Here is a 57,671-nt window from a genome sequence, read left to right as displayed (position 1 = left end):
GGCGCTGTTATGAGTGTCGTGCCCGCACGGGCCTTTGAAACTCCTTCCGGTGCCCGGACGTCCGAACGGGAAGGGATGAGACCTTTTACCACTTGATTTTCGGTATCGATAGAGTTTAAATTGGTATCTGAAAGGTATTATTTTCATTTCCCGAGGCGTCTCGTTTCATGACCGAATTTATCTCGATGCTGGAAGATGGCGATTGGCGGGTGAATGCCAGCGGGCCGCGCTATCTTCAGTTGCGTCGGCGGATCCAGAAGGCGATCGACGAGGGGGTCCTCGGCGAAAACGAGCCTCTGCCCTCCGAGCGGGATATCGCGGCGCTCACGGATCTGTCGCGTGTCACTGTCAGGAAAGCGGTCGCCGGCCTGGTCGAAGACCGGGTCGTTGTCCAGAAACGCGGCAGTGGTTCCTTCGTCGCACCCAGGGTCCACAAGGTCGAGCAGCGCCTGTCCGGCCTGACGTCGTTCAGTGAAGACATGGCGCGCAGGGGACTGACCGCAAGCAGCGAATGGCTGCGGCGCGGCCTGTTCCCCGCTTCGCCCGAGGAAATGTTCACGCTCGGGCTGACCTCCGGCTGCCGTGTCGCCCGCGTCGACCGCCTGCGCAAGGCCGACGGCACGCCCATGGCGATCGAGCGGGCTTCGCTGTCCGAAACCGTTCTGCCGCATCCCGAAGAGGTCACCCGTTCGCTCTATTCCGTCCTGCGCGCGTCCGGGATGCAGCCGGTGCGCGCGATCCAGCGGATTTCCGCGCGCAATCTGGACCCCGTCGATGCGGAAACTCTCGGAGTTCCGGCGGGCTCGGCCGGTCTGAAGATCGAGCGCGTCTCTTATCTCGCCAGTGGAAATGTCGTTGAATTCACCCGGTCGGTCTATCGGGGCGATGCCTATGACTTCATCGCAGAGTTGCAAATACCGGAAGAACAGACCTGATGGACACCACCGCGAAACCGGACACTCAGACGCACATGCGGCGGGAAATCGAGGAGATCCCAGAGGCCGCCGCCCGGTTGCTGAACGGGGCGTCTGCGCGGATCGGGGACATCGCGAAACAGGCCGGCACACCGGTCTTTCTGGCCAGCGTGGCGCGGGGGTCTTCCGATCACGCTGCGGCCTTTCTGAAATACGCCGCCGAAATCCATCTTGGTGTGGCAATGGCCTCGCTCGGTCCCTCGGTCTCGTCCGTTTACAAGGGCCGGGTCAACCTGAGCCAGGCGCTGGTCATCGCGATTTCCCAGTCCGGAGCCAGCCCGGACATCCTGTCCGTTGTTGAAAGTGCTGAGGAGCAGGGCGCCGTCACGATCGGGCTGACCAACACCGCCGGAAGCGAGCTGGCACGGCTGTCGACCGCGTCTGTCGATATTCACGCCGGACCGGAGCGCAGCGTCGCGGCGACCAAATCCTTCGTCAATTCCGTGCTTGCCGGCCTTCTTCTGCTGGCGGAGATGGCCGGGGACGAGGCCTTGCTGGAGGCACTCAGGCAGGTGCCAGGGCAGTTAGAAAAGGCGATCTCCATGGACTGGCGGGCCCTTGCCGAACCGCTGGAAAAGCGGGGCTCTCTTTATGTGATCGGGCGCGGTCCAGGCCTGGCGATTGCCCACGAGGCAGCGCTCAAGTTCAAGGAAACCTGCAGGATCCATGCGGAAGCCTATTCATCCGCCGAGGTGATGCACGGTCCGGTTTCGATTGTCGAGGACGGCTATCCGATCCTGGCACTGGGTGTCAGGGATGCGGCTGAGGCGGGTCTGGCGGACGCCGCCGACCGCATGGCGGGCCAGGGCGGCAGGGTCTTTGCCACCACCGCCAGGGTCACGCGCGCTGAAAAACTGCCCTTTGTCAGTACAACACATCCGTTGACGGACGCGCTTGTCCAGATCGTCTCCTTCTACGCCTTTATCGAATGGTTCGCGCGCCGGCGCGGCTTCAACCCGGATCTGCCCAGGCATCTGAAGAAGGTGACACAGACGGTATGACCGGTCCGACAGCGTATCTGTCCCGCCGGGTGTTCGACGGCGGGAAAATTGTCCCGGACGCGGCGCTTCTGGTCGAGGGCAATGTTGTCGTGGGCGTGATCCCGCAGAACGACATTCCTTCGGATGCGCACAGGATCGATCTCGGCGACCGGCTGGTCACCCCCGGCCTGGTCGATCTGCAGGTCAACGGCGGCGGTGGCTTGATGCTTGGCGAGGTGGAAACCGCCGGCGATATTGCCCGGATCTGCGCGGCCCATGCCCGTCTCGGCACCACGGCCCTGACGCCGACACTCATCACCGATACGCCGGAGACCACCCGCAAGGTGGTGGACCTGGCGATCGAGGCCTGGTCGAGCGGCGTCAGGGGCTTTCATGGCCTGCATCTGGAAGGCCCGCATCTCTTCGCGGGCCGCAAGGGCGCCCATGACGCGGACTTGATCCGGCCGATGACCGAGGCGGACCTGGCGCTCTACGAACACGCGGCCAGCCACCTGCCGAGCCTGATCATCACGGTCGCGCCCGAAACGGTGACGCCCGAGCAGATCACCAGACTGTCGGCCGCCGGCATTCACGTCAGTCTGGGCCACAGCGGTGCGTCCTACGAGACCTGCCGCCGGGCGGTGGAGGCGGGTGCTTCTCTGGTGACGCATCTGTTCAATGCGATGAGCCCGCTTCAGCACCGCGAACCCGGCCTTGTCGGCGCGGCGCTGGATCTTGGCGGCTTGAGTGTCGGTCTGATTGCCGACGGGATACACGTCGACCCGGCCGCCATCAGGATTGCGCTCCGGGCGAAGGCCGGTCCGGGCCGGATCTTCCTGGTGACCGATGCCATGTCGCAGACAGGCACCGATGTCAGCTCGTTTTTTCTGGGCGGACGCGAGATTTTCCGCCGCAACGGCACATTGACCCTTGCCGACGGCACGCTTGCCGGCGCGGATGTCGATCTGCCCGCATCCCTGAAATTCCTGACCGGGCCCCTGGACCTTCCTCTTGAGACCGCATTGGCCATGGCAACAAGCGGCCCGGCGTCGGTTCTCGGCCGCCCGCTCGGCAGACTGGTCCGGGGCTGCCCGGCGGATTTTGCGGCATTCGGAGAGGGATTTTCAGTGGAGGGCGTCTGGATCGGCGGAGAGCGTCAAGCACCCGGCTGAGATTTGACGCGCACCTGTTCATCGGAAGAAATCCAGGGGCGCCGGACAGCGTCACAGGCGTCCGCGCGCAGGCCTGGGAGCCCTGATGGGCGCCGGTCGCAATTGGAATGGTAATCGTCCCCAAAAACCATTGGGTTGAAGATTGGACTTCTCCAGCCTTTGATGCGTCTGGAGAACCAGATGAAGAAATCAAGATTTACAGAGAGCCAGATCCTGGCGATTTTGAAGCAATGATGAGGATCAGAAAATGATCCAGTGAATGATTTTCCCGAAAAATGAGAGCGGTGTGTCGGTTGCTGACCTTTGCCGGGAACACGGGATCAGCAACGCGACGTACTACAACTGGCGATCCAATTACGGCGGTAAGGATGCGCCCTTGATGGCGGAAATGAAGACCATGGCCGAGGAGAACCGTCGTCTGAAGAAGATGTATGCCGAGATGGCGATGCAGAACGAACTGCTGAAGGATGCTCTGGGAAAAAAGCCTTGAGGCCGTCTCAACGCTAGGGGAAGGCCATCAGTGCGGTCCGGTTGCGTGGCGTGAGCATTGCTCTTGCCTGCCGCACGTTCCTGATCAGCGAAAGCTGCTATCGCAATGAGCGCAAACTCAGCAACGAGAACGCAGAGATCGCGGACTGGCTGGTCCGGCTGACGACGGCTCACCGAACCTGGGGTTTCGGCCTTTGCTTCCTTTATCTGCGCAATGTCAAAGGCTTCGCATGGAACCACAAGCGGGTCCAGCGGATCTATCGTTCGCTCGAACAGAACCTGCGCATCAAGCCGAAAAAGCGCTTGGTTCGGGAAATACCGGAACCGTTGGCTGTTCCCGATGGTCTCAATATGACCTGGTCTATGCGCTGACCGGCAGGCGATGCTTGCATCGCCGAGAGGGGACTTCATGTCTGATCAGTTGGCCGACGGGCGCAGCTTCAGGACCTTGAACGTTCTGGACGACTTCAACCGTGAGGGCCTGGTCATTGAAGTGGCCATTTCCATTCCGGCCCTTCGTGTCATCCGCACCCTGGAGCGGATCATCGAATGGCGCGGACAGCCTTTGAACATACGGGTGGATAATGGCCCGGAAAACGTCAGTGCCGCCCTGCAAATATGGGCTTCAAGACGTGGGATCGGCTTGGAATACATCCAGCCAGGCAAACCGCAACAAAACGCCTATGTCGAGCGCTACAACAGAACAGTCCGCCATGAATGGCTCGGACAATACATATTCGAGACGACCGAGGAGTCACAGGACCACGCCACACGCTGGCTATGGACATACAACAACGAGCGGCCAAACATGGCCATCGGCGCTAAAGCAACCCTAACGGGCATCTAAGTCGCGCACATGATCCGCAATGGGCAGATTGGATCCTCTGCATGCGGATTCCTTCAATTTCCAGAGCGCGCTGGATAACTCCGCCTAATCAGAGCGACAGCTTTGAAAAGCGTAAAAGTTTGCGACAAAAACCTTCCTTTGTGCTGGTCCGATCCGTGTCTCAACCGATATGACTGCGGCTTGTCTACGAAGGCTATCGTCAGTTTTTTGGTGAACAATCGGCTAGGGTTCGGACAAAGGTCTCGGCAATCGCCAGAACGGCTGCGTGAATTGGTCCCGCGGTAAGGCTGGGCAGAACCGAGGCGTCCACCACATAAAGGTTATCGATAGATCGAAGCCGTAGATCCGGACCGACAACGGCAGTGTCGTCATTGCCCATCCTGCAAGTGCCGCACGGATGGTGATGCGTGATGACCGCTTTCGCTATAAAATCGTCGATCTCGGCCTTGGTTTTGAGGGTGCCAGGATAAAGTTCGCGATCGCGCCACCCGGTAAGCTCCTGCGCGTGTCCGATCGTCCGCGCGGCCTCGAGAGCCTGGCGAAACATGTCTCGGTCATAGTCTGTTTGCAGGTAGGCTGGATCGATGCTCAGACGATCGCCGGTCTCTGGCCCGGTAATGCGAAGGCTGCCTCGGCTCGTGGGATGGGTCACCCCGAAGAGCAGAGAGTAAGCCGTGCCGGTTTCCGGCTGCGGAAAGCACTCGGATACGATCGGCGCCACGCCGCAACCGACGACGATATCGGGCTGTCCCGTCCCGGTGAAGTCGCCGGCTCTCATATACGCCATCGACTCCGAATGCTGGAGGCGAGAAGGCGGAAGTGGCTTGCGCGTGGAATAGACATTGCCCGCGCCCAGCAGGTGATCCTGGAGATTCCGGCCGATATCAGGCATGTCGACAAGGCATTTGACGCCTGCGGCATTGATAACCTCGGACGGCCCGATGCCGGAACGCATCAGCAGAGCAGGGCTTTCCAGCGAGCCGGCACACAAGAATACCTGGTCGGCGGAGATACGGATCAGGCCTTCCCTGCCGACGACCTCGAGGTGGTGGACCCGATTGGCCTCCAGAACGAAACGCCGGGCGAGGGCGCCGGTCAGAATCCTCAGATTGCCGCGGACACGCACTTCCGGTGTCAACCATGCATCTGCAACCGTCACCCGTCTTCCGTTGCGGATGTTCAGCGAGTTCGGCGTTACGCCGATCATCTCACCGTCATTGTGACCTTTGAGGCAGGGCAGGCCGAGGGCGCCGCCGGCAGCGATGAAGGCATGGGTAAGTGGGCTGATTTCCGCATCCGTCCTGTGGACAGGCAAGGGGCCACCCTTGTGACCCGGGGTTTCTCGGTCTTCATTCGCTTCAAAGGCGGGCAACAAGCCCTTCCAGCTCCATCGGGAACTGCCGCTTGCCTCGGCCCAGGGCGCAAAATCTTCGGGATGTCCGCGCATGTAGCCCATCGCGTGCAGGCAACTCGACCCACCCACAAGACGGCCGCGTGCCCAGGAATGGGCCCTGCCGGCTGTGCCCGCCTGCGGCTCCGTCTTATAGTCCCAATCGTAGCTGCGGCCCTGAAGCGCCGGCCAGGCTGCCGGATTCCAGATGTCGGGATCTGTTGCTTCATCGCCGGCTTCAATCAAAAGTACGCTTCGGGTCGGATCCTCGCTCAGACGCGCGGCCAGCAGCACCCCGGCCGAACCGCCTCCGAGGACAAGCGCGTCCGCGTTCATGTCGCTTGCTAAAAAAACCTCAGTCATCAAGATCTCCCTTTTACGGCTGCTGTGTCAGACCCCGTGGAGACCGCGGCGTCTCAAGCCGGCACTGCGATGCACCCTCTGAAACACGCCGAATTCGATATGTCATGATGGGCTCAACGACCTGAATGCAGGGGGGGGCGAGGCGGTGCCTAGTTACCGCACTCCATTGATTTTTTCGCTGCCGCCATCGCCTTGAGCACGTGTTTTCGCGCGGCCTTCCGGGCAGCTTTTTCGTCACCTGCGGCGATGGAATTGTAGATCTCTCTCATCTCCGCCAGACTGCTTAGCGCCCGGCCTTTCAGTGACATTGATCGTGATCTGAAAAGGCTGATCCTCGCAACAAGGCCCCGATGGATCTCCTCAAGAATTGGGTTTCCGCAATTGGCGAGGATGATGGAGTAGAAGTCGGCTGCTGTTGTCACCCGTGCCAGGGCGTCGTTGCTGGAGGCGGCGGCTTCGAACGCGGAAAGTGCTTTTTCGAGCGCCTGAAGCTCCTGCTGCGAGATCGTCTGAGAGCAGCGGCCGACAGCTTCGACTTCCAGAAGTTCCCGGGCCTCGTAGATGGCGGTTACCTGCTCCCATGAAAGAGCGGGAATGAAGGGGCCCTTGTTCGGCACGATATCGATGAGGCGTTCGGCCGCGAGGCTGCGCAAGGCTTCGCGGAGGGACGGTCGGCTGATGCCGAGCTGAACGCACAACTGACTTTCAACCAGCCGGCTGCCGGGTTCGAAAACCCCGGAGAAGATAGCAAGCCTCAACTTGTCGACCGTCGCCTGCTGCACTGTGCGCGGCAATACTCTCAAATTCAGGTCTGGCAGCATCGTTTTGATCTCGTACATCCGGAGTGAGCGCAACCAGAAGGAATATAGGCGGCGTCTTTCTATTTTGACAGAACTATCACACATTCTGTCAATACGTAAGATTGAAAGATTGTCTGACAATTTGGTTGACGCTTATCAGATTTGTGTCATGCTTCAAATACCGAAAGACAGCGACGCAGGATCTGGGACATGGTGGCAACCGCCTCTTACGAAGACATGAGTTTGCGCCGTATCGACACCGGCTGCATTACCTTGAGCATACGTGAGGCCGGGAGCGGCCCGTTGATGCTTTTCTTTCACGGGATCACCGCCAATTCCGCAACGCTGGCGCCTCTGGCCGCTAATTTCAGCGACCGTTTCACGACCATCGCAGTCGACCAGCGCGGTCATGGCCTCAGTGACAAGCCTGAGAGCGGATACGGCGCGGATGACTTTGCCGATGATATCGCGGCCCTGATCCGGGCGCTTGATCTTGGACCGGCAGTTCTGGTCGGCCACTCCCTCGGATCACGCAACGCTGTCACCGCCGCGACCAGGTTCCCCGAGCTGGTCCGCTCTGTCGTGGCGATCGATTTCACCCCGTATATCGAGGCGGAAGTCTTCGATGCGCTGGAGGCGCGGGTGAATGCGGGAGATCAACTGTTCCACGATCTGAAGGCGGTGGAGACCTATCTCGCCGCCCGCTATCCGAATATTCCGGCGCAGGCTATCAGGATTCGAGCCGAGAGCGGATACCGCAAGGTCGAGGGAGGACTGCGTCCGTTGGCGTTCCCCTCAGCCATGTCCCAGATCGCCACCGGGCTGCGTGCGGATCTCACCCGGACGTATCGCGATCTCCGCAGGCCGGTTCTTTTGATGCGCGGGGAGGAGAGCAAGCTGGTCTCCGCCGAGGCACTGACGAAAACCAGCCGATTGCGCCCCGACCTTCCGGTCGTCGTCGTTCCCGGCGCCGATCACTACGTCAATGAGGTGTCTCCGGACATCACATTCAAGGCAATCACCAACTTCATCGATGCCTGAGAGCGGATGTTCCGTTTTTATTTTACGCAACAGGATTTGAACTATGGCGAACATTAACAAGAAATCTGGCAAGGCGCTTCGTGCGCAGGTCGCCGGCGCGGGCTTTGCCGGCCTGACGGCGGCAATCGCGCTGCGCCAAAACGGCTGGGATGTTACGCTGCATGAGAAGGATTCCGAGCTTCGGGCGTTCGGTGCAGGCATTTATTTATGGCACAATGGCCTGCGGGTGCTCGAAGCGGTCGGCGCGCTTGACGATGTCCTTCTGGGGTCGCATACGCCTCCCACCTACGAGACCTGGATGCAGAACAAGTCGGTTTCCAAGGAAACCTTCAACGGGCTGCCATGGCGTATTATGACCCGCAGCCACCTGCATAATGCCCTGGTCAAGCGCGCCCGCGATGTCGGTGTCGAGATGCGCGTCAATTCCGAGGCCGTTTCCGCCGAGGCGGATGGCCGGTTGACGCTTCAGACCGGAGAAGTTTTGGAAGCCGATCTGATCGTCGGGGCCGATGGCGTCGGCTCCAAGGTCCGCGACTCCCTGAACTTCAAGCAGGATCGCTGGACCTCCACCGACGGCATCATTCGTCTCATCGTTCCACGCAAAAAGGAAGAACTCGGCGACGGAGAGTGGGACAACACGATCGACATGTGGAATTTCGAGCCGCGTGTCCAGCGCATCCTTTATTCGCCTTGTAACAAGGACGAGCTCTATCTCGGCCTTATGGCGCCGGCCGCCGACCCACGTGGTTCGCACGTTCCCCTCGATCTCGAGGTCTGGGTAGAGATGTTTCCGTTCCTGGAACCTTGCCTCGTCGAAGCCGCGAAGCTGCAATCTGCACGCTATGACAAATATGCGACCACCAAACTCGACAACTGGGTGAATGGCAAAGTGGCGCTGGTGGGCGACGCCGCCCATGCCATGTGTCCGGCCCTTGCTCAGGGCGCGGGCTGCGCCATGGTCAACGCCTTCAGCCTTTCTCAGGATCTTGCCGAACAATCTTCGGTCGAGGACGCGCTGGCCGGTTGGGAAAAACGCATCCGCCCAATTACCGACCGGTGCCAGGCGCTTTCGGGTGAGTACGCGGCGAACCGCTCGCTTTCCAATGGCAACATGTTCACGCCCGCGGCTCTCGAAGCTGCGCGCTACGACCCCATTCGTCGCGTCTATTCATGGCCGCAATAGCGGTCGGCAGGCCAGCCACAAAAACACTTGTTCGCGCCGGAGCCGCGCGTTCCCAAGGAGAAAGAAATGAAACATTCGGCCTCAGTCGAGAAACACTATGAAGTGCGTGGCTGGTACTCGTCAGTTCAGGAAATCTTGCATGATGGCGGCGCGTCCGGCGAAACGCTGATCAAGGTCGCCGTGGGTGTGATTATCCGCAATCCTTTCGTGGGTACCTACCAGGCCGATCTTTCGGCACTTACGCAGCCGAGTGCCGCCATTGGTCATGCGCTCGGAGAGCGTGCCGTGGCGCTCCTTGGCGGCCGGCCCGCCGAAAGCTATGGAAAGGGCGGAATCGCCGGCGTGGGTGGTGAGCAGGAACATGTCGTCGCCTGCATCACGACTGAGTTCGGCAATCCGCTGCGCGAGCAGGTGGGGGGCGGCGACGCCTGGATTTCCTCCGCCAGCAAGGTGGCGTCAGCCGGGACGTCGATCGACATTCCGCTGGCCCACAAGGACGAGCTTTATATCCGCTCTCACTATGATGCCATCACCTTCGCGGTGCCGGATGGCCCCCGGCCGGATGAAATTCTCATCTGCGTCGCGGCGGCAACCGGCCCGCGCGTTCACCAGCGGGTGGGCGGCAAGACTGTCGCGGACCTGGCGGCTGCACAATAACCCGATCGAATATTGACTGAAGGACGTATTCCATGCCCCTGAACATCAAAGACCTCAAGATAACGTCCGCGGATTTCAATCCGCTCGAGATGATGCGCGACGAGCATGCCGGAGACAAAGGCAACGTACTCCCAAGACTCACGGTCAGCGGGGTTCCTGCCGGGACCAGGGAACTCGCGGTGATCTGCCATGATCCGGATGCGCCGCTGCCTCGGGGTTTCACGCATTGGACCGTTTACGGCATCGACCCGTCCGCAACTGATCTTTCAGACGCTCAGGACAAGTACCGCGTCGGACCGAACGGGGCCGGAGGCTTGCAGTACTACGGTCCTCAGCCGCCTGCCGGCCACGGCAAGCATCATTATTACTTCTGGGTCTACGCCCTCGACACGACGGTTGAAGGAACTCCCACGCGAGAAGAGTTCCTCGCCGGGTATGCCGACAACATCATCGAGCAAAACAGGATCGTTGGCCTTTACGAAAACAAGTGAAGTGCAAGGTCCCGGTGAAAAGACCAACCCCACCGGCCGGGACCTCAGCGACTCGGGAGAACTCAGAAATGACCACCATCACCCAAGCCCGGCAGACCGTGTTCGAAGAGCTGGTCACAGCTACCAAGATTTTGTTGCATGAGGGTATCCTCGATACATTCGGACACATAAGTGCCCGTGACCCGGAGGATCCTCAAGCTTTCTTCCTGGCGCAGAAACTTGCCCCGAGCCACATCACGACCGGCGATATCCAGCGGTTCAATCTGGAAGGCGAGACCGACGACAATCGACCGTCTTATCTTGAACGCTACATTCACAGTGAGATCTACAAGGCCCGGCCGGACGTCAACTGCGTGCTTCACAGCCATTCTCCGGCTGTGCTTCCCTATTGCTTTACAGACCAGGCGCTAAGGCCTGTCACCCACATGGGGGCGTTTCTCGGCGAGACGGTTCCCGTCTACGAGATCCGTGACAAGCTGGGCGACGACACCGATCTTTTCGGCGGCAGCCATAGCGTTTGTGCCGATATCGCCGAAAGCCTGGGTAAGCAAGCCGTCGTTCTCATGGCCCGTCACGGGGTCGTCAACGTCGGCGGTTCTGTTCGTGAGGTCGTGTTCCGCGCGTTTTACACTGAGCAGAACGCTGCCGCGCAGACCGCGGGCCTGCAGGTGGGCAACATCAAGTACCTGTCGCCCGGTGAGGTCAAGACCGCTGGAAAGCTCGTCGGAGCCCAGATTGACAGGGGATGGGACCACTGGACCATGACCCTTCGTCAAGCCGGGCTGCTCAAGTAGCCCCCCAGAAAGCAGAGACGTCATGCAGCACGCGGAAAACTACAATTACATCATCGTCGGAGCCGGTTCGGCCGGCTGCGTCCTCGCTCACCGGCTGAGTGCGGATCCGGCCTGTTCCGTGCTGCTGCTCGAGGCGGGGGGCTGGGACCGCGATCCGATGATCCACATTCCGCTCGGTTGGGGCAAGATCCTCACCGAACGCCGCCATGACTGGATGTATTTTTGCGAGCCGGAAGACAATGTTGGCGGCCGCAGCGTCGAATGCGCCCGCGGCAAGGTCATTGGCGGATCGTCCTCGACGAACGCAATGGCCTATGTGCGGGGCAATCGCGGCGACTATGACCGCTGGGCCGCCAACGGCCTCCCGGGCTGGTCCTATGACGAAGTCCTGCCCTATTTCCGCAAGCAGGAAACCTGGGAAGGTGGTGCAGACAAGTCTCGGGGAGGATCGGGTCCTCTCAGTACGCAGCATTGTCGTTACGAGGATCCGTTGATCGATGCCTTCGCCGAGGCCAGTGTCCTGGCCGGTTATCCGCAGACCGATGACTATAATGGTGTCCGGCAGGAAGGCTTCGGCCGGTTGCAGATGACGATTTCGAAGGGCCGACGGTCTTCTACGGCTTCGGCCTATCTGCGGCCGGTTCTGAAGCGGCCCAATCTGACGGTTCTGACAAAAGCCATGGCCACGAGGATCGTGATGGATGGCAAGCGGGCCACCGGTGTCACGATCAACCACAACGGATCTGAAAAGACGGTCACGGCTCGCAATGAGGTTCTTCTGGCGGGTGGGGTCATCAATTCGCCACAGCTACTCATGTTGTCGGGTGTGGGGGCCCCGGAGGAGCTCGCCGCGCATGGCATTGAAACGCGCGTCAACCTGCCTTCCGTGGGCAAGAATCTGCAGGACCACGTTTCCGTTATCCTGATGTACAGGCGCCGTGAGCCGGGTCCGTTCTTCAAGAACATGAGGGCCGACCGGATCGGTCTTGATTTCCTCAAAACCTATCTGACGGGCAAGGGTTTCTCCGCCGACGTCCCTGGCGGAGTGGTTGCCTTCCTCAAGAGTGGCGAGGATCGGCCGCTGCCGGATGTGCAGCTCCTGTTCACAGCCGCTCCGCTTGCCGCATGGCCCTATCTAGAACCTTTCAAGGCACCGTTCCAGGACGGCTTCGCCACCCGGATCGTGGCAGTGCAACCGGAAAGCCGAGGATCAGTGAAACTGGCTTCGGCGGATCCGTTGGCGGCACCGCTGATCTATCAGAATTTTCTGGCCTCTCCGAAGGACTGGGATTCGCTTCGTGCCGGTTTCCGGGTGGCGCGGGACCTCGCAGCGCAGCCGTCAATGAAGCCCTTCATAGAAGCGGAGTTCTTTCCCGGGCCCGGCTGCCAGTCCGACGAGGAGATCGACGAGCATATCCGCAAGACCTGCATCACTGTCCATCATCCGGCAGGCACCTGCCGGGCCGGCTCCGATGCGGCCTCGGTTGTCGACCCGCAATTGCGTGTCAATGGCGTTGACGGTCTTCGCGTGGTCGATGCGTCCGTCATGCCGGACCTGGTCTGCGGAAACATCAATGCCGCCGTCATCATGATCGCCGAAAAAGCGGCTGATCTCATCATGAAACCCCAGACAAGCGAGGCAGCGGCGTGATCAAGCGTGTAGCCATTATTGGTCTTGGAACGATGGGTCCCGGTATGGCCGCCCGTCTTGCAAGAGGGGGCGTCGAAGTCGTGGCCCATGACATAGCACCGAAGGCGATCGAGCGCGCCCGGTCGATGCTGGATGCGGCCGAAGGTGTTCTCGACAATCTCGGAATTTCGACTTCCGGAAACAACGGCTCGGTGCGGTTCACCGACAAGATCGAGGATGCCGTCGCCAGCGTTGATCTCGTCATCGAAAACGTTCCCGAGAAGGAAGAGATCAAGGCGGATGTCTACCGAAAGATCGATGGCTTGATCGCGCCGGATACCATTGTGGCGTCCGATACGTCCGGCATTCCGATCACCAGCTTGCAGACGCATATCTCCAACCCCGCGCGGATGGTGGGGATGCACTGGTCCAATCCGCCGCACATCATTCCCATGATCGAGGTTATCGGTGGACAGCGGACCGCGCCTGAAACGGTTCAAACCATACGCGACTTTATCCGTTCTCTCGGCCTCTTGCCCGTGCTCCTCAAAAAGGACGTTCCAGGATTTGTCGAGAACCGCGTGCTCTATGCGCTCTTGCGCGAGGTCGTCGATCTTGTCGAGCGCGGCGTCATCGAACCGGAGGATATCGACACCTGCGTTTCCTGGGGCATCGGCTACAAGCTGGCCGTGATCGGTCCCATGGCGCTTCTCGACATGGCCGGTATGGACATCTATCACTCGGTCTCCTCCTTCCTCAACGAAGACCTATGCGACCGCAAGGATGTTGCGCCTCTGGTGCGCGAACAGATCGCCGCCGGCAAGCTCGGTATCAAGTCGGGTGAGGGGATCTATTCCTACACATCCGAGAGCATCGCCAGTCTCCAACCGGAACGGGCGCGAAAGCTCGTCGCGATCCGGCGCATTCTCGAGGGAAAAGAATAACGCCATGAACACCGGGCCGGAGGATGGAGAAAGGCGCATGAGTGGCAACGGAATTATCCGTGCCGAAGCGCTTGCCGTTCGGCTCATCAGCGTCCTGTTGGGCCTATGCCTGATCGTCATGGTCCTGATCAACGTCGCCAACGCAGTGGGCCGCTACAGCGGCTGGTTCTCGCTCGTCGGCGCGGACGAACTGCTGGTTTACGGAATGATCTGGATCGTCATGCTTGGAGCGATCCTGGCGGCGCGAAGTCGAGACCATCTGTCGATCAATCTTCTGCCGACCGCGATGTCCGGCCGCCTGGCAGCCGGTTTACAGATCGCGATCGATGTGGCGACAGTTTCTGTTTCCGTCCTCATCGCATGGAACAGCTTCATCTTCATTGAGCGTATCGCGATCCTCAACCAGAAGAGTATGGGCCTGGGCATGCCTATGGTCATCCCGCACTCCGCAATCCTTGTCGGCTTCATAGGCATCGCCGCTGTCACAGCCTTCCTTACCATTGTCGACATTGCCCGCTTCACCACTTCGGAAGAGGTGCAAAAGTGACCTGGGTCCTCGGCATCACCGTCACGATACTGATCGCATTGGGAGCGCCCATCTTCGTCGCGCTGCTCTTCGCGGCGTCGCTGGCGCTCCTGTTCTTTCCCGGCCCTCCGCTGATTGCCCTTCAGCAGACGATATTCGGCGGTCTGGATACCTACGCGCTGCTGTCCGTCCCGTTTTTCGTCTTCGCCGGCGAATTGATGGCGATCAGCGGCATTGCCGATCGCCTCATCAATCTGGTGCGTGCCCTGTTCGGCCGGGTCCCAGGCTCGCTCGGGATTGCGGCGCTCGGCGGCTCGACCCTCATCGGCACGATCTGTGGTTCTTCCGCCGCCGCAGTCGCCGCCGTGGGCCGCAACATGTATCCTCAGCTCATTGAAGGCGGATACGGCAAGCGGCGCGCAGCCGGTATCATCACTTCCAGCGGTGCGATCGACATCGTCATCCCACCCTCGATCGCCATGATCCTTTATGGCGCGGCGGCCGAGCAGTCGATTGCCAAGCTGTTCATCGCGGGCATAATTCCCGGCATCGTCATGGCGTTGCTGATGGCCGGATACATCTCGTTTTCGGCTCTGATTGCGCGTATTCCGAGGGATACGAAATTCCAGGCCCGGATCGCCTGGGAGGCCTTCAAACAGGCCTTCTGGGCATTGACCATGCCGGTTTTCGTCATCGTGGGCATCTATGCAGGTTTCTTTTCACCCACTGAAGCCGGCGGCTTTGCCTGTGCCTATGCAGCGATCCTCGGCATGGTCGTCTATCGCACCGTCACCTTCCGCACTTTGCTGGAGGCAGCCGTCAGTTCGGCAATGATGACGGCGCGCATCATGATCGTCGTCGCCGCGGCGGGCGTCATCAGCTGGGTCCTCACGGTCGAAGGTGTGCCCCAGGCGCTGATTGCCATGACAGCGGATTCGGGCCTTTCGCCCCTCGGCTTCCTCTTGACCGTCAACCTGCTGCTTCTGGCGATAGGCTGCGTTCTGGACCCAACTTCGGCGATCCTTGTCCTGTCTCCGCTTCTCGTGCCCATCGCGGTGTCGCTGGGGATCGATCCCATTCACTTCGGCGTGGTCATGACCGTCAATCTCGCCATTGGCATGTTCACGCCTCCCTTCGGCTTGAACATCTTCGTCGCCCAGTCGGTACTCTCCTTGCCTACCTCTGACATCTACCGCGGGGTTCTGCCTTACATGGCGGTCCAGATCTCCGCTCTAGCCCTCATCACCCTGATCCCCGCGCTTTCGCTATGGCTGATCAACGGCATGTCGTGAGTGCATTGAAGCACATGGAGGATAAATATGACGTCTTACACCAAACGCCTGTCACTTGCCGTGGGTGCATTCGGCACAGCTCTCGCCTTGATGCTGCCAATCGCCGGTGCTGCCCACGCTCAGCAAAGCACCATGAAACTCGCTTCCGCGACCATCAACGACGTGCAGCACGAGTGGCAGAAGGAGTTCCAGAAAGAAGTCGAGGCCCGCGTCGGTGATGCCCTGAAGGTTGAAATCTACCCGGCCTCGCAGCTTGGTGCGATACCGCGGATGTCGGAAGGAGTGCTGCTCGGCACGATTGAGGCATTCACCACGCCGACCTCGTTCGTCACCAATGTCGATCCGCGTTTCCAGGCCTTCGATGTTCCAGGCCTCTTCAAGAATGCGGATGAAGTGAGCGCGGTGATCCACGACCAGGAATTCCGCGACTACATGGAAACCCTGTTCCTGGACAAGGGCGTGCGCATCATCGGCGCGATCTATAATTCACCCACCCAGATCCTCACACGAGAACCGGTGACTTCAATCGACGGGTTCGAAGGTCTCAAGGTGCGAACCTTCGCATCGCCGCTTCAGATGGAGCCGATGAAGGCAATCGGCGTGAACCCCACGCCACTCGCGCTGTCCGAAGTCACTCCGCAGCTCCAGGCCGGCGGCATTGACGGCATGCTCGCGGGGATTCCGATCCTGACCGCCTTCAAGTTCTACGATACCGCCAAGTACGTCACCAACATCAACATGAACCAGATCGTTTCGGTGACACTGGTCAACGAAGCCTGGTTCCAGTCGCAGTCCGACGAGGTGAAGACTGCCATTATCGAGGCTGGCCGGGCGGCTGAGAAAACCGTTTTTCCCTGGGGAGTGGAGAATGTGCAGCGCGCTGAAAAAGCGTGGTTGGACAACGGTGGCGAGATCCAGATCCTTCCCGACGATCAGCAGGCCGAACTGCAGGAAACCTTCGCAAGAGTAACCGACGAGGTCATTTCGGACCAAGCGGACGTGGTGGAAGTACGTGACCAGATCATCTCGAAACTCGGGGCGGTCCGCGCTCAATGATCCAGCTAGCCGCCCGTGTCATTGCAGCTCAGACCCGTGTCACCGCCGGTACGGCAAAGGAACCGCAGCGTCGCTTCCGTCTTGCCGGCGGCAATAGGCAGGTCGAGCCGCGTCCGGACGGTGTCGGCGGAGCACCAGAGCGCTTCCAATGGCATCCGGTCGTCGGTCGCGTTCATCAAGTTGAGAACTCCCGTCGCCGGGTCGTGCCAAAGCGTCAGCGTCAGTTCGCCGCTTGGGGCAATGCGTCCGAGTTCTTCGGAATACCAGTGAGCCAGCGCGGCTTTGCAATCGAGCTGAACGCCAGTCTCGTTGACAATGGAAATTTCGACCGAATCAGCGCCTTCGGTCCCGTGAACGATCCCTGAATAGGGCACATAAGCTCCGCTTTCGGCCATGGCCGGGAGTGAGGAAAGCCCAGCAGACAGGGCGACAAAAACAATGAAACGTCTGCCGACTGATTTCGTCTTCCAACTGGAATCTGACAACCATTGTGGGAACAACATCATGAGAAACCTACTTATATCCGCCGCGCTCAGCGTGGTGCTGACCACCCCGGCGGCACTTGCTGGCGAGGTTGATACCATAGCCATCCTTACGCCGGAACAGGGGAGTGACTTCGGCTGGAACCAGCAGGGTGTCGAAGCTGCCAAGGCTGCCGCCAAGGCGACGGGCACCGAAGTCATCATCGCGGAAGGTCTGGGCTACGGTGACGTCCGTGCACCGATGCGCGAGCTGGCGGCCGATGGCGCCGACCTGATGATCGCGCATGCCAGCGGCTACAACACCGCCGGTCCCGAGATCGCCAAGGAAACCGGCGTACCGGTCGCCATAGTCGACAGTCCCGATGCTCTCGAAAAGGGTCTGGTGGCCGATTATACCCTGTCGGGCCACGAAGGTGCCTATCTTGCCGGACGTCTGGCCGCCAAGATGACTTCTACCGGCACCGTCGGCATCGTCGTCTCCGGTGAACCGCCGTCCTGGAACTCGCAGTCAATCGGTTTTGCCGAGGGCGTGCACGCGGAGAACCCGGACGTCAAGATCCTCTACTCGGTCATCGGTCCGGCAGCCTATTCAGACGCAGCCGGCGGAAACCGTGTGACCACCTCGGTCATCGCGGCCGGCGCCGACATCATCTTCGGTCAGGGCAATGGCTCGAGCTTCGGCATGATCCAGGCTGTTGAGTCGAACAAGGCCACTGACGGATCGGACGTACTTTTCATCGACGTGATCGGCGACAAGTCCGAACTGGACAAGGGGCATCTTCTGGCTTCGGTGCTGTGGGACATGACCCCGGTTTACACCGCGATGATCGAAGACCTGAAGGCCGATAAATTCGGTACGCGTGGTTACGCCATAAGCTTGGCCGACGATTCCGTCAAACTTATCAAGACCCCGCAGGCAGACGAAAAGGCGTGGGACGAGGTGATGGAACTGCGTGAGCAGATCATCTCCGGGGACATCAAGGTGGAGCCCAAGTTCGAAGCTGCCGATGTCCGTACTCTGGTCACCGTGGCGGAGTGAACGCATCCGTGTCAAATGCATCGGAAACTGTGACGAGCCTGTCCTCGGAAACGAGGGCAGGTGTCATTGGCGTACATGGCGTGACCAAACGCTTTCCCGGCGTGATCGCGGTCAACAACGTCTCGCTCACATTTCATCAAGGTGAGGTGCATGTTCTTCTTGGCGAGAACGGTGCGGGAAAATCGACGCTGGTAGGCATTCTTTCGGGTCTCCAGGAGCCGGACGACGGCTATCTGTCGCTGAATGGGAAAAAAATGCGGCTGGCCAGCCCATCGGCCAGTCTCGATGCGGGAATCAGCACGGTTTTTCAACACTCCATGCTGGTGCCTACACTTACGGTTCTGGAAAACCTTACCCTCGGCGCGCCCTGGTACGAGCGTCCGCCCCGTGCCCGGATCGCGGCACGAATGGAGGAATTGAAACGGGAGTTCGCGCTCTCCCTGCCGCTCGACGCCATTGTCGGCGAGCTTTCGCTCGGCCAGCAGCAGCAGATCGAGATCGCCCGCGCGCTCCTGCGTGACAGCAAGGTGCTGATCCTCGACGAGGCGACTTCCATGCTTACGCCCCAGGGGGCGCATGAACTGGGAGAGCGGATGCAGAAGCTGGTGAAAAGCGGTCTGGCTGTCATCTTTATCACCCACAAACTCGCTGAGGCCTATCGATACGGCAATCGTATTTCAGTTCTCAAGCAGGGCGCACTCGCAGGCGAAATGGGTCCCGAGCAATTGAAGTCAATGTCCGAGGACCAGGCAGTCGACGAAATCGTCCGCCTGATGTTCGGCCGTGAAGCTGGTGCCGGTTCCACCGAGCAACGCAATAGCACGAAACGTGATGACACCGTTCTCAAGCTGGAGAACCTGTCCACTCAGGGCGACGCCGATGTCATGGGGATCGCGGATATCTCGCTGATCCTGCAGGCCGGCGAGATTGTCGGTGTGGCCGGGATCGACGGCAACGGACAGAAGCAATTGGCGGAGGCCATGGCGGGTCAGCGGCCTCTCAACTCCGGACGGGTCGAACTTGACGGCGAAGACATCACCAGCGCCACCGTTGCGCAGCGCCGGCGCAGGGGACTTCGCTACCTGACGGACGACCGGCTTGCGGAAGGTTCGGTCGCAGCCTTCCCGATTTCCGAAAACACGGTCCTCAAGGATATCGGCCAACCACCATTTTGGGTGAACGGTCTGGAACGCCCGCAACGCATCGCACAACATGCGCGCGACCTCATTGCGAGATTTTCCGTGCATGCACCGGGCGAGACCACGCCGATCGGCCGGCTCTCGGGCGGCAATATTCAGAAGGTCCTGCTGGGCCGCGAACTTCTGGGTGAGGCGCGCGTCGTGGTGTTCAACAAACCCACATACGGATTGGACCTCAAGAACATCGATACCTCACGGCAGCGCATCTCCGAAATCGCCGAACGGGGCCTGGCGGTGCTGCTCATCTCTACCGATCTGGATGAGTTGATGGCGTTGTCGAACCGCATCGCGGTGATGGAGGGAGGGCGTATCCGGGGGATCGTGAAAAACGATGGCAGCGGCGAGGCTTTGCGCTTGCGTATCGGCCGGATGATGGCCGGTGAAGAAGACTACAAACAGGCGACGGCATGACCATACAAGACGATATGAATCCGGTATCGGCGGACCCTGAGACCAACGTGGAGGGTATCGCAAGAACGGTGACTGAGCGCAGTGCGTTCCAGCGGGTCCTGACATTGACCGTCGGCCCGATTCTCGCGGCCTTCCTTCTGTCTGCGCTCATCCTGATGCTGGTCGGGGTCAACCCGCTTACCTACTACGGCTACATCCTCGAGAGATCCCTTTTTTCAGGACTGGGCTTGCAGCAAACAGCCACAAGAATGGCGCCACTTCTGTTTCTTTGCGCCAGCCTTATCATTGCGTTCCGTGCGGGGATCTGGAATTTGGGAACGGACGGGCAGTTTCTGCTCGGTGCAGTCATTTCAGCGGCAAGCGCGCCTCTGCTGGTTGGCGTGTTGCCGGGGTGGGCGGTGCTTCTGGCGGGCTTCGTGCTGGCAGCTCTGATTGGCGCGGTTTGGTCGCTCATCCCCGCGTTGCTCAAGGCGTATCAGGGCGTGAACGAGATCATCACCACCTTGATGATGTCCTTTCTCGGCGTTCTGCTGGCCTCGACACTGGTCAAGCTGGTCTTCAGGGATCCGGCGACCACTGTACCGCAGACGCGCACCCTGCCGGTGGAAGATCGGCTTCCACGGCTTTTCGATACTTCCATTTCCAGCGGCTTGATCTGGGGTCTGATCGCGGTTCTGGCCGTTCATCTGATGATGACCCGCACTGCCTTCGGATTGCGGTTGCGGATGGTGGGGGCCAACCCTCTTGCGGCGACCCATGCTGGTCTGTCGGTACCGCTGCTGACCCTGGCGACATTCGGGTTGTCCGCAGGTTTTGCAGGGCTTGCCGGCGCATCGGAGATCCTCGGCGTCGCCGGCAATGTCCGCGCCAACTGGAATCCCGCTTACGGACTGATGGTTATCCCGCTGGTCTTTCTTGCGCGGTTCAACGGGGTAGGGGCCATCGTTCTGGTTTTCTTTTACTCCGCTCTCATGATCGGCAGCGAGAGCGCCGCGCGGCGTCTCGGGGTGCCGCAGGACTTCACTCTTGTGCTTGTCGCCAGCCTGCTGATCTGCCTGGGGCTGGGCGAGTATATCGATCACCACAAACGCAAGAAGGAACGTTGAGATGAGTGGCTTGCTGACCGAAGCGTTTCTTTCGTCTCTTTTGACAGGCGCGATCGTTGCCGCAATCCCGATACTGCTCGCGGGATTGGGAGAGCAGATGTCGGAGAAGGCGGGGGTGCTGAACATCGGCATCGAGGGCATGATGTTGATGGGGGCCTATGTCGGCTTTCTCGTCGCCTTCGAGACCAATTCGCTTTGGCTGGGATTTCTCGGGGGCATTCTCGGCGGTGTGCTGACGGCCATTGTGATGGCGGTGCTGTGCGTCCGGTTGGGCCTGAACCAGATCGTGATTGGCATCGGCCTGACGCTTGGGGTGGAGGGGCTAACCGCGCTGCTCCACCATTTCCAGTTTTCCCGGACCTATCCGCGCCTGCCCGCGCCCGAGCGGTTGAGTATCCCGGGATTAACCGATCTGCCAGTGATTGGGCCTTCGCTGTTCGGGCGGCATCTGATCGTCTATCTCGCACTCATTGCTGTCGTGGTGCTGGCATACCTGTATCGGCGCACCAATCTTGGCATGACCCTGAGTGCAGCCGGGGAGCGTCCGGCGGCGCTGGACGTGGCCGGTGGCAACGTGCTCGGCATTCGCGTCGTTGCGGTGCTGTTCACCGGTGCCATGGCAGGCCTCGGCGGTGCCTATCTCGCCAATATCGGGGCAGGGCTGTTCATTCCCTTCATGACAGGCGGTGCAGGCTTCATCGGCATAGTGCTCGCCATGCTGGCGCGGGGCCGGCCGCTCTGGGTTCTGATCGGCTCGCTGATTTTCGGTGCCGCGCTGTCATTGACCACCGCACTGCAGGTCGCGGGGTCGAACATCCCCACCGACGTTATCCAGATGCTGCCTTTTGCGGCGGTAATGCTGGTCCTGGTGCTTTTCGGCCGCCGGGCAAAACTGCCCGCGGCACTGGGCGCTGCCTACGAACGCGGCGCCCGCTAAAGCGCCGCTACCGACCATTCCCATTCCTGGAGACGGGGACCGGGCAACATGAAGGAGAAGTGACATGGCTGATACCAAAGTCTATTTGCTTGACGGAGGTTCGCTGGTGCTGGACGGGTTCCATATCTGGTGGAACAAGGGGCCGGGCGGTGAAGTTCGTTTTCCGGTCTATTCCGTGCTCGTCGATCATCCGAAGGGAAAATTCCTGATCGATACAGGCTATGATATCGACCACGTGAACAAGGCGTTGTCCTTCGAGAAGCCACAACAGACCGAACAGCAGACCATTCCGGGAGCTCTGAAGCTTCTGGGACTGGAGCCGAAGGACATTGATGTCCTGTTCAACTCGCATTTCCACTTCGATCATGTCGGGGGCAACAAGTTTTTCCCCGACACAAAGAAGATCTGCCACAAGGACGAGCTTCCGCAGGCCGCCAGGTGCCAGCCTTTCGAGGTTCTTGGCTATTCCGATTTAGCCTTCTCTACAGATGTGGCCGAAGCGCGCGGGATGGCCGATCAGCTTACCGCCGGGCAGACCGCAGGCAACACCAAGTTCGAGCTGATCGAGGGCGACGTGGAACTCGCGCCAGGCGTGACCCTGATCTACACGCCGGGACACACGGTTGGTCACTATTCGCTGCTGGTGGAGTTCGGCACCCGCCGTCCGCTGCTTTTGACGCTCGATGCTGCCTATACCCGCAAGAACTACGAAAACGACATCAATGCGGGCTTTCACATCGACCCGGTGGCGGGTGTGAATTCGATGCGGCGGTTGAAGCAAATAGAGAAGGAAAAGAATGCCGAGGTTCTCTTCAGCCACGATCCGGAGAGCTTCAAGGGTTACAGAACCGGCGTGAATTTCTACGGCTGAGGAGCACCCGATGAGATATCCCGAAACGAAATCGCCGGTCTTCACTCTCACCGCCGGCCCTGTGGACGCTTATCCTGAAGTGCTGCGCGCACTGGGTAAAACAGTGCTCTACGACTACGATCCCGCCTTCCAGGCCTTTTTCGAGAATGTCACGATGAAGGTGCAAAGGGCGTTGGGGTGCGATTTGCCGCCGCTTATCCTTCAGGGCGAGCCCGTTCTTGCGCTCGAAGGAGCCGCCGCGTCCCTGATCGCCAGGGAGGACGTGGTGGTGAACCTTGCCTCCGGCGTCTATGGCAAGGGCTTTGGCTATTGGGCCAAACGCTACGCCAAGAGGGTGGAAGAGATCGAAGTGGCCTATGACACTGCGATCGATCCCGACCAGGTCCGATCGTTCCTGAAGGAAAATCCCGAGGTCAGCGTGGTCTGCGTTTGCCACCATGACACTCCATCGGGAACCATCAATGACATCGATGCCATCGGTGCCGTTGCGGCCGAAGCTGGGGCATTGCTTCTTGTAGACGCAGTGTCGTCCTGGGCCGGAATGCCGACAAGCCCATCCTCCAGCCAGGCGGCTGTTTACGTCACAGGCCCGAACAAGTGCCTTGGCTGCCCGCCATCGCTGTCGCTCGTCGCCGTTTCCGAACAGGGGTGGGCCAAGATCGAGGGCAATCCCGATGCCCCGTTTGCTTCCATGCTCAGCTTCACGGACTGGAAGAACGCCTGGAAAAAAACCGAGCCATTCCCCTTCACGCCGTCCGTGGCCGAGATCAACGGTCTGGATGCCGCGCTTGACCGCTATCTCGAAGAAGGCCCGGAAGCCGTCTGGGAGCGTCATGCGCTGACTGCAACAGTTTGCCGGGAAGGCATCAAGGCGATGGGTGTGGACCTCTGGCCGGCCTCGGAAGACATCGCATCGCCAACCGCGACGGCCGTACGAATGCCTGACGGCATTGACGCCGGTCCGGTGCTCGCAGAGGCGCGGGCTCGCTATGGGGTGTCCATGTCGGCCGGCCGGGCTGAAACACTGGGAAAGCTGATCCGTATTGGCCACATGGGACCGACGGCACAACCGGCCTACGCCCTCCTGGCGGTCTCCGCCCTGGGCGGTGCTCTGAAGGCCTCTGGTGCAACGGTGGATGTGGCGGCAGGACTTGCTGCTGCTCAGGCTGCGTGGGATGCGGCAATAGACGACTAGAACCGGGCACTGCAACAACGAAAGGATTAAGTGAATGAGCACAAGTCTTGATGGCCGCAAGGCAGTCGTAACCGGGGGCGCACAGGGCATCGGCAGGGCAATTGCCCAAGCGCTGGCCGATGCTGGCGCCGAGGTCGTGATCTCCGATATCAATGGTGAAGGAGCCAAATCCGCTGCTGCCGAGATCGGTCAAGGTGCCGAGGGCGTGACTTGCGATTCCACCGACGCCGCGCAGGTCGAAAGGATGATCGAGGACGCAGCGCAAGACGGCGCGATCGACATCCTCGTCAACAACGCATCCATCGTTCCCTTCATCCCCTGGGACGATGTCGATCTCGCCCATTGGCAGAAGATCATCGATACCAATCTGACGAGCGTCTTCATCGCCAGCCGCAAGGCGACCGACATGATGCGGGCTGCCGGGCGCAAGGGAACGGTGCTGAACATCGCGTCCAACGCGTTTTACGCAGGTACTCCCAACATGTCGGCTTATGTGGCGGCCAAAGGGGGAGTGATCGGCTTCACTCGTGCGCTGGCAACAGAAGTGGGCAAATACGGAATTCGCGTCAATGCGGTCACTCCGGGGCTAACGGAATCCGACGGTGTGAAGGTGAGCCCTCATGCAGAGAGCTTCGGTTTTGTCGAGATGCTTCAGGCGATGCCCGGCAAGGGCCAGCCGGCCGACATCGCCAAGGTCGTGGCATTCCTCGTATCCGACGATGCGGGTTGGATGACCGGCCAATGCGTCAATGTGGATGCCGGGATGATCAGGCTTTAACGATCGCGCTTGGCATTAAAGTTACATTTATGCAGGACATCATGAATCTATGAGTTTCCATGATTCGGAGGAAATGGATGACGGGTGTATCGGTCGAGACAACGCTTGAACTTTGGGCGTATGGACTTGCCCGGAAAAAAGGGGAGGGCCTTTCTAATCGCGCTGGAGGCGACAGGAGGACTCTATGGGCAAACGTGAGAGATGGACACTCACCGACGTGTTCAAGCAGGAAGCAGTTCGGCTGACAGAAACCAGTGGGCGCATGATCGCCCAGGTTGCCGAAGAATTGGGACTTGGGCTTTCGGCCCTGACACGCTGGACGTGGCGGTACTGGGAAATCGGTCTGCTGGCCGGCCCTATTCTCTGATTGCCGCGGTCCGGCGGTGCGCCGGTCAGCGGCAGGTCTCGTTCGGAATCGTGAGTCGTCAATTCGCAGTCATCCTCGAGAACCCTTATGAACGGGATCTCCGTATTCAGGAAAACCTTCCTGCCACTGATATTGACGATTTCGGATGGTCTGGTACCGAACTCGGCGCGGATCCACACGATCGCCCTTGCTTCCGCGTTCAAGTCATCGAACTCCCCTTGGAGCCAGTATCTCGTTCTGGACATGGTCCGCGGTGAAAGTCGGCCGTTTGCTATCCCTGGCTCCAGCAAACCTGAGATCCGCGAAGATAGGTTCCAGTTTCAACTGGTACTTCAGATCGATATCCTTCAGCATCTTGGCGAGAAAGCCGATGCTCTTGTTCGCTGTCGCCAGGTTCAGATCGTTTTTCAGAACATGATCTTCTCACCAGTCCCGGTATCTGTTGGCATCCGTCCGGGTCACCTGCTCAAGCGATTTGTCCCCGATCAACTCGATGAAATACTGAATGGCGCGCTTTCTTGGATTCCGCCATTTCCGCATCTGGTTGTCCGACTTCTTTTTCTTGATCAGAGACGCTTTGTGGACTCCTTCATACTCGGTCATCAGCGTGGACAGTCGGAGCGCTGACCGGTCCTCGCCGCCCATGACAGAGGACACTTCCTGACTATCGTCGGCGCCGCGCCGTGAAACCAGGAGGTCAATACGTTTCATGATTTCATCGATGGGCCCGGCGGCGATCTCCGCATTGGTGAGATAAGGCAGCTGGAGAGCCCGGGCACGTTTCTGGGCAGCGTCGAATCGTTCTTTCGCGTCGTCGGCCCGGCCTTGCTCCTGAAGCTTCCAGTCCTGAACTCAGTTCCAGGATGGCCTCTTTTGCGCGCAACGCTCCGGGGTCGTGCGCAACGAGAATGCCTGTCGAGAGCCGATCTCTTTTTTCGAAGTGTGCATACGCCTTCTGGACCCGTTTTCTGAGGTACCAGACACCGTCCCTGTTATGTGGTTTCGGCGATCGTGCCTGTCCCGAATCCGCCCGCTTTGTGTAGCAGTTTTGGCGGATTTCTTACGCGGAATTCAAGCGCTGCTGTGGCGCTAGGCAGATTTTTGCGGTTATTAAGGTGGGTGGTGATGGCTCCCCAGGCCGGACTCGAACCAGCGACCCAGCGATTAACAGTCGCTTGCTCTACCAACTGAGCTACTGGGGATCACCACGTACGGGGCCTGCGATTTGCCGCTCCGTCGATGGAGAAGCGTATATCAAAGGCGTGATCCGTTTGCCAAGCCCCAGATCAGGTTTTTTTCATCAAGCCGTCATTTTTTTATTGCGAGTGTGGAAAACCGAATATTTTTCAGGCGCCTAGGTGCGCGGACCAGGGTGCAAAACCGGTTGGTTCGACCCTTCGGGCAAAGCGGAGCGGGATGTGTCTGCCGGTCACATGAAACGGGAAAAGGCGGCATCTGGAGGCGCGGCTGGTCACGAAATGGCAGACGCGAATGTTTTCGTGACGCTTGTGCCCGGCCCCAGATCCGTTTAGGAAGATTCCGACGGTTCCGGACAGGGCCTGAGCTTCCGTGTTCTTCAGAACGTGGTGGTCTGGCGCGTTGTCCGGATGAAACGGGAATCCGGTGCGGGCATGACATGCCCTGAGCCGGAGCTGCCCCCGCAACTGTGAGCGGTGAGCGGCTGCACGAAAACCACTGGTCTGCGGGCCGGGAAGGGGTGCAGCGCGCGTTGAGCCGCAAGCCAGGAGACCGGCCGTCGAACACGCAACCTCTAACGCTGTCGGGCGGACGGCCGGGAAACGGAATTGACGGATAACAGCGGCCCCAGGGCCATCCTCGTGACTGGCGGCGCCCGGTCCGGCAAGAGCCGGTTCGCGGAAAAGCTCGCCGAAGACAGCGGTCTTCAGAAGGTTTATCTTGCCACCGGCGCAGCGCACGACGGTGAGATGAGTGAGCGCATCGCACTTCACCGGAACCGCCGCGACGGTTCCTGGCAAACAGTCGAGGAGCCGCTGGACCTGTGCGCGGCACTCCGGCGCGAATGCAGCCCGGGCCGGGTGGTACTCGTCGACTGCCTGACCCTGTGGCTCTCCAATCTCCTGTTCGCCGACAAGGACATCGCCGCCGAGACCAACGGTCTTTGCCATGCACTGTCTGCACTTCCAGGTTCCTGCATCTTTGTTTCCAACGAGGTCGGCATGGGCATCGTGCCGGAGAATCGCCTGTCCAGGACGTTCCGAGATGCGCAAGGCCGGCTCAATCAGGATATGGCGCAGGCTTGCGGCAAGGTCGTCTTCGTGGCCGCCGGTCTGCCGTTCCTTCTGAAACCCAGTTCACAAGCGGAAATCAGATTATGACAAATGCGTCCTCGCAGCCGGGGCAGAAAATCCCGGCAACGATCGTCACCGGGTTTCTCGGTGCCGGAAAAACCACGCTGATCCGCAACCTGCTCACCAACGCCAACGGCAAGCGGATTGCGCTGATCGTCAATGAGTTCGGCGACATGGGCTTCGACGGTTCGTTGATGAACGGATGTGCGGATCCCGATTGTGCCGCCGAGGAAGTGGTCGAACTGACCAATGGCTGCATCTGCTGCACGGTCGCCGAGGATTTCCTGCCGACCATGGAAATGCTGCTGGCCCGCGACACGCCACCGGAGCACATCGTCATCGAGACGTCCGGCCTGGCGCTGCCGCAACCGCTGGTGCGCGCCTTTTCCTGGCCGAGCGTCAAGCAGAGAGTGACCGTGGACGGCGTGGTCACGGTCCTGGACGCGGCTGCGCTGGCCGAGGGCCGGATCGCGCTCGACGAGGAAGCGCTTGCCGCCCAGCGCGCTGCCGACGAGGCGCTCGATCATGACAGCCCGGTCGAGGAGCTGTTTGAAGATCAGCTCCGCTGTGCGGATCTGGTTGTTCTGAACAAGGCCGATCTGGTTTCCGCCGATGCCCTGCAAAAGGTCCAGGACCGTATCAAGGCCGATGTCCGCCCGGCGGTCCACATCGTCTCGTCCGAAAAGGGCACCTTGCCCATTGAGGTTCTGCTTGGCCGGGGCTCGGCCGCAGAGGACGACATGGCGGCCCGGCACGAGCATCATCACCACGACGATGCCCATGACCATGATGACCATGATCACCACGACCACGACGACCATCACCATGACCATCATCATCATGACGATTTCGAAAGCCATGTGCTTGAGGTCGGGGCCTTCGGCAGCCTTAAGGAAGCCGAAGCGAAGGTGTTCGAGGCGATGGCGCTGAAGGGTGTGCTCAGGATCAAGGGGTCTGTGCGGATCACGGGCAAGGCGGCACCGGCCATGGTGCAGGCGGTCGGTCCGCGCGTCGAGACCTGGTTCGCCGCCGGGGCGGAGAGCGCCGGCAAGCTGGTGGTCATCGGCCTGAAGGGGCTGGACCTTGCCGCCGTCAGCCCCGTGCTCGGGTCTGTGTCCGAGGCCGCCTGACGGCCGGTTTTCAGGCAGGTTTCATTCGGGTCAGACCAAGGCGGCACCAATAAAAAATGCACATACTCGCCACCCAGACACGGCGGATCGACGACGGGGGAGACGCGGTCGATCTCGGCCAGACCCCTGCCGACATCCTGTTCCTGTCCGCCGCCGACACCGAACTGGGCAGCTTTGCCGCCGCCCGCAAGATCCTCGGCGACCAGGCCGCCAGCCTGCGGCTGGCCAATCTGATGGCTCTGGCGCATCCCTATTCAGTTGATCTTTATGTTGAAAAAACGGTGCGCGGCTCAAAGCTGGTGATCCTGCGCATCCTGGGCGGCGTCGAATACTGGCGCTACGGACTGGAGCGGATCGAAGAAGAAATCCGCGCCACCGGCATCGGCCTGATCGTGATCCCGGGCGACGACAAGTGGGACGAGGACCTGACGTCGCGCTCGACATATCCGGCGCAAGAGGTGCATCGCTTCTGGCGCTATTGCGTCGAGGGCGGATCGGAGAACTACGCCAACGCACTGCGCTACGCCGCGTTCCTGTCGGGACAGGCGGAGGAGCCGGCCCATCCCGTGCCGCTGCCGCGCGCCGGTATCCATTTGCCCGGCCATACGGCGCCGGATCTATCCGCCCTGAAGGCCACCTGGCAGGATCCGTCTCGGCCGGTGGCGGCGATCACCTTTTACCGGGCGCTGGTCCAGGGCGCGCAGACTGCGCCGGTCGATGCCTTGGTCGAGGCGCTCGGCGAGGCCGGCGTCAATGCGCTGCCGGTGTTCGTTTCCAGTCTCAAGGAAGCTGAATCGGTTGCCGTGCTCGACAGTCTGTTCGAGGCCGCAGGGCCGGATGTCGTTCTGAATGGCACGGCCTTCGCGGTGTCGAAGGCCGGGGCGCCACACCAGCCGACGCCGCTCGACCGTCCGGGCAGGCCGGTTCTGCAAGTGGTGTTCTCGTCGTCTTCCAGGGAAGGCTGGGAGGACAGTGATCAGGGCCTGTCGGTCCGGGATCTGGCCATGCATGTGGTGCTGCCGGAGATCGACGGCCGGATCCTGACCCGGGCCGTCTCCTTCAAGGAAGAGGGCGTTTATGACGAGGTGACGCAGTCCACGCCTGTCGCCTTCACGCCGGTTCCCGACCGGATCCGCTTCGTGGCCGATCTGGTGTCCGGGTGGGCGAGGCTGGGCCGAAAACCGGCCGCTGAAAAGAAAAGCGCTCTGATTCTTGCCAACTATCCGAACCGGGACGGGCGCCTTGCCAACGGGGTCGGCCTCGATACGCCGGCGTCCTGCGTCACCGTGCTGAAGGCGATGGCGCGGGCAGGCTATGACGTCTCGGGCGCGCCGGAAACCTCCGCCGCGCTGATGGAGACGCTGACTGGCGGCGTGACCAATGCTCTGGAGGACCGCGCCACGCGTGCAGGCTATCAGTCGCTTTCGCTGATGGATTACCGGCGCGCGTTTGCGGCCTTGCCGGAACCCGTGCGCCTTTCGGTCATCGAACGGTGGGGCCAACCGGAAGACGATCCGCATGTTGTTGACGGCGTGTTCCGTCTGGCCCTGCACCGGTTCGGCAACCAGATGGTCGGGATCCAGCCGGCACGCGGCTACAATATCGATCCGAAAGAAACCTACCACGACCCGGCCCTGGTGCCGCCGCACCACTATTTCGCCTTCTACGTCTGGCTCCGCGATGCATTCGGTGTGGATGCGGTCATTCACCTGGGCAAGCATGGCAATCTGGAATGGCTGCCGGGCAAGGCGCTGGCCCTGTCAGAGACCTGTTTCCCGGAAGCCGTGCTTGGTCCGGTGCCCAACATCTATCCGTTCATCGTCAATGATCCCGGAGAAGGTGCGCAGGCCAAGCGGCGCACATCTGCCGTGATTGTCGATCACCTCACGCCGCCGCTGACCCGTGCGGAAAGCCACGGTGTCGCCGAGGAACTCGAAACGCTGCTCGACGAATATTACCTCGCCAGCGGCGTCGACCCGCGCCGTCTCAAGGCACTGACCCGGGATATCCTCGACGCGGCCGTGCGCCACGGGCTCGACAGAGACATCGGTCTCAGTGACGACATGGACGCGGAAACCCGCCTGGCGCGGCTGGATGCCCATCTGTGCGATCTGAAGGAACTGCAGATCCGGGACGGGCTGCACATCCTCGGCGAAAGTCCGCAAGGGGACCTTCAGAGCGACCTTCTGGCCGCGCTCGCGCGGTTGCCGCGCGGCAACCTGCCGGGGGAGCAGAGCCTCCAGCGGGCCATTGCCGCCGACCTCGGTTTTTCCGGGTTCGATCCGCTCGACTGCGATTTCGCCGCGGCCTGGTCCGGCAGCAAACCGGACATCCTGAAGACCGTGACCGCGGCGCCCTGGCGGTCGAACGGGGACACGGTGGAGCGCATCGAACTCTTCGCCCGCGCCTTGATCGCGGGCGATACCGCCCCGCCGGAAGACTGGCAGGCGGTTCGGGCTGTTCTTGAGAATGTTTTCACCCGCCTCGCACCCTCTGTGGCCGCCTCCGGCCCCGCCGAGACCACCGCCGTTCTGAACGCGCTCAACGGCCGGTTCGTCGCGCCCGGTCCTTCCGGTGCCCCTTCGCGCGGCCGTCCCGACGTTCTGCCGACCGGCCGGAATTTCTATTCGGTGGATGTGCGCGCCGTTCCGACCGAAACAGCCTGGCGGCTCGGCCGGCAGTCCGCCTCACTGGTGGCGGAGCGGTATTTCCAGGAAGAGGGCGAATGGCCGAAGGCGCTGGTGCTGACCTGCTGGGGCACGGCCAACATGCGCACCGGCGGCGACGACATAGCCCAGGCGCTCGCGCTGATCGGCGCGGCACCGGTCTGGGAGGCCGGATCGGGCCGGGTGACCGGATTTGACGTGCTGAAACTTTCCGAACTCGGCCGTCCGCGCATCGATGTGACACTGCGCGTGTCGGGCTTTTTCCGCGATGCCTTTCCACATCAGATGGATCTCTTTGACAGCGCCGTTCGCGCCGTCGGTGCTCTGGAGGAACCGGAAGACGCCAATCCGGTTGCCGCGCGTATGCGGTCGGATGCACAACGGTTGCGCGGCGGTGGCATGGACGCGGATGAGGCCGTCCGGCAGGCCGGTTTCCGCGTGTTCGGATCGAAACCGGGTGCATATGGTGCCGGACTGCAGGCGCTGATCGACGAGGGAATCTGGGCGGAACGCGGCGATTTTGCAGAGGCTTTTCTCACCTGGGGCGGCTATGCCTACGGCGGCGGGGCCATAGGTGAGGGCGCCCGCACATCTCTTGAAAGCCGGCTGAAATCGGTCGACGCCGTCCTGCACAACCAGGACAACCGCGAGCACGACCTGCTGGACAGCGACGACTACTACCAGTTCGAGGGCGGGCTGGCCGCGACCGTGGAGAGCCTCAAGGGCGATGCGCCCAAGGTCTATCACAACGACCATTCGCGTCCCGAACGACCGGTGGTGCGCAGTCTCTCGGAGGAAATCGGCCGGGTCGTGCGGGGCCGCGCCGCCAATCCGAAGTGGATCCGCGGTGTCATGCGCCACGGCTACAAGGGCGCCTTCGAGATGGTCGCGACGCTTGATTATCTGTTCGCGTTCGCCGCCACCACGCGCGCCGTGGGAGATCATCATTTCGACCAGTTGTATGACGCCTATCTGGCCGACAATGATGTGCTGGCGTTTCTGTGCGAGGCCAATCCGGCCGGTCTGAATGAAATGCTGGCCCGGTTTCAGGAGGCAATCGACCGCGGCCTCTGGACGCCGCGGCGCAATTCGACACATGCTGCACTGAACGAGCTCAAATCGACACTGGAAGGGACGGACGCATCGTGACCGCCGACAAGGACAAGCCAGACCTCTCTGAAGAGGAACTCAACGCGCGCCATGCAGAGAAAATGCGCAAGAAGAAGGCCGCGCGCGACAAGATCATGGCGACCAAGACCATCGAGAAAGGTCTCTTGATCGTCCACACCGGTAAGGGCAAGGGAAAGTCGACCGCCGGGTTCGGCATGGTCTTCCGCTCGCTCGGCCATGGTCACAGGATCGGCGTGGTGCAATTCGTCAAGGGCCGGATCGAGACCGGCGAACGTATGGCGCTGGAACGCTTTTCAGACCTGGTGACCATCAAGCGCATGGGCGAGGGCTTCACCTGGGAAACCCAGGACCGCCAGCGGGACATCGACGCGGCCCGTGAGGCCTGGGAAGTGGCCAAGCAGATGATCACGTCCGGCGATTACCGTCTGGTCCTGTGCGATGAACTCAACATCGTGCTGCGCTACGACTATCTCGACATTACCGAGGTCGTGGACTTTCTGAAAAACGAAAAGCCTGAGGACGTGCATGTCGTCATCACCGGCCGCAATGCCAAGGACGAGCTGATCGATATTGCCGATCTGGTGACCGAGATGACCCAGATTAAGCATCCGTTCCGCTCCGGCGTGAAGCCGCAGGAAGGTATCGAGTTCTAGGCGATGAGCAAGCTCTTTGATCACAGTGTCCGCACCGCCACGGCGTGTCACGCGGAAACCGTCCGCAAGTTCGAACTCTATCGGACGCTGGTGGAGTTTCTGGCCGCGCTGTTCTTCGTCATCGGGAGTGTCTTTTTCTTTTATGAAAGCCTGACTTATGCCGGAACCTGGCTGTTTCTGATCGGCTCGATCCTGTTCGCTGCCCGCCCGACTGTCCGCCTGTTGCTGGAACTGCGTCTCGCCAATCTGCCGGTGCCACCTGAATTCCGGCCCTATGGTGCCAGTCCCGAAAGCAGCAGGGCGGGCAGGGACAGATCGAAAGAATGAGCGCAGTCGGGAACGGGCGCCGGGTGCCAGCCGTCATGGTGCAGGGCACCGGATCGAACGTCGGCAAGAGCCTTATCGTGGCGGGGCTCTGCCGCCTGTTTGCCAATCGCGGTCTCGCTGTCCGGCCCTTCAAGCCCCAGAACATGTCCAACAACGCAGCCGTGACCGGCGACGGCGGCGAAATCGGCCGGGCGCAGGCGCTGCAGGCGATGGGTTGCCGGGTGGCGCCGAGTGTCCATATGAACCCGGTGCTGCTGAAGCCGGAAACGGACACGGGCGCACAGGTGATCGTGCAGGGAAAGCGGTACGGCACCCTGCGTGCACGTGAATACGGAAAACAGAAAGCGCTTCTTCTTCCAAAGGTTATCGAGAGTTATTCAATCAATTCCGCAGAAGCGGATCTGGTGATCGTGGAAGGCGCCGGCAGCCCGGCGGAAATCAATCTGCGTGCGGGCGACATTGCCAACATGGGCTTTGCCGGCGCGGCCGATCTGCCTGTGATCCTGTGTGCGGATATCGACCGGGGCGGTGTGATCGCATCGGTCGTCGGCACGCATGCGGTGCTGGAACCGGAAGAACGGCAGCGGATCAGGGGCTTTTTCATCAACCGGTTTCGCGGCGATCCGGGCCTGTTTCAGGACGGCTTGCGGGAAATCGAGGCGCGCACGCGTTGGCAGGGCCTTGGCGTGGTGCCCTGGTTTGCGGATGCCGCGAAATTACCTGCCGAGGATGCGCTGGACCTCGCCGGCGGGCTCGGCGACGGCGACATGAAAATCGTTGTTCCGGTCATTTCCAGGATCGCCAATTTCGACGATCTCGATCCGTTCAGACTTGAGCCGGGCGTGACGCTCGAACTCATCCAGCCCGGAACGCCCCTGCCGGGCGATGCGGACCTGGTGCTTCTGCCGGGGTCGAAATCGACCATCGGCGATCTGAAATTCTTTCAAAGCCAGGGCTGGGACATCGATCTGAAGGCGCATCACCGCCGGGGCGGGCATATTCTGGGGATTTGCGGCGGCTATCAGATGCTCGGCCGGACGATCTCGGACCCGGACGGCGTCGAGGGACCGCCGGGAACCGTCGAGGGCCTGGGGTATCTCGACGTCGAGACCGTTCTGACATCGCAGAAATCGACCGTCGCAGCCTCGGGAACGCATGTTGCAAGCGGCGCACCGGTGTCAGGCTATGAAATCCACGTCGGCCGGACGCAAGGGCCGGATAGCGGCAGTCCGATGATGCTGCTGGCAGGGGCACGTCCTGATGGGGCCGTCTCCACCGACGGACAGGTTTCAGGCACCTATGTCCACGGTCTTTTCACCGGAGACGCGTTCCGCGCAGCATATCTGGACGCCTTCGGGACGCGTTCGCAGCTGACCTACGACCGGGATATCGACCGGATCCTTGAAGACCTGGCGGAGCATCTGGCAAAATCGCTTGATATCGATGCGCTGCTGCAGATCGCGGGCGGGTCTCGGGAGCATGCATTCGGAGTCTGACCGCCCATTGACGCCCGAGGGGCGGTCGCAGAACCGCTAGAGGGTAACCACGGCAAGCACGGCGACAATGAGTGCCTGAAGGGCAAGAGCGCCCAAGAGGATCGTCAGGGCGCGCGAGATGTCTTCCACGCCTGCATCCAGGCGCGCGGATCCGTTCAGATAGCGGTCGTCGACCGTATAGCCGGGATAGATTCTCGGCCCGGCGAGGGCGAGGCCCAGGGCTCCGGCCATGGCCGCTTCCGGCCAGCCGGCGTTCGGCGAGCGGTGTTTGCCTGCATCCGTGCGAATGCAATGGAGGCTTTTCAGGATCGAACCGCTTGCCAGCGGCGCGACGAGCGCGATCATGAAACCGGCAAGGCGTGACGCAGGCAGGTTGACGAGATCGTCGAACCGGGCCGATGCCCAGCCGAATTCGGCATAGGCCGCGTTCTTGTGACCGATCATGCTGTCGGCGGTATTGACCGCCTTGTAGGCGATCAGGCCGGGCAGGCCCAGCAGCGCGAACCAGAACACGGGCGCGACGACACCATCGGAAAAATTCTCCGCGCAGGATTCGATTGCCGCTCTGGACACGCCGGCTTCGTCGAGCTGCGCCGGGTCCCGGCCGACAATCATGGCGACGGCCTGTCTCCCACCCGGCAAACCCTTGTCCCGCAAGCCGTCCCAAACCGCAGCGACATGGCGGTAGAGGCTGTTCTGGGCGAGGAAAACCGCGGCGATGACTGCCGTGAGAAGCCCGCCAAAAGGAACTGCCGCCGCTGCTGCCTGTATGATCGCGCCGGCACACAAGCCCCCCGCAACCAGGATGACCAGCGTGCCGCTGCCAGCCAGCCTCCGGAAATGGGGCGAGGCCTCGTTCTTGTTCAGGTGACGGTCGAACAGGGAGATGACCTTGCCGATCCAGACCACGGGATGCGGCAAGCGCCGCCAGATCCAGTCGGGATCGCCGGCCAGGGCATCGAGCAGAAGCGCTGCCAGCAAAAGCCAGAGCGCGTTTTCATAAATCAGCATGGAAGCTGGTTAGAGCTCTTTTTGCGCATCGGCAAGAGCATCCGACAGTCGCGCAAGGTTTGCCGGGCCACCTGGCAGGCCAAACCGGATCCAGGTCGGAGCGTAGTCGAAGATCCGGGTCCAGATCCGCCTGCGGGCGAGCGCCTCGTGCATGTCTCTGGCGTTTCTGAGGCCTGCGAGCGCATAAAGCGGCGTTCCACCAAAGACGCTCAGGCCATGCCGCGACAGGGTCAGTGTCAGATCGGCCATCTCGTCGACAAGCTGCCGGTTCATGCGATCCTGCCAAGACGTATCGCGAAGCGCCGCGACGCCGATCTCCAGGGCCGGGCCGCTGAGGCTCCAGCTTTCCAGCAGACCCGACAGTCTGGCCGTCACTTCCTGGGGGCCAGCCAGAAAACCGAGCCGCAATCCGGCCAGCCCGAAGAACTTGCCGAAGGAGCGCATGACCAGAACGTTTTCATTGCCCAGGTGCGGCAGCAGGCTCGCCCCCGGCATGACATCGGCGAAGGCCTCGTCCAGGACCAGGAACCCGCCGCGTTCGCTCAGGGCCCGGGCGATCTCCAGAAGACTTTTGACATCGATCAGCCGGCCATCCGGATTGTTGGGGTTGACCAGAACCACGATCCGGGCGTCCGCGGGCAGGGCGTAGGCGCTGGAGACTTCCACCGGCTCCCTGCCTTCGCGCACCCAGACCTTCTTGTGGCTGGAGTAGGTTGGCGTGGCGATGGCGACCGGCCCCTCGGGAAGAACAAGCGGCAGCAGGGACAGCAGGACCTGCGTGCCCGGCGCCGTGACAAGACCGAGATGATCCGGGACGCGGTAGGCCAGACGCGCCGCTGTGGCGAGGCGTTCCTCGGCTGCCTTTGCAGGCAGCCGCGTCCACGCCGACGCTGGAAGGTCTTCCGGCAAGGGATAGGCGTAGGGATTGATGCCGGTCGACAGATCCAGCCATGTGTCCGCCGGACCGCCAAACCGTTCGACCGCTTCACTCAGATCCCCGCCGTGTTCCATCAAGCTGCCCTGTTTCCATTGGTACATGCCGCCTGCGTGACCGTGGCCGTAGCCGCGGACGTGGACGGGTTCGTCTGACCCGTCATGTAGCCGGGCAGGGGGCGGAATGTATAGATGGTTCGCGACACGAACTGCTCAGGGTGCGGCACCGGACCGGCTGGCACTGCTTGCGACCGCTCTGAGGCAGACGCTTCATTGTGCCGCGAGACTGAATTATCCGGAAAGGAAGTGTTCGCACGCCCGCGTGCAGACATCGAAATCTAGCGCAATGGCATGTCGATGTGATGGAGGCCCCGACCGGAATCGAACCGGTGTACACGGATTTGCAATCCGCTGCGTCACCACTCCGCCACAGGGCCCCTAGGTGGTGTGCCGCGCGTTATCAATCAGTTGCGTGCTGTGGTCAAGTCCTGTTTTCGGCGCTTACGGATTTTCCACCGGCCAGCGTGCGGCGCGGGTTTCACTGAATTTATTAACGTTTCACGCTGCCGCCGGGGGATCAAGCAACGGGGATACTTGTCAGGGCGCCTCCCTGTCGCTAATGAACGGGTTACGAGGCGCCGGCGAGCCGGCAAGTCAAAGTGAGGGCCGATATGACGGACTTTAACCAGTCCCGCCGCAAGATGGTGGACAACCAGCTGCGCACCAATGATGTGACCGACCACCGCATTCTGGATGCCATGGAACTGGTTCCCCGCGAACGCTTCGTGCCAGCATCCAGGCGGGCCGTCGCTTATATCGACGAGGATCTCCCGATCGGATCGACCGACAGCGGGCGCGTCCTGATGAAACCCCACATCTTCGGCAAACTCGTTCAGCTCGCGGATATCAGGGAAGACGACGTCGTTCTGGTGATCGGCGCCGGAACCGGCTACAGCGCCGCCGTGATCTCGAAGCTGGCCGCGTCCGTTGTCGCTCTTGAGGAGAACCAGGACTTCGTCAGTACGGCGACCGATGTTCTCGTCGATCTCGGCATAGAAAACGCGGTCGTTGTCGAAGGGCCGCTCGTGGACGGTTACGCCGCCGAAGGCCCCTATGATGTCATTCTGGTCGATGGCGCCGTGGACGTGCTGCCCGCGGCTCTCGGCAATCAGCTCAAGCCCGACGGCCGACTTGCGGTGATCGAGGGACAGGGCGGCGCCGGTGCCGCGAAACTCTACCAGAAATCCGGCGATGCGATCAGCGGCCGGTTCGGCTTCAATGCGTCGGTGAAGATCCTGCCCGGATTTGCCAGATCGGCCGAATTCGTATTCTGAAGCGGCAACCCGGCGTTGCAGTCCTGGTAAGTCGGCCAGGGCCCGCCGGTTTCTCGCATTTCCCTTGTTCGGTTACCGGCATCCGCTGGGGCAACTTGTTGCCATTAAGCCGCACTCCCGGAAATTTGCCCCCTGCGACCCGTAAACGGTTGAAGAATAACACCGGTCAGTTTACTCAACTCAGGTGAGTGGGTTGGTCCGGAAGGAGTATGGCGTGTCTGGTCGTTCAACGCTAAAAGCAGTTGCTGTCGCGGTTGGCCTGTTGGGGGGCGTGTCCGTGCAGGCGCTGACCGGGCCTTTAGTGTCCTCCGCCAATGCGGAAACCATCCGCGAGTCCCTTGGACTGGCCTATTCAAACAATCCGACACTGAACGCGGCCCGGGCGGCATTGCGCGGCGTTGACGAAAACGTGCCGCAGGCATTGTCCGGCTGGCGGCCGACGGTCACCGCAGCGGGATCCGCGGGGCGTCTTGCAACGGGAACCGATTCCAATATCGACTACCGGAACAACGCCTCCATCTCCCTGACCATCAGCCAGACCCTGTTTCGCGGGTTCAGGACTGTCAATTCCACCCGCCAGGCGGAAGCGGTTGTGCGGGCCCAGCGCGAAAGCCTGATGTCGACCGAGCAGGACACCCTTCTGGATGCCGCCACCGCCTATGTCGATGTCATCCGCGACACGGCTCTGGTCTCCCTGCAGCGCAGCGATCTTGCCTTTCTGCAGGAGCAGGTCCGGGCCGCACGTGACCGGTTCGATGTCGGGGAGGGAACGCGGACGGACGTGAGTCAGGCAGAGGCCCGTGCCGCGGAAGCCCGGGCAAGCCTCAACACGTCGCTTGCCAACCTGAACACGAGCCGAGCGATCTACCGCCAGGTGATCGGCATCGAGGCGAACAGCCTGTCCGCGGACACCGGCATCAGCCGGTATGTGCCCAAGTCGATCGAACACGCGCTTCAGGAAAGCGAGGCGCACCAGCCTCTGGTCCGGCAGGCGGCCCATCTGGTCGATGCGGCTCTGTTCAACATCAAGGCCATCGAGGGCGAATTGCTGCCGACCGTTACCCTGGACGGCAGCCTGTCGCGATCCTGGAAGCCGTCTGCAACGACGGACTACAGCGACAACGCGCAGATTTTCGGCAATGTCAGCATTCCGCTCTACCAGAGCGGCCAGGTATCGTCGCGTGTCCGCCAGGCCAAGGAAGAACTCGGCCAGACCAGGCTTCAGCTTGATGTCACGCGCGACCAGGTTCGCGCCAACGTGATTTCCGCCTGGGGCAACTACCAGGCTGCCGAAGCGTCCATCGTGGCCGCACAGGCTGCCGTCGAAGCACAGCAGCTTGCCCTGGAAGGCGTGATCGAGGAACAGCGTGTCGGACAGCGCACGACTCTCGATGTTCTGGATGCGCAGCGGGAACTGGTGACCCAGCAGTCCAATCTTGTTACCGCGCAGCGCAACCGGATCGTGGGCGGCTACCAGCTCGTCGCGGCGATCGGCCGGCTGGACGCGGACTCGCTCGGGCTGAATGTCGCCCGTTACAATCCCAAGCAGCATTACCAGGCGGTCCGCGACAAGTGGATCGGCCTGCGTACGCCGGACGGCCGGTAAGACTTCGGCAACTTCTTTTCTGCACCATCGTGGCTGAGCTTTGAAAAGGCTCGGCTGCGCAACTCCTTTTGCCGGGCTTTTTCAAAAAAACAGTGCTGTCTTTCAATACGAAAGCACGGCGAAACGCGTCTGCGAATGGCTTTTTCCGAGTTAAAAGGGGAAAAGGCGTTGGTAGAGTGCGCGGTTGCTTTGCGCCTAACTTACGGACCCGCATACTTTCGGTTATCGAATCAGTCAGGACAAACTGGTTGTTTCTGAGCGTAGCCGAGCAGTACGGGGGAAGTCATGGCACAGGCGAAAAAGGCTGAAGAGCCGTCGATGGAGGAAATCCTCGCATCGATCCGCCGAATCATATCCGATGAAGACTCCCAGGGAGCCGACGCAGGGGAAGCCGGCGCAGGCGAAGAAGTTGAAACACCAGCAGAAGATGAGGCGGCGGACGACATGAGCGATGCCTCCGAGATGTCCCAGGACGACCTCGACAAGTTGTTCGACATGGACGACGACGTTGTCGAGGATACACCGGTGGAAGACGATGGCGCCGATGACATGGCCGCCGCGATGGAAGCTGATGACATGGCGGCGGCCATGGAAGCCGATGCTGAAGAAGACGAAGCAGACGAAGCAGACGATGTTCTGGAACTGACCGAGGAACTCGCCGTAGCCGAGGACGCCCTCGACATGGTCGAGGGGCTGGCGGAAGACCTCGACGGGGGAGCGGGTGACCTTTCCTTCGCCGAACCGCCTGAGCCCGAACCCGCGCCGGAGCCAGAGCCAGAGCCAGAGCCAGAGCCGTACCCGGAATCGTCGATGGCTACCATGCCGGTCCCGGACGACCTTCCCAATGTCGCCATGGACAGCCCGCTGACCTCCGTAGATACCGGCGAGGTCGTGCACGCCGCATTCGACAATCTGTCCAACATGTTCGTGGGGTCGCAGGCCCAGACCGTCGAGGAACTGGTCAAGGACATGCTGCGGCCGATGCTCAAGGCCTGGCTTGACCAGAACCTGCCGGGCATGGTCGAGCAGATGGTGCAGAAGGAAATCCAGCGGGTCACCCGTCGCCGCTGACACGCCAGGACCTGGGCCGGCACTTCGCTTGCTTCATTCAGGGGGCGCCAGCTGGCATCCCCTGTAATTGTTTCTGGCGATCCGGGTGCACAAGGCCTGCCACTCACATGAGGTGCAGGCGGTCCGGATCGATGCGGCCGCGAAGGCATCCCGGAGCTGCTGCGTTGTCGCCGCGTCGAGCCTCAGGAGATTTCCGGGCGCAAGCTCCCGTCCAACGACCGACCCGATCGCCTGCGCGGCCAGGTTATCCCGTTCCCTGACGCTGTCATTGTGGCAGTGACAGACGTTCTCGTTCAGCATCGGCGCGCAGATTTCGTCCGGACCTCCGACCAGCCGGATGCCCTCGCCGGCATTGAGCCTGTCGATGACGGCGCTGTAATTGCGCACGAAATCTTCGGTGTAGCCCTTGCCGAGATAGGTCAGCATGCAAAGAAGGTGGTGCGCGCGGATCGAAACGGTCATGTGAAAGCTTATGGCAGCAAACCCGCGCCAACCCAAGCATGAAGGTCCGGACGGCCGGCAGAGGGCATCCCGTCTGGTTCGAATGAACGCACACCCGATGTCCCGGGGCGTTTGGACGACCTAGGCGGTTGACTTGCGCCAGCGCATCCGATTTACACGGTGCTTCACGAAATTTGAATTCTTTCTCCCTTCGAGTGACCCCTGATGCTGGATAAGACCTACGATGCGGCCAGCGTTGAGCCGCGGATTTACGAAACCTGGGAACAGGCGGAGGCCTTCAAGGCCGGCGCCGGCGCCAAGGAGGGAGCGCCTGCGTTTTCCATCGTGATTCCGCCGCCGAACGTGACCGGCTCGCTCCATATGGGCCACGCGCTGAACAACACGCTGCAGGATATCCTGATCCGCTGGAAGCGTATGCAGGGCTTCGACGTTCTCTGGCAGCCGGGCACCGATCACGCGGGGATTGCCACGCAGATGGTCGTCGAGCGCGAGCTGATGGAAACCCAGCAGCCCGGTCGGCGCGAGATGGGCCGCGAGGCCTTTATCGAGCGGGTCTGGGAACAGAAACGCAAGTCTGAAGGAACCATTCTCGGTCAGTTGAAGCGCCTGGGCGCGTCCTGCGACTGGAGCCGGACCGAGTTCACCATGTCGCCCAACCTGTCCGACGCGGTGCTCAAGGTCTTTGTCGACCTTTACAATGAAGGCCTGATCTACAAGTCCAAGCGTCTCGTCAACTGGGACCCCAAATTCGAGACCGCCATCTCGGATCTCGAGGTCGAGAACATCGAGACCGATGGCCATATGTGGCACTTCAAATACCCGCTGGCCGGTGGCGAGACCTATGAGTATGTCGAGAAGGACGCGGACGGGACCATCATCCTTCGCGAGACCCGCGACTATATCTCGATCGCCACAACCCGACCGGAAACCATGCTTGGCGACGGCGCCGTTGCGGTTAACCCGGGGGACGACCGTTACAAGCCGATCATCGGCAAGTTCTGCGAAATCCCGGTCGGTCCGAAAGAGCATCGCCGTTTGATCCCGATCATCACCGATGATTACCCGGACCCGGACTTCGGCTCGGGCGCGGTCAAGATCACCGGCGCGCATGACTTCAACGACTATGGTGTCGCCCAGCGCAACAAGATCCCGATGTACCGCCTGATGGACACCAGGGGCGCCATGCGCTCCGACGGTGTGCCCTATACCGAAGAGGCGGCAAAGGCACAGGCGATCATCGACGGTGCCGAGATGACGATCAACGAGATCGATCTCATCAACATCGTTCCTGACGACCTGCGCGGCCTCGACCGCTTCGAGGCCCGCAAGCGGGTCATCGACCAGATCACCTCCGAAGGCTTGGCGGTCACGGTTGCGGCCGATCATCCGGACGTTGCCTGGATGAAGGGGCAGGCGCCGGAGTGGCATCCGATGGGACGGGCAATCGTCCGCCCGCTGGAGGAAGGGGCCGATGCGCCGTCCGAGTTGCCGCTGGTCGAATCCAAGAAGATCATGCAGCCGTTCGGCGACCGCTCCAAGGTCGTCATCGAGCCGATGATGACGGACCAGTGGTTCGTCGACGCCAAGACCCTGGCCGGCCCGGCCCTGAAGGCCGTTCAGGACGGCGACACAAAATTCGTTCCGGAAAACTGGGACAAGACCTATTACAACTGGCTGAACGACATCCAGCCCTGGTGCATCTCGCGCCAGCTCTGGTGGGGCCACCAGATCCCGGTCTGGTATGGACCCGGACTGGCGACCGATGACGGCAATGGCGAGGCATCCGGCGATGTCTGGGACTGGAATGATCCAATTGCGTTTTGCGCATCGAGCTTTGAAGAAGCCCTGAAAATTGCCGAAGCGGAATACGGCAAGCGCGGAATACCGGTGTTGCTGATCGGTGAGGAACTCGAGGACAAGAACGCCGCGAAAGCTGCAGGTGAAACCTGGCAGGACGGCAAGATGCCGCTTGGTCTCTGGCGTGACCCGGACGTCCTCGACACCTGGTTCTCCTCCGCGCTCTGGCCTTTCTCCACGCTCGGCTGGCCGCACAAGACACCGGAACTGGAACGCTACTACAAGACCGATGTCCTGATCACCGGCTTTGACATCATCTTCTTCTGGGTCGCCCGGATGATGATGCAGGGCCTGCATTTCATGGACGAAGTCCCGTTCCACACGGTTTATATCAACTCGATCGTGGTCGACAAAAACGGGAAGAAGATGTCGAAATCGCTCGGCAACGTTCTCGACCCGCTGGAATTGTTCGACACATTCGGGGCAGATGCCACCCGCTTTGCCCTGGCGAGCCAGGAGGTCCAGTCCCGCCGGACGCTGCGCATGTCCGACCAGGCGGCAGAGGGCGGCCAGCGCTTTGCGACCAAGCTCTGGAACGCCGCCCGCTTCGCGGAAATGAACGGATGCGCGCGGGTAGCCGGGTTCGATCCGGCGGCGACGCGGCACACGCTGAACCGGTGGATCGCAACGGAAACGGGGCGCTGTATCGACGAAGTCACCGCTGCTCTGGAAGATCTCCGGTTCAATGACGCCGCCAGTGCGGTCTACAGGTTTACCTGGAACACGTTCTGCGACTGGTTCCTGGAACTGGCCAAGCCGGTGTTCAACGGCGACGACGAGGCCGCGAAGTCCGAGACCCGGGCGACCGCTGCGTGGGCGATCGACGAGATCCTGAAGGTCCTCCATCCGTTCATGCCGTTCCTGACCGAGGAACTCTGGGAGCGTCTCGGGGACGACGGAGCAAAGGCCGACGGCTTGTTGATGCTCTCTGCATGGCCGAAGGCGCGTGTTTCCGACGACGCCGCGGCCGCAGAAATCAATTGGCTTGTGTCGTTTATCTCCGAGATTCGTTCCGTCCGGGCGGAGATGAACGTTCCTGCCGGTGCCAAGGTCGCCGTCGTCGTTGCAGGTGCCAGCGACGAGACCAAAAGCCGTCTGACGACACACGAGGCTGCCATCCTGCGGCTGGCGCGTGCGGAGACGGTCGGGCTTGCCGACCAGGCGCCGTCAGGCTCGGCGCAGATCATTGTCGGCGAGGCCACGGTGTGCCTGCCGCTGGCCGGCGTGATCGATCTGGGTGCGGAAAAGGCACGCCTGGACAAGGAGGCCGGCAAGCTGGAGGGGGACATCCAGAAGGTCGAGAAAAAACTCTCCAATCCGAAATTCGTCGAAAAAGCACCCGATGAGGTGGTTGAGGGCGAACGGGAAAAGATCACGGAAGCCCGGGAAAAACTGGACAAGGTCCGGATTGCCCAGCAGCGGCTCGCCGAGATCGGGTAATCCGGCCGTGTCGGCCCGGAAAGTCGACTTGGTCTTTTCCGGGCCGCAATTCGGTGCTAGCGGCACACGAAAGAACACACGTATGCTTGGGACCTGGGGAATCGACTTGAAACGCATGGCTGAGCACTTGGAATTCGGGAAAGCGCTGACACACGGCGTCGCGGCACTGGCCGGGGCGGCGCTGGTGGTGTTGGCACCTGTCATGGACGCGCGTGCGGAAAAGATCGAAAATCCGGTTGCGGTCTTTTCCGGTCTCGACAAGATCACCGGACGCATCATTTCATTCGATGTCTATATCGGAGAAACGGTTCAGTTCGGCGCCCTGCAGGTGACCCCCAGGGTCTGCCATACGCGGCCGCAGACCGAAACGCCGCTGACTACAGGCTTTGTGCAGGTGGACGAAATCACCTTGAACAACGAGGTCCGCCGGATTTTCTCGGGCTGGATGTACGCCGCCAGTCCCGGTCTTCATGCGGTTGAGCACCCGGTCTATGACATCTGGCTGACGGACTGCAAACTGGCCTCCCGGGTTCCGCCGCCGGAAGACTATGCCGGTCCGCCGATCCAGGGCGTCGTTGCCGAGGGTGAAGACCCGCTGGCCGGTCCCGACGACGGCGTCGACAGCGGCCCGGGTGTGCCCCGGCCGAAGCCGTTTCAGGGCTGAACCGGTTCAACTCCAGAACCGTTTTACGGGGGCTGCAGCCGATTGGCAGACACCGTTCACACGGTTCCTGAGCCTATCGGGCGATGCACAGTTCATGGACCGCGGGCGCTCCCGAGAGTGGACCGGTCTGCTTTTGTCTTTGCCCGCACGCCACTTTCAGACAAAAAAGTTCAGACACAAAAAAGCCCGCCATCGCGGCGGGCTTTTGCCAACTGTGTATCAGTCGATGTCGATGTAGTCGTTCGGTGAAAGCCCGAGGCGTCCGTCCACGTAGGTCCCGCAGCGGTCCATCAGTTCATCGATGTCGTTTTCGAAGAAATGGTTGGCGCCCGGGATGGTTTCGTGATCGATGACGATGCCCTTCTGGGTCTTGAGCTTGTCGACCAGTGTTTGCACATCCTTTTGCGGCACGACCTTGTCGTTGTCGCCATGGACAATCAGGCCGGAGGACGGGCAGGGGGCCAGGAACGAGAAGTCGTGCAGATTGGCGGGCGGAGCAACTGAGATGAAGCCTTCCACTTCCGGACGGCGCATCAGAAGCTGCATGCCGATCCAGGCGCCGAAGGAGAAGCCGGCGATCCAGCACGCGCGCGCATCCGTGTGCACTGTCTGCACCCAGTCGAGTGCAGCCGCGGCATCGGACAATTCGCCCTGGCCGTGATCGAAGGTTCCCTGAGAGCGGCCGACACCGCGAAAATTGAAACGCAGAACCGCGAATCCGCGCCGCGCGAACATGTAATACATCTGGTAGACGATCTGGTTGTTCATCGTTCCGCCGAATTGCGGATGCAGATGCAGGACCAGGGCGATGGGGGCGTTGCGCTTTCTGGCGGGATGGAACCGGCCCTCGAGCCGGCCGGCGGGCCCGTTGAAGATCACCTCAGGCATGAAGAACTGTGTCCTTGTCATATTGTCGCGCAGGGCATCCGGCGCGCGAATTTTGGGGGTCTGGATACGTGGTTTCCCGTAAGACTAAACTTGACTCTCAGTCTCCAAGTTTCTAGAACCCTGTTTAGAATTGTTCGAAAGTTCGCATCGTCCCTCAAAGGCAGCAATGCTCGGTTCGACCGATTTGGGGGTGTTATCGTCACCACAGCGAAAAAATACAAGGTTTTTCGCACATGTGTCTGGCATCGCAGAGAAATTTCGATTCTGGGCAAACCTGATTCACGCTCACGAGGTATCATGCCGCGTCATTCCGACCCGATCTATCTCGACTACAATGCCGGCGCGCCGCTGCGGCCCGCCGTGCGTGACGTCATGATCGAGGTGCTGGGCGAAGCCGGAAATGCCTCTTCCGTACACGGGCACGGCCGCAACGCGCGTGGACGCATCGAGCAGGCGCGGGAACAGGTTGCCCGGCTGTGCAACGCGAGATCGCGGGCCGTGACATTCGTATCCGGCGGCACGGAAGCAAACATGACCGCGCTGACGCCCGTCTGGCAGGACCAGGGCGCTCCGGTCTATCTCGACAAGCTGTTCAGGAGCGCGGTGGAACATCCTTCGGTGGCGACCGGTGGCCGGTTCGCGACCGCCGATCAGGTGGTTCTTCCTGTCGACGCCGCAGGACGCGTGCGTCTCGACCAGCTGGAAGAGACCGTCAGGGATGCCGGCCCGGGTCTGATTTCGGTGATGGCCGCCAACAACGAGACCGGAGTGGTTCAGCCGCTCGCCGAAATCGGTGCGATCGCCGCCAGCTACGGTCACTTCTTTCACGTTGATGCCGTCCAGGCAGCGGGCCGAATGACGATCGATCCGGACGCCTGGCAGGCGGATGTGATCACCCTTTCGGCACACAAGATGGGTGGTCCGCAAGGCGCCGGCGCCGTCGTCGCCCGTTCCACGGCACGTGTGCCCTCGGCCCTGATGGTCGGCGGCGGTCAGGAAAACTGGCGCCGCGGCGGAACGGAAAACGTGGCCGCGATTGCCGGTTTTGGCAGCGCCGGTGTGTCCGCCCTTGAAGAAGCCGCGGACACGCGCCATCTCACGGGAATGAAAGCCCGGCTCGAGGCCGGACTGCGTGCGGTCTGTCCGTCTGCCGTCTTCTTCGGGGAAGACGCGGATCGTCTCGCAAATACCTGCTGTTTCGCGGTGCCGGGCATTGCCGCGGAAACGGCGCTGATCGCTTTCGACCTTGAACGCGTATCCATTTCATCCGGTTCGGCCTGTTCTTCCGGAAAAGTCGGTGTGTCCCATGTGCTGACCGCGATGGGTGTCGAAGAAGAACTTGCCAGATGTGCGCTGCGCGTGAGCCTGGGCTGGAGCACGGACGAACAGGACGTCGACAGGTTTCTTGAACTTTGGCCGAGGATCGTCGAACGGCTTGATCCGGAGGCGCGCCACAGGGCGGCTTGAAATGGGCGGCCCGAGATGGGCGGCCTGAAATTCGAATTCGGCGGCATGACCGCCGGTAATGGGCAAGCAGGGACGATTTCCCTGCGGTAGACACTACAAAGCGGGCACGGGGCCCGCTGAATGGAGGCAAGGCATGCCAGCTGTACAGGAAACCATCGACCGGGTGAAAGCCATCGATGTTGACCAGTATAAATACGGCTTCGTGACGGATATCGACTCTGAAAAGGGCGCCAGGGGCCTTTCCGAGGAGACGGTCCGCTTTCTGTCGGCAAAGAAGAACGAGCCGGAATGGATGACGGAGTGGCGTCTGGACGCGCTGCGCCGGTTCCAGCAGATGGAAGAGCCGACCTGGGCGCGGGTTTCCTATCCGAAGATCGATTTCGACGACCTCTACTACTGGGCGGCGCCGAAGTCCGTCGAGGGGCCGAAAAGCCTGGATGAAGTCGATCCGCAGCTTCTGGAAACCTATGCCAAACTCGGCATTCCGCTGCAGGAACAGGAAATCCTGGCCGGCGTCGAGCCCAAGAACCGCGTCGCAGTCGATGCGGTGTTCGACAGCGTGTCCGTCGTGACCACCTTCAAGGAAGAGCTAAAGAAGGCCGGTGTCATCTTTTGTTCGATCTCCGAAGCCGTGCGGGAATATCCGGACCTGGTCAAGAAGTATCTCGGATCGGTCGTGCCGGTAACCGACAACTATTACGCAACGCTGAACTCCGCGGTCTTTTCCGACGGCTCGTTCGTTTACGTACCCGAAGGCGTGCGCTGCCCGATGGAGCTGTCGACCTACTTCCGCATCAACGAGCAGAACACGGGCCAGTTCGAGCGCACGCTGATCATCGCCGAGAAGGGCGCCTACGTCTCCTATCTGGAAGGTTGCACCGCGCCTCAGCGCGACGAAAACCAGCTTCATGCGGCGGTCGTCGAACTGGTTGCCCTGGACGACGCGGAAATCAAGTATTCCACGGTCCAGAACTGGTTCCCGGGCGACAAGGACGGCAAGGGCGGCATCTACAACTTTGTCACCAAGCGTGGCGACTGCCGCGGCAAAAATTCCAAGATCTCCTGGACCCAGGTTGAAACCGGATCCGCGATCACCTGGAAATACCCGTCCTGCATCCTGCGCGGCGACAATTCCCGGGGCGAATTCTATTCCATCGCGGTCTCCAACGGTCACCAGCAGATCGACAGCGGCACCAAGATGATCCATCTGGGCAAGAACACGTCCAGCCGGGTGATCTCGAAGGGCATCTCCGCCGGCAAGTCGGAAAACACCTATCGGGGCCTGATCTCCGCGCACCGCAAGGCATCCAACGCACGTAACTTCACCCAGTGCGACTCGCTGCTGATCGGCCAGGACTGCGGCGCCCATACGGTGCCTTACATCGAGAGCAAGAACGCCTCGGCCCAGTTCGAGCACGAGGCCACCACCTCGAAGATTTCGGACGACCAGATGTTCTACTGCCTGCAGCGCGGCCTGTCGGAAGAAGAGGCCGTCGCATTGATCGTCAATGGCTTCGTCAAGGACGTCATCCAGCAGCTGCCGATGGAATTCGCCGTCGAGGCGCAGAAGCTGATCTCGATCAGCCTGGAAGGATCCGTGGGGTAAAACCCGCCACTCGAATGGTTATTTGGGCATCGTGAGCCCGTTGAGTTATGAGGAAACATCTCAATGCTTGAGATCAAGAACCTGCACGCCCGCATCGCGGAAGACGAAACTGAAATCCTCCGCGGCGTCAATCTGACCGTCAACGCCGGCGAGGTCCATGCCATCATGGGCCCGAACGGCTCCGGCAAGTCCACGCTGTCCTATGTTCTGGCAGGCAAGGACGATTACGAGGTGACCGAAGGCGAAGTCCTGTTCAATGGAGAGAACCTCCTGGAAATGGGACCGGACGAGCGCGCTGCCGCCGGCATGTTCCTGGCGTTCCAGTACCCGATCGAAATCCCGGGCGTCGCCACCATGGAATTCCTGAAGACGGCGATGAACGCACAGCGCAAGGCGCGCGGTGAGGACACACTGTCCATTCCGGAGTTCATGAAGCGGGTCAAGGACGCGGCAGGCCACCTGAATGTCTCCATGGACATGCTCAAGCGGCCACTCAATGTCGGTTTTTCCGGTGGCGAGAAGAAACGCGCTGAGATCCTGCAGATGTCCCTGCTGGAGCCGAAGCTCTGCGTTCTCGACGAAACCGATTCCGGCCTCGACATCGACGCCCTCAAGGTCGTTTCGGACGGCGTCAACAAGCTGCGCGGCCCGGATCGGGCAATGGTGGTGATCACCCACTACCAGCGTTTGCTGGATCACATCGTGCCGGACGTTGTGCATGTTCTTTCGAAGGGCAGGATCGTCAAGACCGGCGACAAGGACCTGGCGCTTGAGTTGGAAAAGAACGGTTACGCCGACTACGTCGATGCGGCGGCTTGAGGGGGAACGCGATATGAATGCAAGCGTTTCCATCAAGCATACGCAAGCTGAATGCGACCTGTTCGACCGGTTCAAGGCTGCGAAGGCCGATCTGGCCGGGTCCGTCGCCGTTACGGCCCTGCGCGAAGCCGCGTTGGGGCAGATCCGCGACAAGGGCCTGCCTCACCGGCGCGTCGAGGAATACAAGTATTCGGACCTGCGTGCCTTCATGAAGTCGGCAACTCCGCTCGCGCCCGCTGCGGACGCGGACACGATCAAGGCTGTTCTGGACGGTCAGGACAGCTATGCCGGGCTGGAGCGCTACCGCATTGTGATCGCGAACGGCACATTTCAGGCCGATCTGTCCGACACCGGGGCGCTAGCGTCCGAAGGTGTATCCCTGACCGCTTTGAGTGACGTTCTGGCCGGTGAAAACGGCACCACGATGCTGACGCCGCCCAAATCCGGGCCGAACGACGGTGTATTGGCACTGAACACCGCCTTCCTGCAGGGTGGTGTGGTGATTGCCGTGAAGGCCGGAGCGCATGTCACCAAGCCCGTGGAACTGGTCCAGGTGGCCACTGCCGCCGGTGCCCAGGTGACCCGGAACCGGATCACACTCGGCAAGGGCGCGAAGCTGCGGCTTCTTGAAACCTTCATCGGTGATCCCGGCGAAGGTGAGCTCAACACGGTGTTCGATTACGACCTGTCGGACGAGGCCGCGCTGGCGGCAACGCGGTTGATCGTCGGCGACGCCCGGGGCGCTCGTTTGTTCACCTCGATCGCGACGCTTGGCGCCGATGCCGAATTCAAGTCTCTAGGGTTCATCGCCGGTCCGCGCTTTACCCGGAACCAGCAATTCATCAACTTTACCGGCGAAAACTCGGAAGCAAAGATCTACGGCGTGACCATGGCCGGTGGCGACACCCTGGCCGACCAGACGCTCGTCGTCGATCACGCGGTGCCTCACTGCAACAGCCGCGAGTTCTTCAAGACCGTGCTCGACGGCCGAGCAAGGGGTGTCTATCAGGGGCGCATCAACGTTGCCCCGCACGCCCAGAAGTCCGACGGCGAGATGATGACCCAGGCGCTGCTTCTGTCCGAAGAAGCGGAAATGGCCAACAAGCCGGAGCTCGAAATCTTCGCCGACGACGTGCTGTGCGCCCATGGTGCCACCAGCGGTCAGATCGACGAGGATCTGCTGTTCTATCTGCGCGCGCGCGGCATTCCGGAGGCGGAAGCCAGGACGCTGCTGGTTCTGGCGTTTCTTTCCGAAGCCATCGAGGAATATGGCGAGGACGACGTGACCGAAGGGCTCGAAGAGCGGGTGCGCGCCTGGCTGGCAGACCACTAGCCCCGACGCGTCCGTGACAACAAGGAGCAGCACCGCATGACGGTTGCCACCGCACAACAGACTTCCGGCGATGCCGGCTACGATGTCGAGGCCATCCGCAGGGACTTCCCGATCCTTTCGCGGGAGGTTTACGGCAAGCCGCTGGTCTATCTGGACAACGGCGCGTCTGCCCAGAAACCGCAGGCGGTGATCGATGCGGTGACAAAGGCCTATTCGCAGGAATATGCCAACGTGCATCGCGGCCTGCATTACCTGTCCAACACGGCGACGGACAATTACGAGGCCGCGCGCGAGAAGGTGCGCCGTTTTCTGAACGCCGGGTCGGTCGACGAGGTGGTCTTCACAAAATCGACCACCGAGGCGATCAATCTTGTATCCTACGGTCTGGGCCGCAGTCTGGCCGCCGACGGCGGCGAGATCGTGCTTTCGATCATGGAGCACCATTCGAACATCGTGCCCTGGCATTTCCATCGTGAACGCCATGGCGCCGTGCTGAAATGGGTCTACGTGCGCGAAGACGGTTCGTTCGACCTGGATGCCTTCGAGGATGCTCTGAGCGACAAGACCAGACTGGTCGCGATCACGCATATGTCCAACGTGCTTGGCACGGTGGTGCCGATCAAGGAGGTCTGCCGGATCGCCCATGAACGCGGCATTCCCGTTCTGGTCGACGGCAGTCAGGCCGCCGTTCACCTGCCGGTCGACGTACAGGACCTGGATTGCGACTATTATGTCTTTACCGGCCACAAGGTCTACGGCCCATCGGGCATCGGTGTGCTCTGGGGCAAGCCGGAGCGTCTGCAGGCGTTGCGCCCTTTCAACGGCGGCGGCGAAATGATCCTCGACGTCACCGAAGATCTCGTCACCTACAATGACCCGCCACACCGCTTCGAGGCCGGCACGCCGCCGATCGTTCAGGCCATCGGTCTGGGCGCGGCCCTTGACTACATGGATTCGATCGGACGGGAGAATATTGCCCGCCACGAAGCGGACCTGAAGGACTATGCGCACCGGAAGCTTCGAGAAATCAATTCGCTGCGGATTTTCGGCGAGGCGGAGGGGAAGGGCGCGATTGTGTCCTTCGAACTTGAAGGGGCACACGCCCATGACGTTGCCACGATCATCGACCGGGCCGGCGTCGCCGTGCGGGCGGGCACGCATTGTGCCCAGCCGCTCCTTGCAAGATACGGCGTGACCTCCACATGTCGGGCAAGTTTCGGGCTTTACAACACGCGCGCCGAGGTCGACGCTCTGTGTGAGGCCTTGTTGAAAGCGCAAAGCTTTTTCGGGTAAGGACGGACACCATGGAAAACGCGACAACAATTGACACTGCGGCCAGCGGCGAACAGCTCCAGGCGGAAGTTTCCGCCAAGAGCGCGATTCCCGCCGATGAGCTGGACAGGCTGACCACCGACATCGTCGGTGCCCTTAAGTCAGTCTACGATCCGGAAATCCCCTGTGACATTTATGAGCTCGGCCTGATCTACAAGGTCGACATCGAGGACGACCGGTCGATCAATATCGACATGACCCTGACGGCGCCCGGCTGTCCGGTTGCCGGTGAAATGCCGGGCTGGGTCGAAAACGCGGTTGCATCGGTTGCCGGTGTCGGGCCGGTGAACGTCGACATGGTCTTCGATCCGCCCTGGACGCCGGACCGGATGTCGGATGAAGCCAAGGTCGCGCTCAACTGGTATTGAACTGACCGGCTTTAATCCGATAAGCTGAGACCCTATATCAGGTTTGATAAATCGGACTTTCAAAAGAGGACGCCATGGCTCCCGCCGCAAAATTCAAGGTCATGACCCTGACCGATGCCGCAGCAAACCGCGTGAAGGAACTTGTCGAAAACGGCGACAAGAACGCCGCGGGCTTGCGCGTCGGCATCAAGAAAGGGGGCTGCGCGGGCATGGAATACACCATGGACATGGTGGATGGCGCCCAGGCCTGGGATGACGTGATCGAGGACAAGGGCGTGAAGCTTTTCGTCGATCCTTCCGCGGTCCTGTTCCTGCTGGGCACGGAAATGGATTTCGAGGTCACCAAGTTCCGGTCGGGTTTCGTCTTCAAGAACCCCAACGAGGTTTCGGCCTGCGGCTGCGGCGAGTCGGTCTCGCTGCAGGAAGCTGACCTGAGTGCGTTCGCACGGTGATCGGCGAACACCTTCGTCTTTTCAAGAGTTTCCCTCATGACCCTGATTGATCGGCTGAAAGCCGACGCGGCGCCTCAATGGGCCGCCTACACCCGGCATTCCTTTGTCCAACAGCTCGGAGACGGCAGCCTGGCGCCGTCCGGTTTCCAACACTATCTGGTGCAGGATTACCTGTTTCTGATCCAGTTCGCGCGCGCCTATGCGCTGGGGATCTACAAAAGCCACAGTCTCACGGACATGCGCACCTCCCTTGAGGGCGTAAAGGCAATCCTGGATGTGGAACTGGACCTGCATCTGGAACTGTGCGGCAGCTGGGGCATGTCACGCGCGGATATCGAGAACGCGCCGGAGGACACGCCTACCATGGCCTACACCCGCTTCGTTCTGGATGCGGGGATGGCGGGTGATCTGCTGGACCTGCAGGCGGCGCTGGCGCCCTGCGTTGTCGGCTACGCCGAAATCGGTGCAGGTCTGGCCGCAGCGGGCCGTGACACCGCCTCCAATCCCTACCACAGATGGATACGGGAATACGCCGGTGAGCCCTATCAGCTTCTCGCCGGGGAGTTCGTCGGCTGGATGGATGTCACTGCAAATGAAGTTCTGACGGAAGCACGGTACAAGCGTGTGCTGTCGCTGTTCGAGAAAGCGTGCCGTCTGGAAATCGATTTCTGGCAAATGGGTCTGGATGCGGCCGGCTGAACCGGTTGTCGTTCTGTCCTGGTGTTCCGGCGTTGCAAAAGAAACGGCGTCGGTCTGATCAGGCGACGTCTTCCTGTTCCTTTGTCCCGGCAAGGTCCTCCTCGGACCTCACCAGATTCCTGCCGGAATTCTTCGCCAGATAAAGAGCTTCGTCCGCGCGTGACACGACCGTATGCGCGCTGTCAGTGTCCTTGCACGTTGCAACGCCCAGCGAAATCGTGATCCGGCCCAGGTTTTCGCCCGTGGAGCGTTTGACGAGTTCCTTGGACATGACGGCGGTTCGAATCCGCTCGCCGATTGCAGCCGCATCTTCCATACTGGACTGCGGCAGGATAATTGCAAATTCCTCGCCGCCATACCTGCATGCGATATCCTGGGACTTGATGTTCTGTTTGACCGCGAGAGCCACGAGCCGCAGAACCTGATCACCCGTCTGATGGCCGTAGGTGTCGTTGAATTTCTTGAAATGATCGATGTCGGTCATCAGCAGCGAGAAACCTTCTCCGGTTTCCTTGTGCTGGTCGATGATCCGCTCGATTGAGTTTTCGAAATGCTTGCGATTGTTCAGCGTCGTCAGTTCGTCGGTCAGGCTCTCGTACCGGATGGCTTCGAGAGAGGACTGCAGGTTTTCAATCTGGTTCTTGGATTCCAGCAGCTGGTTCTCGAGCTTGCGGTTCGACGAAACCGCGTTCTGGGTCGATTTCACAAGATGGGCCAGATAGATCTGGAGCTTTTCAGGGTCGGTGACGGATTTGATTTTCTCGCCGGCCTGTTCCAGGGCGCTGCCGTAATCGGAGGCCGCATCGGCACTCAGCTTGAGCGTGTCGACCAGTTCTTCGACTTCTTTGGAGACCTTGGAACCGACCTCATCCAACCTGTCGCCGAGCCGTGTGGGCGATAGGAACCGGCCATATAGGGTCAGCATTTCATCCGTGCCGATCCGGCCGTGGGTCTTGATCGACTCGTTGATCGCCCGGTTCAATCCCTGATTGTAGCCCGCAGCATATGTGTACCAGAGCTCATAGGAACGCGGATAGGCAGGAAGCGTGTTCTTTTTTATGTACATGATCGCGGAGTCACCATATTGGATCGTCCGCTTATGGTCGTCTTGGTCCGCCATCAGGTTCTCTCAAAACTGGCTTGCCGCACCGCCCCACACGGCAACAAGTACGGCTCTAAAACTCTGACGGAAAATTTAAGGACCCGTTAAGCCTAAGGCGAAACCTTGAAAGATACTGCGATTAAGAAGCTTTTTTCGGCCTCGGTTCCCTAAGGAGAAACGCCGGTATGTGCGCACCGGCCCCGAAAGCGGGCTCAAACTTTTCATTCCGAGTTTTTTTATTGACCGGACGCTGCGGCATGCTGGCAACGGGAGCGGGTGCCGGCGCGGTTTCCACCGGTGCGGGCGCGTCCGGTTTCTGGGTGTCGCGCGATCTGCTCGGTGCTCTGCGGCGGGGGGCAGGCGTCTTTTCCTGTTCCGCCTCGTTGTCGTTGCTCGAACTGGTTGTCTTGGCGGGTTTGCCGCCCCTGCGGCGGGCCTTGCGCTCTTGCGCCGCGGTTTCGAAATCTATCGGTTCGCCAATCCAGTCGATCGACTTCTCGATCAGCTTTTCGATTGCATCGAGATATTTCTGATCATCGCCGGTCACAAGCGTGAAGGCTGTTCCCGACCGGCCGGCGCGACCGGTGCGCCCGATCCGGTGCACATAGTCTTCAGCGTTGATCGGCACGTCGAAGTTGAACACGTGACTGACTTCCGGAATGTCCAGTCCACGGGCGGCAACATCACTTGCCACCAGGAGCTTGATGTTTCCCTTTCGGAAATTATCGAGCATCATCATGCGTGTGCGCTGGTCCATGTCACCATGCAGGGCGCCGACATTGTATTCGTGGCGCTCAAGCGACCGGAACAGGGTCGTGACGTCACGCTTCCTGTTGCAGAAGACAATCGCGTTCTTGAGATCATCCGCCCCGTCGAGGAGTTCCCGAAGCGCTGCGCGTTTGTCAAAGTCCTTGGACGGACATCCCTTGAGAAACTGGGCAACGTTTTCAGCGGTCGAAGACGTCCGCGCGACTTCGATGCGCGCCGGGTTCTGCAGAAAGGCTTCGGTCAGGCGCTGGATTTCCGGCGGCATGGTGGCGGAAAAGAACAGGGTCTGGCGCGTGAACGGGATCAGCTTGCAGATCCGTTCGATGTCCGGGATGAAACCCATGTCAAGCATGCGGTCGGCTTCATCGATCACGAGGATATCGACACCCTGAAGCAGAAGCTTTCCGCGCTCGACATGATCGAGCAGACGGCCCGGTGTGGCGATCAGCACGTCCGTGCCACGGTCAAGTTTCTTGTCCTGTTCGGAAAACGACACGCCGCCGATGAGAAGGGCCACGTTCAATTTGTGATTGGCGCCGTATCTCTCGAAGTTCTCCTCGACCTGTGCCGCCAGTTCGCGGGTCGGTTCAAGGATGAGCGTGCGTGGCATGCGCGCCCGGGCGCGGCCTTTTTCCAGCAGCGTCAGCATTGGCAGAGTGAAACTCGCGGTCTTGCCGGTGCCGGTCTGTGCGATGCCCAGAATATCCCTGCGTTCCAGGACCAGAGGGATTGCGCCCTCCTGGATCGCCGTAGGTTCCTTATAACCTGCTGCTTCAACTGCAGCGAGGACCTTCTCGCTAAGACCGAGAGTATCAAATGCCATGGAGCGCTTTGCCCAGATGTTGTGATTATTCGTTGACGGCACCTTCGGGAGAGCCGTTGGTGCCAATGTGCGCACACCCTACATTCATGCGCTCAAGTGTCAATGCGCAGGCGAGGTAAATTGCCAAGAAAAGTTAGTATTTCCGCGAATGATTTGCCAACTCAGTTAATAGTGCGACTGGCTGCCCGTAGGAAGTCATCCCGATTTATCTGTGTCAGTTGTCCCGAACACAGGCAAGGGCAAATGAAACCGTCAGCCCGACCTGCGGGGCAAGGTGCCGGACCGCGGATTTTTTCACCGTCAGGCCGACACGGCTTCGCGCGAGTAAAACATCTCGTAGTCGGCCCGGTACCTCCGCTTCAGCTTGCGCAGGAGCCCCTCGTCGCCAAAAGCCTGCAAGGTGCGCCGCGAAGCGAAATGCGAAGGTTGGTAGGAAGCTGCCGGAAGGGGGCTGCCGCCCAGCGCGTGTTCGCAATAGAAGTCGGCGAGCGATTGCTCGAAGTTCTCGACATGCCACACGACATCGGCGGTGAGGACGCCCTTGTAGGTCAGGGAAGCGCACTGACTGCGGAATAGATTGTCGGCTTCCAGGTCGGAAATGCTCGCAATCTGGGACACGAACGCGTCCGCGGACATGGCATTCGTGAAATACCGTTCGGCATAATAGGCCGGAATCGGGTCGGAATTCAGGATGATCTTTTCAAAGCAATAAGCGATGCGATGCGCCGGGTCCTGCACCCAGGCGACGACTTTCATTTCCGGATATCTGCGCTTCAGCTCCCGGGCCGTCAGCAGTTCCACATCGCCGTGGAACAGCAACCGCTCGGTACCCTTGGTCGGGCAGGTGCCGACGCCAGCCCGTGACAGCAGGGCTTCGGTGCCGGCAAGC

General features: G+C 60.9%; 50 protein-coding genes, 2 tRNA genes, 2 pseudogenes and 1 riboswitch (1 of these 55 only partly in view). Of the genes and pseudogenes, 42 read left to right on the top strand and 12 right to left on the bottom strand.

Annotation, left to right across the window (positions count from 1 at the left end):
• The first annotated feature begins 167 nt into the window (after positions 1-167).
• From WNZ15_RS20560 to WNZ15_RS20545, 4 genes and pseudogenes are all read left to right on the top strand, one after another.
• Positions 168-935, top strand: coding sequence for a GntR family transcriptional regulator (locus WNZ15_RS20560; RefSeq protein WP_342894893.1), 768 nt, complete (start codon positions 168-170; stop codon positions 933-935).
• Positions 935-1,975, top strand: coding sequence for an SIS domain-containing protein (locus tag WNZ15_RS20555; RefSeq protein ID WP_342894892.1), 1,041 nt, complete (start codon positions 935-937; stop codon positions 1,973-1,975). The genes WNZ15_RS20560 and WNZ15_RS20555 overlap by 1 nt, the downstream gene beginning before the upstream one ends.
• The gene (gene nagA, locus WNZ15_RS20550) at positions 1,972-3,126 is read left to right on the top strand and encodes an N-acetylglucosamine-6-phosphate deacetylase (RefSeq protein WP_342894891.1); all 1,155 of its coding nucleotides are present in this window, start codon (positions 1,972-1,974) and stop codon (positions 3,124-3,126) included. Before WNZ15_RS20555 ends, nagA begins: the two co-directional genes overlap by 4 nt.
• 180 nt (positions 3,127-3,306) lie before the next feature.
• Positions 3,307-4,462, top strand: a pseudogene (locus WNZ15_RS20545) (IS3 family transposase).
• A 199-nt stretch (positions 4,463-4,661) separates the two neighbouring features.
• On the opposite strand, the gene WNZ15_RS20540 reads toward WNZ15_RS20545, so the two are convergent.
• Positions 4,662-6,188 carry a GMC family oxidoreductase gene (locus tag WNZ15_RS20540; protein ID WP_342894995.1) on the bottom strand — a complete coding sequence of 509 codons (1,527 nt, stop codon included), beginning with the start codon at positions 6,186-6,188 and terminating at the stop codon, positions 4,662-4,664.
• A gap of 176 nt (positions 6,189-6,364) precedes the next feature.
• Positions 6,365-7,054 (bottom strand): GntR family transcriptional regulator, encoded by a 690-nt coding sequence (locus WNZ15_RS20535; RefSeq protein ID WP_342894890.1) that lies wholly within the window; start codon positions 7,052-7,054, stop codon positions 6,365-6,367.
• Positions 7,055-7,225: 171 nt separating this feature from the next.
• On the opposite strand from WNZ15_RS20535, the gene WNZ15_RS20530 reads away from it, so the two are divergent.
• The 10 genes from WNZ15_RS20530 to WNZ15_RS20485 all read left to right on the top strand — a co-directional run bounded on the left by WNZ15_RS20530 (position 7,226) and on the right by WNZ15_RS20485 (position 16,629).
• Positions 7,226-8,056, top strand: a complete 831-nt coding sequence (locus WNZ15_RS20530; RefSeq protein WP_342894889.1) for an alpha/beta hydrolase — start codon at positions 7,226-7,228, stop codon at positions 8,054-8,056.
• Between the two features lie 43 nt (positions 8,057-8,099).
• Positions 8,100-9,239: an NAD(P)/FAD-dependent oxidoreductase gene (locus WNZ15_RS20525; protein WP_342894888.1), complete on the top strand. Its 1,140-nt coding sequence runs from the start codon at positions 8,100-8,102 to the stop codon at positions 9,237-9,239.
• A gap of 66 nt (positions 9,240-9,305) precedes the next feature.
• A complete protein-coding gene (locus WNZ15_RS20520) occupies positions 9,306-9,896 on the top strand; it encodes an amino acid synthesis family protein (protein ID WP_342894887.1) in 591 nt (196 codons plus the stop codon).
• 32 nt (positions 9,897-9,928) lie between these two features.
• Positions 9,929-10,387 carry a YbhB/YbcL family Raf kinase inhibitor-like protein gene (locus tag WNZ15_RS20515; protein WP_342894886.1) on the top strand — a complete coding sequence of 153 codons (459 nt, stop codon included), beginning with the start codon at positions 9,929-9,931 and terminating at the stop codon, positions 10,385-10,387.
• A gap of 68 nt (positions 10,388-10,455) precedes the next feature.
• Positions 10,456-11,181 (top strand): class II aldolase/adducin family protein, encoded by a 726-nt coding sequence (locus WNZ15_RS20510; RefSeq protein ID WP_068414378.1) that lies wholly within the window; start codon positions 10,456-10,458, stop codon positions 11,179-11,181.
• Between the two features lie 22 nt (positions 11,182-11,203).
• Positions 11,204-12,832, top strand: a complete 1,629-nt coding sequence (locus WNZ15_RS20505; RefSeq protein ID WP_342894885.1) for a choline dehydrogenase — start codon at positions 11,204-11,206, stop codon at positions 12,830-12,832.
• Complete coding sequence (gene fhmpcd1, locus WNZ15_RS20500; RefSeq protein WP_342894884.1) at positions 12,829-13,755, top strand: 5-formyl-3-hydroxy-2-methylpyridine 4-carboxylate 5-dehydrogenase; 927 nt, start codon at positions 12,829-12,831, stop codon at positions 13,753-13,755. The genes WNZ15_RS20505 and fhmpcd1 overlap by 4 nt, the downstream gene beginning before the upstream one ends.
• Positions 13,756-13,792: 37 nt before the next feature.
• Positions 13,793-14,302 carry a TRAP transporter small permease gene (locus WNZ15_RS20495; RefSeq protein ID WP_342894883.1) on the top strand — a complete coding sequence of 170 codons (510 nt, stop codon included), beginning with the start codon at positions 13,793-13,795 and terminating at the stop codon, positions 14,300-14,302.
• Positions 14,299-15,573, top strand: a complete 1,275-nt coding sequence (locus WNZ15_RS20490) for a TRAP transporter large permease (RefSeq protein ID WP_342894882.1) — start codon at positions 14,299-14,301, stop codon at positions 15,571-15,573. Before WNZ15_RS20495 ends, WNZ15_RS20490 begins: the two co-directional genes overlap by 4 nt.
• A 27-nt stretch (positions 15,574-15,600) precedes the next feature.
• Positions 15,601-16,629: a TRAP transporter substrate-binding protein gene (locus tag WNZ15_RS20485; protein ID WP_342894881.1), complete on the top strand. Its 1,029-nt coding sequence runs from the start codon at positions 15,601-15,603 to the stop codon at positions 16,627-16,629.
• 5 nt (positions 16,630-16,634) lie between these two features.
• Here WNZ15_RS20485 and WNZ15_RS20480 read toward each other — a convergent pair whose 3' ends face one another.
• Positions 16,635-17,024 carry a hypothetical protein gene (locus tag WNZ15_RS20480; RefSeq protein ID WP_342894880.1) on the bottom strand — a complete coding sequence of 130 codons (390 nt, stop codon included), beginning with the start codon at positions 17,022-17,024 and terminating at the stop codon, positions 16,635-16,637.
• Between the two features lie 109 nt (positions 17,025-17,133).
• Between WNZ15_RS20480 and WNZ15_RS20475 the strand changes: the two genes are divergently transcribed.
• The 9 genes and pseudogenes from WNZ15_RS20475 (at position 17,134) to WNZ15_RS20435 (ending at position 25,641) form a co-directional block, all read left to right on the top strand.
• On the top strand, positions 17,134-18,150 hold the full coding sequence (locus tag WNZ15_RS20475) for a BMP family protein (RefSeq protein ID WP_068414588.1): 1,017 nt from the start codon (positions 17,134-17,136) through the stop codon (positions 18,148-18,150).
• An 80-nt stretch (positions 18,151-18,230) separates the two neighbouring features.
• Positions 18,231-19,760 (top strand): ABC transporter ATP-binding protein, encoded by a 1,530-nt coding sequence (locus WNZ15_RS20470; protein ID WP_342894879.1) that lies wholly within the window; start codon positions 18,231-18,233, stop codon positions 19,758-19,760.
• Entirely contained in the window at positions 19,757-20,866 is a 1,110-nt protein-coding gene (locus tag WNZ15_RS20465) for an ABC transporter permease (RefSeq protein WP_342894878.1), read from the top strand. The genes WNZ15_RS20470 and WNZ15_RS20465 overlap by 4 nt, the downstream gene beginning before the upstream one ends.
• 1 nt (position 20,867) lies before the next feature.
• Positions 20,868-21,803 carry an ABC transporter permease gene (locus WNZ15_RS20460; RefSeq protein ID WP_342894877.1) on the top strand — a complete coding sequence of 312 codons (936 nt, stop codon included), beginning with the start codon at positions 20,868-20,870 and terminating at the stop codon, positions 21,801-21,803.
• A 64-nt stretch (positions 21,804-21,867) separates the two neighbouring features.
• Positions 21,868-22,674 (top strand): N-acyl homoserine lactonase family protein, encoded by an 807-nt coding sequence (locus WNZ15_RS20455; protein ID WP_342894876.1) that lies wholly within the window; start codon positions 21,868-21,870, stop codon positions 22,672-22,674.
• 10 nt (positions 22,675-22,684) lie between these two features.
• Entirely contained in the window at positions 22,685-23,869 is a 1,185-nt protein-coding gene (locus tag WNZ15_RS20450) for an alanine--glyoxylate aminotransferase family protein (protein WP_342894875.1), read from the top strand.
• A gap of 34 nt (positions 23,870-23,903) precedes the next feature.
• Complete coding sequence (locus WNZ15_RS20445; RefSeq protein ID WP_342894874.1) at positions 23,904-24,647, top strand: SDR family NAD(P)-dependent oxidoreductase; 744 nt, start codon at positions 23,904-23,906, stop codon at positions 24,645-24,647.
• 184 nt (positions 24,648-24,831) lie between these two features.
• Positions 24,832-25,002 (top strand): annotated as a pseudogene (locus WNZ15_RS20440) (transposase); the annotation flags it as partial.
• Between the two features lie 99 nt (positions 25,003-25,101).
• Positions 25,102-25,641: a hypothetical protein gene (locus WNZ15_RS20435; RefSeq protein ID WP_342894873.1), complete on the top strand. Its 540-nt coding sequence runs from the start codon at positions 25,102-25,104 to the stop codon at positions 25,639-25,641.
• A gap of 499 nt (positions 25,642-26,140) precedes the next feature.
• On the opposite strand, the gene WNZ15_RS20430 is transcribed toward WNZ15_RS20435, so the two are convergent.
• Positions 26,141-26,216 (bottom strand) — tRNA-Asn (locus tag WNZ15_RS20430).
• 368 nt (positions 26,217-26,584) lie between these two features.
• A riboswitch (cobalamin riboswitch) is annotated at positions 26,585-26,787 on the top strand.
• Positions 26,788-26,819: 32 nt separating this feature from the next.
• Between WNZ15_RS20430 and cobU the strand changes: the two genes are divergently transcribed.
• The 6 genes from cobU to WNZ15_RS20400 are packed head-to-tail and all read left to right on the top strand — an operon-like array spanning position 26,820 to position 34,747.
• The gene (gene cobU, locus WNZ15_RS20425) at positions 26,820-27,371 is read left to right on the top strand and encodes a bifunctional adenosylcobinamide kinase/adenosylcobinamide-phosphate guanylyltransferase (RefSeq protein WP_342894872.1); all 552 of its coding nucleotides are present in this window, start codon (positions 26,820-26,822) and stop codon (positions 27,369-27,371) included.
• Positions 27,368-28,474 carry a cobalamin biosynthesis protein CobW gene (gene cobW / locus WNZ15_RS20420; RefSeq protein ID WP_342894871.1) on the top strand — a complete coding sequence of 369 codons (1,107 nt, stop codon included), beginning with the start codon at positions 27,368-27,370 and terminating at the stop codon, positions 28,472-28,474. The genes cobU and cobW overlap by 4 nt, the downstream gene beginning before the upstream one ends.
• Before the next feature lie 56 nt (positions 28,475-28,530).
• A complete protein-coding gene (gene cobN / locus WNZ15_RS20415; protein ID WP_342894870.1) occupies positions 28,531-32,289 on the top strand; it encodes a cobaltochelatase subunit CobN in 3,759 nt (1,252 codons plus the stop codon).
• Positions 32,286-32,924 carry a cob(I)yrinic acid a,c-diamide adenosyltransferase gene (gene cobO / locus WNZ15_RS20410; protein ID WP_342894869.1) on the top strand — a complete coding sequence of 213 codons (639 nt, stop codon included), beginning with the start codon at positions 32,286-32,288 and terminating at the stop codon, positions 32,922-32,924. The genes cobN and cobO overlap by 4 nt, the downstream gene beginning before the upstream one ends.
• Positions 32,925-32,927: 3 nt before the next feature.
• Positions 32,928-33,251, top strand: a complete 324-nt coding sequence (locus tag WNZ15_RS20405; protein WP_342894868.1) for a YrhK family protein — start codon at positions 32,928-32,930, stop codon at positions 33,249-33,251.
• Positions 33,248-34,747 (top strand): cobyric acid synthase, encoded by a 1,500-nt coding sequence (locus tag WNZ15_RS20400; protein WP_342894867.1) that lies wholly within the window; start codon positions 33,248-33,250, stop codon positions 34,745-34,747. Before WNZ15_RS20405 ends, WNZ15_RS20400 begins: the two co-directional genes overlap by 4 nt.
• Positions 34,748-34,783: 36 nt before the next feature.
• Here WNZ15_RS20400 and cbiB read toward each other — a convergent pair whose 3' ends face one another.
• From cbiB to WNZ15_RS20385, 3 genes are all read right to left on the bottom strand, one after another.
• Positions 34,784-35,758 (bottom strand): adenosylcobinamide-phosphate synthase CbiB, encoded by a 975-nt coding sequence (cbiB, locus tag WNZ15_RS20395; protein ID WP_342894866.1) that lies wholly within the window; start codon positions 35,756-35,758, stop codon positions 34,784-34,786.
• Between the two features lie 9 nt (positions 35,759-35,767).
• Positions 35,768-36,796: a threonine-phosphate decarboxylase CobD gene (gene cobD, locus WNZ15_RS20390; protein ID WP_342894865.1), complete on the bottom strand. Its 1,029-nt coding sequence runs from the start codon at positions 36,794-36,796 to the stop codon at positions 35,768-35,770.
• A gap of 258 nt (positions 36,797-37,054) precedes the next feature.
• Positions 37,055-37,128, bottom strand: a tRNA-Cys gene (locus tag WNZ15_RS20385).
• A 234-nt stretch (positions 37,129-37,362) separates the two neighbouring features.
• Here WNZ15_RS20385 and WNZ15_RS20380 point away from each other — a divergent pair.
• The 3 genes from WNZ15_RS20380 (at position 37,363) to WNZ15_RS20370 (ending at position 40,702) form a co-directional block, all read left to right on the top strand.
• Entirely contained in the window at positions 37,363-38,025 is a 663-nt protein-coding gene (locus WNZ15_RS20380; RefSeq protein WP_342894864.1) for a protein-L-isoaspartate O-methyltransferase, read from the top strand.
• Positions 38,026-38,239: 214 nt separating this feature from the next.
• Positions 38,240-39,631, top strand: a complete 1,392-nt coding sequence (locus WNZ15_RS20375; RefSeq protein WP_342894863.1) for a TolC family outer membrane protein — start codon at positions 38,240-38,242, stop codon at positions 39,629-39,631.
• A 285-nt stretch (positions 39,632-39,916) separates the two neighbouring features.
• The gene (locus WNZ15_RS20370) at positions 39,917-40,702 is read left to right on the top strand and encodes a DUF2497 domain-containing protein (RefSeq protein WP_342894862.1); all 786 of its coding nucleotides are present in this window, start codon (positions 39,917-39,919) and stop codon (positions 40,700-40,702) included.
• A 33-nt stretch (positions 40,703-40,735) separates the two neighbouring features.
• Here the strand turns inward: WNZ15_RS20370 and WNZ15_RS20365 are convergent, their stop codons facing one another.
• Entirely contained in the window at positions 40,736-41,164 is a 429-nt protein-coding gene (locus tag WNZ15_RS20365; RefSeq protein ID WP_342894861.1) for a DUF1284 domain-containing protein, read from the bottom strand.
• Positions 41,165-41,368: 204 nt separating this feature from the next.
• Here WNZ15_RS20365 and WNZ15_RS20360 point away from each other — a divergent pair, with 204 nt between their 5' ends.
• Positions 41,369-44,461: a valine--tRNA ligase gene (locus WNZ15_RS20360; RefSeq protein WP_342894860.1), complete on the top strand. Its 3,093-nt coding sequence runs from the start codon at positions 41,369-41,371 to the stop codon at positions 44,459-44,461.
• 115 nt (positions 44,462-44,576) lie between these two features.
• Positions 44,577-45,125, top strand: a complete 549-nt coding sequence (locus tag WNZ15_RS20355) for a DUF2155 domain-containing protein (RefSeq protein ID WP_342894859.1) — start codon at positions 44,577-44,579, stop codon at positions 45,123-45,125.
• A 219-nt stretch (positions 45,126-45,344) separates the two neighbouring features.
• Here the strand turns inward: WNZ15_RS20355 and WNZ15_RS20350 are convergent, their stop codons facing one another.
• Positions 45,345-46,013 (bottom strand): alpha/beta hydrolase, encoded by a 669-nt coding sequence (locus tag WNZ15_RS20350; RefSeq protein WP_342894858.1) that lies wholly within the window; start codon positions 46,011-46,013, stop codon positions 45,345-45,347.
• Positions 46,014-46,310: 297 nt separating this feature from the next.
• On the opposite strand from WNZ15_RS20350, the gene WNZ15_RS20345 reads away from it, so the two are divergent.
• The 8 genes from WNZ15_RS20345 (at position 46,311) to tenA (ending at position 54,089) form a co-directional block, all read left to right on the top strand.
• Positions 46,311-47,480 carry a cysteine desulfurase family protein gene (locus tag WNZ15_RS20345; RefSeq protein WP_342894857.1) on the top strand — a complete coding sequence of 390 codons (1,170 nt, stop codon included), beginning with the start codon at positions 46,311-46,313 and terminating at the stop codon, positions 47,478-47,480.
• Positions 47,481-47,613: 133 nt separating this feature from the next.
• On the top strand, positions 47,614-49,086 hold the full coding sequence (gene sufB / locus WNZ15_RS20340) for a Fe-S cluster assembly protein SufB (RefSeq protein WP_342894856.1): 1,473 nt from the start codon (positions 47,614-47,616) through the stop codon (positions 49,084-49,086).
• Between the two features lie 63 nt (positions 49,087-49,149).
• A complete protein-coding gene (gene sufC / locus WNZ15_RS20335) occupies positions 49,150-49,905 on the top strand; it encodes a Fe-S cluster assembly ATPase SufC (protein ID WP_342894855.1) in 756 nt (251 codons plus the stop codon).
• 13 nt (positions 49,906-49,918) lie between these two features.
• Positions 49,919-51,238, top strand: a complete 1,320-nt coding sequence (locus WNZ15_RS20330; RefSeq protein WP_342894854.1) for a SufD family Fe-S cluster assembly protein — start codon at positions 49,919-49,921, stop codon at positions 51,236-51,238.
• Between the two features lie 36 nt (positions 51,239-51,274).
• Positions 51,275-52,531: a cysteine desulfurase gene (locus tag WNZ15_RS20325; RefSeq protein WP_342894853.1), complete on the top strand. Its 1,257-nt coding sequence runs from the start codon at positions 51,275-51,277 to the stop codon at positions 52,529-52,531.
• Positions 52,532-52,542: 11 nt separating this feature from the next.
• On the top strand, positions 52,543-52,938 hold the full coding sequence (locus WNZ15_RS20320) for an SUF system Fe-S cluster assembly protein (RefSeq protein WP_342894852.1): 396 nt from the start codon (positions 52,543-52,545) through the stop codon (positions 52,936-52,938).
• 74 nt (positions 52,939-53,012) lie between these two features.
• The gene (gene sufA / locus WNZ15_RS20315) at positions 53,013-53,390 is read left to right on the top strand and encodes a Fe-S cluster assembly scaffold SufA (RefSeq protein WP_342894851.1); all 378 of its coding nucleotides are present in this window, start codon (positions 53,013-53,015) and stop codon (positions 53,388-53,390) included.
• Positions 53,391-53,426: 36 nt separating this feature from the next.
• Positions 53,427-54,089 carry a thiaminase II gene (gene tenA, locus WNZ15_RS20310; protein ID WP_342894850.1) on the top strand — a complete coding sequence of 221 codons (663 nt, stop codon included), beginning with the start codon at positions 53,427-53,429 and terminating at the stop codon, positions 54,087-54,089.
• 58 nt (positions 54,090-54,147) lie between these two features.
• On the opposite strand, the gene WNZ15_RS20305 is transcribed toward tenA, so the two are convergent.
• The 3 genes from WNZ15_RS20305 to WNZ15_RS20295 form a co-directional block, all read right to left on the bottom strand.
• A complete protein-coding gene (locus WNZ15_RS20305; protein WP_342894849.1) occupies positions 54,148-55,155 on the bottom strand; it encodes a GGDEF domain-containing protein in 1,008 nt (335 codons plus the stop codon).
• 175 nt (positions 55,156-55,330) lie between these two features.
• A complete protein-coding gene (locus WNZ15_RS20300; protein WP_342894848.1) occupies positions 55,331-56,782 on the bottom strand; it encodes a DEAD/DEAH box helicase in 1,452 nt (483 codons plus the stop codon).
• A gap of 300 nt (positions 56,783-57,082) precedes the next feature.
• On the bottom strand, positions 57,083-57,671 hold the 3' portion of the coding sequence (locus tag WNZ15_RS20295; protein WP_342894847.1) for a hypothetical protein. Its footprint extends 143 nt past the window's final position; the window shows 589 of its 732 coding nt (coding positions 144-732); its start codon lies beyond the right edge, outside the window; it ends in the stop codon at positions 57,083-57,085.

This window comes from Roseibium sp. AS2 (genome assembly GCF_038900065.1).
GTDB lineage: Bacteria > Pseudomonadota > Alphaproteobacteria > Rhizobiales > Stappiaceae > Roseibium.
This window is presented reverse-complemented; position numbering and strand designations above follow the sequence as displayed.

Bases quoted from the DNA above. Each gene is read 5' to 3' on its own strand.
- WNZ15_RS20560 (WP_342894893.1), top strand. From the start codon at position 168: ATGACCGAATTTATCTCGATGCTGGAAGATGGCGATTGGCGGGTGAAT.
- WNZ15_RS20555 (WP_342894892.1), top strand. From the start codon at position 935: ATGGACACCACCGCGAAACCGGACACTCAGACGCACATGCGGCGGGAA.
- nagA (WP_342894891.1), top strand. From the start codon at position 1,972: ATGACCGGTCCGACAGCGTATCTGTCCCGCCGGGTGTTCGACGGCGGG.
- WNZ15_RS20540 (WP_342894995.1), bottom strand. From the start codon at position 6,188: ATGAACGCGGACGCGCTTGTCCTCGGAGGCGGTTCGGCCGGGGTGCTG.
- WNZ15_RS20535 (WP_342894890.1), bottom strand. From the start codon at position 7,054: ATGTACGAGATCAAAACGATGCTGCCAGACCTGAATTTGAGAGTATTG.
- WNZ15_RS20530 (WP_342894889.1), top strand. From the start codon at position 7,226: ATGGTGGCAACCGCCTCTTACGAAGACATGAGTTTGCGCCGTATCGAC.
- WNZ15_RS20525 (WP_342894888.1), top strand. From the start codon at position 8,100: ATGGCGAACATTAACAAGAAATCTGGCAAGGCGCTTCGTGCGCAGGTC.
- WNZ15_RS20520 (WP_342894887.1), top strand. From the start codon at position 9,306: ATGAAACATTCGGCCTCAGTCGAGAAACACTATGAAGTGCGTGGCTGG.
- WNZ15_RS20515 (WP_342894886.1), top strand. From the start codon at position 9,929: ATGCCCCTGAACATCAAAGACCTCAAGATAACGTCCGCGGATTTCAAT.
- WNZ15_RS20510 (WP_068414378.1), top strand. From the start codon at position 10,456: ATGACCACCATCACCCAAGCCCGGCAGACCGTGTTCGAAGAGCTGGTC.
- WNZ15_RS20505 (WP_342894885.1), top strand. From the start codon at position 11,204: ATGCAGCACGCGGAAAACTACAATTACATCATCGTCGGAGCCGGTTCG.
- WNZ15_RS20495 (WP_342894883.1), top strand. From the start codon at position 13,793: ATGAGTGGCAACGGAATTATCCGTGCCGAAGCGCTTGCCGTTCGGCTC.
- WNZ15_RS20485 (WP_342894881.1), top strand. From the start codon at position 15,601: ATGACGTCTTACACCAAACGCCTGTCACTTGCCGTGGGTGCATTCGGC.
- WNZ15_RS20480 (WP_342894880.1), bottom strand. From the start codon at position 17,024: ATGGCCGAAAGCGGAGCTTATGTGCCCTATTCAGGGATCGTTCACGGG.
- WNZ15_RS20475 (WP_068414588.1), top strand. From the start codon at position 17,134: ATGAGAAACCTACTTATATCCGCCGCGCTCAGCGTGGTGCTGACCACC.
- WNZ15_RS20465 (WP_342894878.1), top strand. From the start codon at position 19,757: ATGACCATACAAGACGATATGAATCCGGTATCGGCGGACCCTGAGACC.
- WNZ15_RS20460 (WP_342894877.1), top strand. From the start codon at position 20,868: ATGAGTGGCTTGCTGACCGAAGCGTTTCTTTCGTCTCTTTTGACAGGC.
- WNZ15_RS20455 (WP_342894876.1), top strand. From the start codon at position 21,868: ATGGCTGATACCAAAGTCTATTTGCTTGACGGAGGTTCGCTGGTGCTG.
- WNZ15_RS20450 (WP_342894875.1), top strand. From the start codon at position 22,685: ATGAGATATCCCGAAACGAAATCGCCGGTCTTCACTCTCACCGCCGGC.
- WNZ15_RS20445 (WP_342894874.1), top strand. From the start codon at position 23,904: ATGAGCACAAGTCTTGATGGCCGCAAGGCAGTCGTAACCGGGGGCGCA.
- WNZ15_RS20435 (WP_342894873.1), top strand. From the start codon at position 25,102: ATGAACGGGATCTCCGTATTCAGGAAAACCTTCCTGCCACTGATATTG.
- cobW (WP_342894871.1), top strand. From the start codon at position 27,368: ATGACAAATGCGTCCTCGCAGCCGGGGCAGAAAATCCCGGCAACGATC.
- cobN (WP_342894870.1), top strand. From the start codon at position 28,531: ATGCACATACTCGCCACCCAGACACGGCGGATCGACGACGGGGGAGAC.
- WNZ15_RS20405 (WP_342894868.1), top strand. From the start codon at position 32,928: ATGAGCAAGCTCTTTGATCACAGTGTCCGCACCGCCACGGCGTGTCAC.
- WNZ15_RS20400 (WP_342894867.1), top strand. From the start codon at position 33,248: ATGAGCGCAGTCGGGAACGGGCGCCGGGTGCCAGCCGTCATGGTGCAG.
- cbiB (WP_342894866.1), bottom strand. From the start codon at position 35,758: ATGCTGATTTATGAAAACGCGCTCTGGCTTTTGCTGGCAGCGCTTCTG.
- cobD (WP_342894865.1), bottom strand. From the start codon at position 36,796: ATGTACCAATGGAAACAGGGCAGCTTGATGGAACACGGCGGGGATCTG.
- WNZ15_RS20380 (WP_342894864.1), top strand. From the start codon at position 37,363: ATGACGGACTTTAACCAGTCCCGCCGCAAGATGGTGGACAACCAGCTG.
- WNZ15_RS20370 (WP_342894862.1), top strand. From the start codon at position 39,917: ATGGCACAGGCGAAAAAGGCTGAAGAGCCGTCGATGGAGGAAATCCTC.
- WNZ15_RS20365 (WP_342894861.1), bottom strand. From the start codon at position 41,164: ATGACCGTTTCGATCCGCGCGCACCACCTTCTTTGCATGCTGACCTAT.
- WNZ15_RS20360 (WP_342894860.1), top strand. From the start codon at position 41,369: ATGCTGGATAAGACCTACGATGCGGCCAGCGTTGAGCCGCGGATTTAC.
- WNZ15_RS20355 (WP_342894859.1), top strand. From the start codon at position 44,577: ATGGCTGAGCACTTGGAATTCGGGAAAGCGCTGACACACGGCGTCGCG.
- WNZ15_RS20350 (WP_342894858.1), bottom strand. From the start codon at position 46,013: ATGCCTGAGGTGATCTTCAACGGGCCCGCCGGCCGGCTCGAGGGCCGG.
- WNZ15_RS20345 (WP_342894857.1), top strand. From the start codon at position 46,311: ATGCCGCGTCATTCCGACCCGATCTATCTCGACTACAATGCCGGCGCG.
- sufB (WP_342894856.1), top strand. From the start codon at position 47,614: ATGCCAGCTGTACAGGAAACCATCGACCGGGTGAAAGCCATCGATGTT.
- sufC (WP_342894855.1), top strand. From the start codon at position 49,150: ATGCTTGAGATCAAGAACCTGCACGCCCGCATCGCGGAAGACGAAACT.
- WNZ15_RS20330 (WP_342894854.1), top strand. From the start codon at position 49,919: ATGAATGCAAGCGTTTCCATCAAGCATACGCAAGCTGAATGCGACCTG.
- WNZ15_RS20325 (WP_342894853.1), top strand. From the start codon at position 51,275: ATGACGGTTGCCACCGCACAACAGACTTCCGGCGATGCCGGCTACGAT.
- WNZ15_RS20320 (WP_342894852.1), top strand. From the start codon at position 52,543: ATGGAAAACGCGACAACAATTGACACTGCGGCCAGCGGCGAACAGCTC.
- sufA (WP_342894851.1), top strand. From the start codon at position 53,013: ATGGCTCCCGCCGCAAAATTCAAGGTCATGACCCTGACCGATGCCGCA.
- tenA (WP_342894850.1), top strand. From the start codon at position 53,427: ATGACCCTGATTGATCGGCTGAAAGCCGACGCGGCGCCTCAATGGGCC.
- WNZ15_RS20305 (WP_342894849.1), bottom strand. From the start codon at position 55,155: ATGTACATAAAAAAGAACACGCTTCCTGCCTATCCGCGTTCCTATGAG.
- WNZ15_RS20300 (WP_342894848.1), bottom strand. From the start codon at position 56,782: ATGGCATTTGATACTCTCGGTCTTAGCGAGAAGGTCCTCGCTGCAGTT.